Here is a 55162-nt window from a genome sequence, read left to right as displayed (position 1 = left end):
GGAGGTCGGCCACTGCAGGCCGCCGGCGGTGCCCTTCGCGACGCGCGCGTGGGCGGAGGTCGGGTATTTCACCTGCAAGTGGCCGTCGAGCTTGATGGTCGACGCGCGCGGCAGGGTCAGCTTGCCCGCGATCGACACGCTGGTCATGTCGACGTTGCCGCCGGCGAACACGTTGCCGGGGTAGGTGAAGCCGCTCCACCCGAAGTCGATGGGGCCACCGACGTGGATGTCGCCGCCGATCATGCCCGAGATGCCCGCCGTGGCCGTGCTCGACGCGTAGAGGTTCCCCTTGATGGTGTCGCTCGCGTTGGACATCGAGATGGAGCCGCCCGTGGCCACGGTGCCGTCGATCGTGCACTGGCCGTTCGTCTTCACGTTGCCGCCGGCGAGGATGTTCGCCGGCACGTGGTTCTGGCAGACGAAGGTGCCGCGGGGCATCATGATCGTCAGCAGGCGGTCGTCGAGCTCGTGCGAGCGGACCTCGCTCGTGAAGGTCGCGTCGCCGAAGAAGACCATGTCGGCGCCGAGCCCGGGCGCGACGGTCGTCGTCTTCTTCAGTTCGTAGCTGGCGCTCGTCACGGTCCTGCTGCCGTCGGACCCGGTGCCCGTCGAGACGAAGGTGACGACGTCGCCCGCGCACGAGGCGGTGACGGCGTAGGTCGGCGCCGAGGTGGATGCCGGTTTCACGGCGCACGGGTCGGCGCCGGTCGCGGTCGACGAGGCCACGGCCGCAGCGAGGCCGGCATCCGAGGCCGCCTGCGAGTCGAGGCTGCCGCGCACCCCCGCGGTGGTCTGCGCCGTGGCGACGACGGCGCCGGCCAGGGTCACCGCGAGGAGCCCCAGCACCATCACGATCACGAGTACCGACACGAGCGTCGAGCCCTCATCCCCCGAGCGGCGTCTACGTGCATTCACCAGCATTTCTTCCCCGATCCCCCAGCGGTCTTGCCCAGCGGCACGGCGGATCCCGAGATCGACGCGGCGGGCGCGGATGATGCGGCGGCGTCGAGCCGCGGCACGGCGATGTTCCAGGTCAGCGGTGCGTCCGCCGAGGCGAGCGCGACGAAGGGTCGCGCGGTTCCGGTCGCGGTCACGACCTGGCGCACCCGCGGCGCGAGCACGCCCCACGACGCCCCCGGCGCGGGTGCGCTGCCGGTCGCGAAGGCGGTGTAGGTGCGGACGCGGACCTCGCGGATGCCGGTGGCCGCCCCGGCGGGCGTCGTGAACGCCCATGCCGAGCAGCGGTCGTCGGGCAGCGCGGCGCGGACGACGGTCGTGCCGCCGCTCGTCTCGACGCGCACGGCGGAGGCGGAGCGGACCGTCGTCGACAGCGAGGTCGAGATCGCCTGCAGCTGGCCGGTGGCGAGGTCGCGCTCGCGGGTGACGGAGTCCGCGCGGAGCGCGCCGACGAAGACGGCGCCGAGGATGCCGAGGAACAGTGCCCCGACGAACATGTAGACGAGCAGCTCGACGAGCGTGAGCCCGGCGTCGTCGCCGTGCCGGTCGTCCGTGGGCTGGTCGTCGGAAGAGGCGGGGGTCACGGGCCGGTCACCACGATCTGCGTCGAGAGCGTGGCCGTCGGCGTGCCCGTCGCGGCCGGGGAGGAGTAGACCTTCGCGCGGATGGTCGCGACGCTGACGCTCGCGGCGGGGCACGTGCTGTCCGCGGTGAGGCGAGCCGTCTGACCCGAGCCCGCGGGATCGGTGACGATGCCCGCGCTGCCGCGCGCGGCGAGGAAGTTCCTGACCTCGGCGCAGGTCTGCAGGTCGGTGTCGCGGAACTCGGCGCGCACCTCGGCGAGAAGGCCCGAGGCGAACGCGCTCGCACTCGCGGCGTCGCGGTTCGTCGAGCTCAGGGCCTGCGCCTGGATGGCGAGGGGGAGGATGGCGACCGCGAGCAGCGCGAAGAGGAACATCGCGATGACGACCTCGACGAGGCTCACACCGTCGTCGTCGCCGATCGGCTCATGCGCGCGGGACATCGGGTCGTCCTTCGGTCGCGGGGTGGTGGCTGGAACGGGGATGCCGGGCCGGCGAGCAGCGCGCTCAGCCGACCCGGCGAGGTGGTGCGGGTGCTTAGCCAGCAGCGGGAGCTGCAGTGCAGCCAGGACCGGACGTCGCCTTGGTGTCGCCCTTGACTGCCTCGACGCAGTAGTTGCCGATATCGAGGGCGCCCGAAGCCGGCGTCTTCAGCGTGACCGAGACTCCGTCCTGGTTGAGGTTGCCGAAGCTGATAGCGCTCGCCTGGACAGGCGTGGTCGACTTCGCGATCTGGGCAGCGACCTGGGTGGCGCCGTTGGCGGCGACCGTCTTGACGGCGCTGGTCTCAGCCTGCGCCTGCAGACCGGTGAACACCGGAACGGCGATCGCGGCGAGGATGCCGAGGATCACGACGACGACGATGAGCTCGATGAGCGAGAAGCCGGACTCGCCGGTCTCCTCCTTGCGACGGTTGCAGGCGGCCATGTAGTTCTTCAGCGATGCACGCATGTGCAGATCTCCTTGCTGGTCCAATGAGTTGGGACGCGAGGCGACGCGGACAGCAGGGCACGCCGATGCGGCGCTCACCCGGAGACTCCCCAGTCGACCACCCCAGTGCGGTCACGGGCTCCCCAGGGCAGGGCCCCCGCGCATCCCACTATGCCCAGGCGAAGGGGCGAAAAGGGGTGTCGGGCGCTCAGTCGTTGCTCAGCCTTTCCTCAGTCCCCGGCGTGGGGCCCGGAACGGCCCTCGGCGAGTCGATCCGTCCCCCTAAGCTCGGGTCTCGGTGCGGGGGAGGGACCCCGAATCGCCGACGGGGGACCGCGAGCTGGGGCTCGCATCCGATCGCTCACGCGTCCATCGCGTGATCCGATCAGCCGCGTCCGGTCGCACCGACCGAGGGAGAGAGCGCGCGTGGCGGAACACGTCATCCTGTTCGCCGGGCCGATGGGCGCCGGTAAGACGACGGCCATCCGCAGCCTGAGCGAGATCGACGTCGTCTCGACCGAGGCCGCCAACACCGACCGTGCCCAGGCCGACAAGGACACCACGACGGTCGCCCTGGACTACGGCGAGCTCACGCTCGGACCCGACGAGAAGGTGCGGCTCTACGGCGCCCCCGGTCAGAAGCGGTTCGACTTCATGTGGACGGTGCTCGCCGAGCGGGCCAAGGGCCTGCTGCTGCTCGTCAACAACGACCTGCCCGACCCCATCGCCAAGGCCATCGAATACCTCGGCGAGTTCGAGGCGCTCGTCGCCGGCGGCGCCGTCGTCATCGGGGTCACCCGCAGCGACGTCGCGCCCACGCCCGACCTCGGCGCCTACGCCGACGCGCTGGCGCAGTGGCATCCCGATCGCACCATCCCGGTCTTCACGGCCGACCCGCGCAGCACCGACCACATGCGCACCCTGCTGCTGACCCTCGTCGCGAGCGTCGAAGCAGCCGAGATCATCGCGTCCGCCACGAGCGACGCCTCCGAGACCGCCGCCTGAGACGCGAGGACGCCCCCCATGAGCACCGCCCTGCACCAGGACGCCGACATCATCGCACTTGCGACAGACGTCCTCGGCGCCTTCGCCGCCCACAGCACCTCCCTCACCTACGCGAGCGTGCTCACCGACGACGGCTTCGAGGTCGCCTCGCAGCACGGCGCCGTCGCGCAGAACGGCGGGCGATTCGCCAGCATCGCGAGCTCGCTGCAGGCCCTCGGCGAGGCGGCCGTGCGTGAGCTCCGCCTCGGCGGCGCCTCGTCCGTGCTCGTCTTCAGCGACGCCGGCCACGTCGTGCAGGTGCGCGTCGAGGGCACGACCCTCGTGCTCGCCGCGCTCTTCGGCTCGGGCGAGACCCTCGGCCACGCCCTCGCCCTCGCCCGGCGCGCGGCATCCGATCTCGGCCGCAGCCTGCCCCGTCTCGGGTGAAGCCGCCGCTCCGGCTCACCCCGCGCCGCACGGCGGGCGCCACCCGGCGGGAACGCCGACAGACCACCCGAACGCCATCTGACAAAGGACACGACATGGCAAACATCCACGACTCCCTCGCGAAGCTCATGACCATCGACGGCGCCATCGGCGTCGCACTGGTCGACTCCGGCTCGGGCATGGCCCTCGGCACCCTCGGCACCGGCCTCGACCTCGAGCTCGCCGCCGCCGGCAACACCGAGGTCGTCCGCGCCAAGCTCAAGACGATCTCCGCCCTCGGCCTCAACGAGACGATCGACGACATCCTCATCACGCTGTCGTCGCAGTACCACATCATCCGTCCGCTGGCTGTGGCGCCGGAGGTCTTCATCTACATCGCCCTCGACAAGGCGCGCGGGAACCTCGCCCTCGCCCGTCTGTCGACCCGCGAGGTCGAGAAGCAGCTCGAGCTGTGATCGACCGCGGCGGCGGATCCTGCACCGGGTCCGCCGCCGCATCGCCTGACCCGTCGCACCGGCCCATACGAGGAGACGAGATGACCACTGACGCGCAGACCGCGGCCGAATGGCGCCCAGACCCACTGGGGATCGCCGCCTACCGCTGGTGGGACGGCTCCGGCTGGACCGGCTACACCTCCGACACGGATGCCGGGACTCCGACGGCCGTCGACCCCGCCGCACGTGCGGGCGTGCAGCGCGAGGTGCACGTCTCGGCACCGGCCGCGGCGTCCGTGGTCGAGCAGCCCGCCGCCGCCGCGCCCTACCCCGCGGAGCCCGCGACGCCCACGATCGGCGGGCCGACCCGCGGGCCGTGGCCGGCATCCCTCCCCGACTCACCCGTCCGACGCGCGACGACCCTCGAAGAGGCCGCCGCCGGGCTCGGCGCCATGCCCGAGGGCGTCGCCGACGACATCGACTGGTCGCGCCTGGCCCTGCGCCTGAAGACCGCGATCGAAGCCGGCGAGAACGACCTCATCGAGGTGCGCGCGGGAGACCTGCCGCCCCTCGTGCTCGACGTCGCGCAGCACGCGTACTGGTGGGACCACCCGCTCGCCGACGTGCCGGGCCGCGTCACCTCGATGACGATCCTCGACGTCGACCGCGAGGCGCACCTGGCCGCCGAGCCCGGGCGCGACCTCGACCCGCTGCTGTGGGCCGTCGCTCACGCGTCGTTCGAGGCATCCGCTGCACCCTGGATGCGGGCGGGCGACCGCTACCGCCTGCACCGCTGGCCGAACCTGACCACGCTGCCGCATCAGCCGCATCACCTGCGCGCGATCTCGCTGCTCGGTCAGGCGGCGCTCACCGAGGACGAGTTCTCGCGCGTCGCCGATCTCGATGCCCGCGAGGCGCGGCGCCTGCTGACGACCTTCAGCCTCATGGGGCTGCTGCGCGTGAGCGCGGCCGAGGGGCGTTCGGTCTTCGTCGCGAAGCCGAAGCCCGCCGGTGGCGGACTGCTCGGACGACTCGCCAAGTTCTTCGGCGGGCGCTGAGCCCGACGCTCAGTCGACGCCGGGAACGTCCCAGACCACGGGCGTGACGGTGCCGTCGCGCCAGTCGCGGCGCAGGACGCTGTAGGCGACGGATGCCAGGAGTCGCCCGTCGTCCGCGGGCCAGCCCTCGCGGTAGTAGGCCTCCTGCACCCAGCCGCAGCGGACGAACACCCGCCGCATCGCGATGTTGTCCTCCCGGGTCTGCCCTTCGAATCGGTTGACCTCGGGCATCGTCGTGAAGACGTGGTCGGTCGCCGCCCGCAGGACGTCCGCCGCGAGCCCGCGGCCGCGGTGGGCGGCGCCGAGCCGCAGATCGAACAGCGGGGCGTCGTCGCTGAGGTCTTCGAGCCGGAAGAAGCCGATACGGCCGTGCTCGTCGGAGTCGATCCAGAACGACGCGTGATCCTCGTCGGCGTACGCGCCGTCGTCGATCGCCTCGGCGATCTGCTCCGCCGTGGGATCGGTCCGCACGTGGAACGGGAACGACTGCGACGTCATGAACGAAATCAGCGCCTCGCGGTCGGCGCCGGTGGGATCGAGCGGGGTCAGGCGGATCGGCATCCGTCCACGCTAACCGTGGGCGAACGGCGCCCGAGCCTGCAAACTTGATATGAGTCGGCTCAAGTTGGTTTGACGCTCGCGAGGTGTCGGAGTAGCCTTGAGTCATCGCGGCTCAGGTTGTGGCCAGGACCGCGGAAAGACTTCAGATCTACGCAAACGCCACACGAAGGAGAATCACATGGCACGTGCAGTGGGAATCGACCTCGGAACGACCAACTCGGTCGTCGCCGTCCTCGAAGGTGGCGAGCCGAAGGTCATCGCCAACGCCGAGGGTCTTCGCACGACCCCCTCGGTCGTCGCGTTCACGAAGGACGGCGAGGTGCTCGTCGGCGAGACCGCCAAGCGCCAGGCCGTCACCAACGTCGACCGCACCCTGACCTCCGTCAAGCGCCACATGGGCACCAACTGGAAGACCCAGGCGATCGACGGCAAGAACTACACGCCGCAGGAGATCTCGGCCCGCATCCTCCAGAAGCTCAAGCGCGACGCCGAGCAGTACTTGGGCGACACGGTGACGGATGCCGTCATCACCGTCCCCGCCTACTTCAACGACGCCGAGCGTCAGGCCACGAAGGAGGCCGGTGAGATCGCGGGCCTCAACGTGCTCCGCATCATCAACGAGCCCACCGCGGCCGCCCTCGCCTACGGCCTCGACAAGGGCAAGGAGGACGAGCTCATCCTCGTCTTCGACCTCGGTGGTGGAACCTTCGACGTCTCCCTCCTCGAGGTGGGCAAGGACGACGACTTCTCGACCATCCAGGTGCGTTCGACCGCCGGTGACAACCGCCTCGGCGGCGACGACTGGGACCAGCGCATCGTCGAGTACCTGATCAAGCAGTTCAAGGACACGAGCGGCGTCGACGTCTCGAGCGACAAGATCGCTCTGCAGCGTCTGAAGGAAGCAGCCGAGCAGGCCAAGAAGGAGCTCTCGAGCTCGCAGTCGGCCTCGATCAACCTGCCCTACCTCTCGCTGACCGAGTCCGGCCCCGTCTCGCTGTCCGAGACGCTGAGCCGTGCGAAGTTCGAGGACCTGACCAAGGACCTGCTCGACCGCACCAAGAAGCCCTTCGAGGACGTCATCCGCGAAGCCGGCATCAAGGTCGCCGACATCGACCACGTCGTGCTCGTCGGCGGATCGACGCGTATGCCCGCCGTGAGCGAGCTCGTGAAGAAGGAAGCCGGCAAGGAGCCCAACAAGGGCGTCAACCCGGACGAGGTCGTCGCCGTCGGCGCCGCCCTGCAGGCCGGTGTCCTCAAGGGTGAGCGCAAGGACGTGCTGCTCATCGATGTCACCCCCCTGAGCCTCGGCATCGAGACCAAGGGCGGCATCATGACCAAGCTCATCGAGCGCAACACGGCCATCCCGACCAAGCGCAGCGAGACCTTCACGACCGCCGACGACAACCAGCCGTCGGTCGCCATCCAGGTCTTCCAGGGCGAGCGCGACTTCACCCGCGACAACAAGCCGCTCGGCACGTTCGAGCTCACCGGCATCGCGCCGGCACCCCGCGGCATCCCGCAGATCGAGGTCACGTTCGACATCGACGCGAACGGCATCGTCCACGTGTCGGCGAAGGACAAGGGCACCGGCAAGGAGCAGTCGATGACGATCACCGGCGGCTCGTCGCTGCCGAAGGACGACATCGAGCGCATGGTGCGCGAGGCCGAGGAGCACGCCGCCGAGGACAAGAAGCGCCGCGAGGCCGCCGAGGTCCGCAACCAGGCCGAGACGCTCTCGTACTCGATCGAGAAGCTCCTCACCGAGAACGCCGACAAGCTGCCCGAGGACGTGAAGACCGAGGTCCAGGCCGACGTCGACGCGCTCAAGACGGCGCTCGCGGGCGACAACGACGACACCGTCAAGGACGCCTACGACAAGCTCAACGCGTCGCAGACCAAGATCGGCGAGGCGATCTACGCCGCGAGCCAGGCCGACGCCGCGCAGGCACCGACCGACGCTCCGGCCGGCGAGCAGGCGGCATCCTCCGATGAGGACGTCGTGGACGCCGAGGTCGTCGACGACGAGGACGAGAAGAAGTAAGCATGGCGGACAAGGACTTCGAGAAGCCGGACGAGGGCGACGACGTCGCCGCGACCCCGGCCGAGGAGTCGGCCCGGCCCGCCGAGGATGCCGACACGGAGCCCGAAGCGCTCACGGTCGACGACATCCTCGGCGCGGCCCAGTCCGACGAGGCCGCCGTCGCGGACGCGCCGGAGGAGGAGCACGACCTGCTCCTCGACCTCAAGCGCGTGCAGGCGGAGTACGCCAATTACCGTCGCCGCACCGAGGAGCAGCGCGAGGTGGAGCTCGCGCGCGCCAAGGGCGCCGTCGCCAAGGGGATGCTCCCCGTGCTCGACGACCTCGACCGTGCCGAGAAGCACGGCGACCTCGCCGAGGGCAGCGCGCTGGCCGCGATCGCCGAGAAGATGCGGGCCGTCGTGGCCCGCCTGGGAGTGGAGCGCTACGGCGCTGCGGGCGACGCGTTCGACCCGCAGCAGCACGAGGCGATCTTCCAGGCGCCCACACCCGGCACGACCGAGCCGACGATCCTCGAGGTCGTCGAGGTCGGTTACCGCCTCGGTGACCTCGAGCTGCGTCCGGCGAAGGTCGTGGTCGCCGTTCCGGCCGAGTAAGGGGGCGCGCTGATGGCCAGTCAGGATTGGTTCGACAAGGACTTCTACAAGGTGCTCGGGGTGTCGAAGGACGTCTCCGACGCCGACCTGAAGAAGACGTACCGCAAGCTGGCGCGCACCTATCACCCCGACTCGAACGCGGGGGACCCCGCCGCCGAGGCGAAGTTCAAAGAGGTCAGCGAGGCGTACTCGGTGCTCTCCGACAAGGAGCAGCGCGCCGAGTACGACCAGCTGCGCGCCATGGGGTCGGGAAGCGCTCGCTTCCAGCCCGGGGCGAGCGGCGGGTTCGAGGACGTGTTCAGCCGGTTCCAGCCGGGTGGTGCGGGCGGCCAGCAGGCCGACTTCGACGACCTCTTCGCGATGTTCGGGCAGCAGAGCGGCGGACGCTTCGGCTCCGGTCGCTTCGGGCAGTCCAGCGGCGGCTTCCGCGGCTTCGGCGGTCCGCAGCGCGGGGCCGACGTCACCGCCCGCACGACGCTCGACTTCACGACGGCTGTGAAGGGCGACACCATCACGCTCCAGGGCGACGACGGCAAGCCCATCAAGGTGAAGATCCCCGCGGGTGTTTCAGACGGGCAGAAGATCAAGCTCCGCGGTCGCGGTCGTCCCTCGCCGGACGGCGGGGAGGCGGGCGACATCGTCCTCACGGTCGGCGTGCGCCCGCATCCCGTCTTCACGCGGGAGGGGCTGAACCTCCGCATCCATGTTCCCGTCACGTTCACCGAGGCGGCGCTGGGTGCGACCATCGAGGTCCCGACGCTCGGCGGCGACAGCGTCAAGCTGCGCGTCGCGCCGGGGACGCCGTCGGGGCGCGTGCTGCGCGTGAAGGGCCGCGGGGTGCAGACGGCGAAGGGCACCGGCGACCTGCTCGCCGAGGTCCAGGTCGCCGTCCCCACGCACCTCGATGCGGCCGCGCGCGAAGCGCTGGAGCGCTTCCACGAGCTGGAACCCAAGGAGAACCCCCGCGCCGACCTGATGGCCAAGGCGCGCGAGTGAGGTGAGACGCATGGCGAACGAGCAGGTCGACGAAGACGCCCCGATCCTGGCGATCGCGGTGGCCGCTGAGCTCGCCGGCATGCACCCGCAGACGCTGCGTCAATACGACCGGCTGGGACTCGTGGTACCGGCGCGCACCCGTGGTGGGTCGCGCCGGTACTCCCTCAGGCACGTTGCGCAGCTGCGCGAGGTGGCGCAGATGTCGGCCGACGGCGTGAGCCTGCCGGCCATCTCGCGCATCATCGACCTCGAGAACCAGGTGCGGATGCTGCGCCGCGAGGTCTCGGGACTGCAGGGTCGCCTGCGCGACGAGGTCGCCGCCCGACGCGGTGCTCGCGTGTTCGCCGCCGGCGCGACCGGCTCGGTCGTCACGCTCCGCCAGGGCACCCGCGTCCGCCGCGCGACCGACGTGGTCCTCTACCGCCCGCATCCGTCCCCCTCCGACGACTGACGCTTTTCGCGACGCCGAGCCGACGCCGACTGCGCTGAAGGCCGCCCGGTGACGACCGTTCGCGTCGGCTGGAGGTTCCTCCCGAGGGTGCGCGCGCGGCGAGTTGTGCACGAGGGGCGGATGCCGGGGGCGTGAGGCGCGTCGAGGAGGCGAGTGTCGGGGGGATGAGACCTTCGACACCGCTGCCACCGCAGCTTCCGCCTGTGTTCGTTATCGCCGACGCGAGGGGCGCAGGTGTCACCGTCGGTCGCCTGCGGGGGCGCGATCTGTCGCGTCCCTTCCGGGGCGTCCGCTCCCGGTCGGAGGCGACGGATGCCGTGGCCCGGGCCTGCGCCTACGCGCCGAAGCTGGGTCCCGGCGAGCACTTCTCACATGCCACCGCGCTCGCGCTCGTCGGGGCATGGATCCCGGATCGCTTTCGCGAGAGCGTCGACGTCTCCGCCGCGCGCCCCCTCGGCCGCGCCCGCGGCGCGGGGGTGCGGGGCCACGAGTCGAGCGCGGCCGTCGATCACCGGGTCGCCGGCCTGCCGTGCGTGCCACCCAGCGAGGCGTGGTGCCAGGCGGCATCCCTTCTCGGCGATCGTGAGCTCGTCGTCGCGGCCGATTCGCTGATGCGTCGACAGCAGCCTGTCGCCACCTCCGAGGAGCTGCAGGCAGCAGTCGTGGCCTGCGCCGGAATGCGTCACGTCAGACGGCTGCGACGAGCGCTCGAACGGGCGCGTGCGCGGACGGATTCCGTCGCCGAGACACTGCTGCGCCTCGATGCCGCGGACGCCGGGCTCCCCGAGTTCACCGTCAACGAGGTCATCATGGATGCACGCGGCCGGTTCCTGGCCTACGGCGACCTGGTCCACGCGGCGACGCAGGTCCTGCTCGAGTACGACGGGGAGCAGCACCGCCTCGACGACCGTCAGTACGCGCGCGACGTCGAACGGCTCGACGCACTCGCCGCCGCCGGATGGCGCGTGATCCGGGTGAACCGTTCGCATCGCGGCGCCGCCCGCCGCGGCATCCTGTTGCGCACCCGGGCCGCACTGATCGAGCGCGGCTGGCGCCCGTGAGCCTCGACCCGACGCGAACGGCTGTCATCCCGCGAGCGTGAGTGCCTATCGCGTCGGCTCGGCGACGGGACGGGCGACGGCGACGGGACAGCGAGCGGATGCCGGGGGTCAGGCGGGGTCGATGCGGAGGGTGCCGGGGCCTTCGCCGACGGTCAGGTCGGTCACGAGGCGGAGCGATCGGGCGAGCGCGTCGACGGCCGGGATGACGGTGCCGAACCGCTCGCGGTCGGAGATGACGGCGGTGAGGGTCACGAGGTGGGTGCCGGTGTCCCAGGTGTACGAGGCGAACGGCGTCTGACGCGGGTTCGGCGGCAGGGGCATCTCGAGCTTCTCGCCCACGCCCAGGGGGGAACCGGTGAACGAGACGGTGTCGTCGTACTCGATCGGCATGCTCGCGCGCATGGTCCGCAGCTGCGGCGTGAGCTCCTGGACCTGGGCCATCGCGACGAGGAGCTCGGGGTCGTCCTTCCAGACCCACGCCAGCAGGCGTCCGTCGGCGCGGCGCATCAGCGCGGGGATCGCCTGGCTCATCGCCCACGCGGCGACCTTGCTGCCGGGCTGCTCGCGACCGAAGGCGGCGTTCGCCTGGGCGAGCAGCATCCCGATCGCCTTCTTGCGGGCGCGGCGTCCGCGGAACCCGAACGAGCCGGTGATCGGAACCCACTGCGCGGGGTCGGCCTGGGCGGAGATGCGGGTCATGCCGACAAGCGTAGGGGGGGCCGCCTTCGACGGTCCTGAGCCCGGGGCGCGCCGACCTCCCAGCGGGCCCGAAACGGCTCGCGGGCTAGAATCGAGCCCCGGCGCCCCGCACATCCCTGCGCCCCACCGGCGAGAGCCCCCTCGCCTCCGACGCACAGATTGGCCCGTACCCCGTGACCATGACGCCCCCGGACAGCCCCGCTCCCGAGCGCCGCCCCCTCACCATCATGATCGCGGCCGACACGTTCGCGCCCGACGTCAACGGAGGAGCGCGCTTCACCGAGCGCCTCGCCGCCGGCCTCGCCGAGCGCGGCCACCACGTGCACGTCGTGACACCCAGCGTCGGCCACCGCAACCACGGCGTGTTCACCGAGGACATCGAGGGGCAGCCGCTCACCGTCCACCGCCTGCCGGGATGGCGGTGGCACCCGCACGACTGGCTGCGCTTCGTCCTGCCGTGGATGGGCAAGCACTACTCGCGCCGGCTCCTCGACGAGATCGACGTCGACGTCGTCCACAGTCAGTCGCACATCGTGATCGGGCGCGCGCTCACCCGTATCGCGAACCAGCGCGGCATCCCGGTCGTGGCGACGAACCACATCATGGCCGACAACATCCTCGACTTCACGTTGCTGCCGAAGTTCCTGTACGACATCTTCCTCAAGCTCGCGTGGGACGACGCGGCGCGTACGTTCGCAATGTCGCGTGCGGTGACGACGCCCACCCGCAAGGCGGCGGAGTTCCTCGAGAACACGATCGACATCCATGGGGTCGTCCCGATCAGCTGCGGCATCCGCAAGAGCAACTACACGCCGAACCTCGAGCCGCGCGAGAACCGGCGCCGGGTGCTGTTCGTCGGACGACTCACGACCGAGAAGCACGTCGAGGTCACGCTCGAGGCGATCGCGAAGCTGACCGACCTGAACCTCGAGTTCGAGATCGTCGGCGGCGGGGACCAGCGCAAGAATCTCGAGCAGGCCACGCAGCGCCTCGGCCTCACCGACCGGGTCACGTTCCGCGGTCGGGTGTCGGAGGAGGAGCTCCGCGCGGCCTACACCCGCGCCGACGTCTTCGTCATCGCGTCGGTCGCCGAGCTGCAGTCGATCGCGACGATGGAGGCCATGGCCTCGGGTCTGCCGGTCATCGCCGCGAACGCCGTCGCGCTGCCGCACCTCGTGCACGACGGCGAGAACGGTTACCTGTTCGAGCCGGGCAACGCGGACGAGCTCGCCGAGAAGATCCGCACCGTGCTCACCGCCGACCAGGCCGAGTACTCGCGGATGCAGCAGGCCTCGCTCGACGGTGTGGAGATCCACGACATCGAGCGGACCCTCGACACGTTCGAGAAGCTGTACCGCGGCGAACCGCTCGACGGCTGACATGCGGCTGTTCTTCGACGCGCGCTACATCCGCACGGACTTCCACGACGGCATCAGTCGCTACTCGGCCGAGCTCGCGCAGGCGGTGTCGGATGCCGCGTCCGCCCACCGGACCGAGGTCACCTACCTGATCCACGACGAGCGGCAGCGGGCCTTTCTCCCGGCCGATGCGATCACCCTGAAGACTCACGCACCCACGTCGGTGAAGGAGCCGTTCTCGTCGCTACTGCTGAACCGGCACCGACCCGACGTGCTGTTCTCGCCGATGCAGACGATCGGCTCGGCGGGACGTCGGTTCCGCCTCATCCTGACGCTGCACGACACGATCTACTACCGGCACCGGACGCCGCCGCGCGCACTGCCCTGGTACGTGCGTCTCGGATGGCGGCTGTTCCACCTGTCGTACTGGCCGCAGCGGTGGACGCTGAACGCGGCCGACCTCGTCGCGACGGTCAGCGAGACGAGCGCTCGGCAGTTCGCGCGCGTGCGCCTGACGAAACGCCCGGTCGTCGTCATCCCCAACGCGCCCCAGCGCCTCGCCGAGCTGCTGCCCGAAGGCACCGCGATCGGCGCGGGTCCGGTGCGGAACCTCGTCTACATGGGCTCGTTCATGCCGTACAAGAACGTCGAGACGCTCGTCACCGCGATGCGGCAGCTGCCCGACCACACCCTGCACCTGCTGTCGCGCATCTCGCCCGAGCGGCGCGCCGACCTGACGTCCCTGGCAGCGGGGGCGTCGGTCGTCTTCCACGACGGGGTGACGGATGCCGCGTACGCGGCGCTCCTGGCCGATGACGCCGCTCTCGTGACGACGAGTCTCGATGAGGGCTACGGCCTGCCGGTCGCGGAGGCTCTCGAACTCGGGGTGCCCGCCGTCGTGACCGACATGGAGATCTTCCGCGAGGTCGCCGGCGACGGCGCGCTGTACGTCGACCCGCTCGATCCGACGGCTGTGGCCGACGCGGTGAGTTCGCTCGACGAACCGGGAATGCGGGAGGCTCTGGTCGAGGCAGGGACCGCCCACATCCGCTCGTTCGACTGGGCCCGGTCGGCACAGATCCTGCTGGCGGCGGCGATGGACCTCACGCGGCGCTGAGCCGGGTCAGACGCCGCCGGCTCCGCCCGCGTTGTTGCGGTTGTCGACGTAGGTCGCGGTGTTCGCCGACGGTTAGAAGAATCGGCCGCCGATCGTCGAGGACGCGAGGCTGAGGCCGATGCCGACAAGGGTCGATCCGGCGATGCCGATCGCGATGCCGCCCAGGAGTCGAGCCCCGGCATCCCGCCGCGCCGCGATGATGCCCATGACCAGGGCGGCGACCGAGACGGCTGACATGAACAGGGAGAAGACGGCGTTTACCAGTCCGATCGCGGCGGGGTCGTAGATCGCGCGGTACAGCTGGATCTGGATACCCGGCCACACGCCCTGCAGGAGGACCGGCACCGCGGCGACGATCAGTGCGACGAGGGCCAGGTTCCTGGCGGACGGGGCGGCGGTCGAAGGCCGGTAGGGGTAGGGCTGCGGCGTGTACGGCGGAACGGGCTCGGTCATGGGGGTCCTCTCGCGCGGCCCCGATTCTAGGGCGGCGCGCCGACGAGGGGGAAGGGGCGTCAGGGGCACCGGGGGCGGTCGGTGCGGCAGGGTTCATGGCGGTATCCGTCGACGACGACGAGGCGGAGCGCGCCGATCACGGCGCCGGCGGTGACGACGAGCAGAAGCAGGATGAGGAGGAGTGCGGCAGTCATGGCAGGAACGCTATGCTTGGCCTCATCCTGCCACGAGTGGCCGCATCGTCACCGTTCGTAGGAATCCTGCCAGCGTGTGTTCCGCGCTGGTTCACGTCTCCCGGAGGTCGCCATGATCCGCACCGTCGCCTGCGTCGTGCAGCCCGGCTTCGCCCCGTTCGAGTTCGGGCTCGCCTGTGAGGCGTTCGGGCTGGATCGCAGCGACGACGGCATCCCGAACTTCGACTTCCGCATCGTGGCGCCCGACCCCGGTGCGGTTCCGAGCAACCTGGCGTTCTCGATCAACGTCGCGGAGGGTCTGGCATTCGCCGACGAGGCGGATGTCGTCGTCATCACGCCGATTCCGCGCGAGGCGTGGGCGAACGTCGACCCGCGCGTGATCGACGTCATCCGCCGGGCGGTCGAGCGGGGGGCCTGGGTGCTGACGGTGTGCAGCGGGGCGTTCGCGGTCGCGGCATCCGGAGTCCTATCCGGTCGACGCGCGACGACGCACTGGCGGTACGCCGAGACGATGGCGAGCATGTACCCCGACATCGAGGTCGACCCGAACGTGCTGTACGTGCAGTCCGATCGGATCATCACGAGCGCGGGAACGGCGGCGGGACTCGACGCGTGCCTCCACCTGCTGCGGATCGAGCTGGGTGCCGAGGCGGCTAACACGATCGCGCGCCGGATGGTCGTGCCGCCGCAGCGGGACGGCGGGCAGGCGCAATTCATCGCGGCACCGCTGCCCGTGTCGACGTCGCTGTCGCTCACGCCCGTGACGGACTGGATGCTCGAGAACCTGCGGCGGGACCTGTCCGTTGATCAACTGGCGGCGAAGGCGCACATGTCGCCGCGGACGTTCGCGCGGCGGTTCAAGGCTGACTACGGCACGACTCCGGGTGCGTGGCTCGGCCGGCAGAGGATCCTGCACGCGCAGCGTCTGCTCGAGCAGACCGACCTCGGTCTCGACGCGATCGCGTACGAGTGCGGGTTCGGTTCGGCGGCGGTGCTGCGGCAGAACTTCTCGCGGGTGCTGGGAACGACCCCGACGGCGTATCGGTCCCGCTTCGCCTGCGCCGCCGATATGGCGTCGTGATAAAGTTGAGCCAGACAGACTCAAGTTTCGCTCGATTCTTCAGGAGCAGATGATGAACGCACAACCGGCCCCCGGCCAGGGGGAGCAGGGCAGCGCCCTCGAGCAGTTCGGCATCAACCTCACCGACCGTGCGCGGCAGGGCAAGCTCGACCCCGTCATCGGTCGCGACGGTGAGATCCGCCGTGTCAGTCAGGTGCTCACGCGGCGCACGAAGAACAATCCGGTTCTCATCGGTGAGCCCGGCGTCGGCAAGACCGCGGTGGTCGAAGGGCTCGCGCAGCGCATCGTCGCGGGCGATGTCGCCGAGTCATTGAAGGGCAAGGAGCTCATCGCGCTCGACATCTCCGCGCTCGTGGCCGGCGCGATGTACCGCGGGCAGTTCGAGGAGCGGCTGAAGAGCGTCCTCAAGGAGATCACCGAGTCCGAGGGTCGCGTGATCACCTTCATCGACGAGCTGCACACCCTCATGGGTGCCGGCGGCGGCGAGGGCTCGGTCGCGGCATCCAACATGCTGAAGCCCATGCTCGCGCGCGGCGAGCTGCGCCTGATCGGTGCGACGACGCTCGACGAGTACCGCGAGTTCATCGAGAAGGATGCCGCTCTGGAGCGGCGCTTCCAGCAGGTGTATGTCGGCGAGCCGAGCGTCGAGGACACGATCGCGATCCTGCGCGGCCTGAAGGGTCGGTACGAAGCGCACCACGGGGTGACGATCAACGACGGTGCTCTCGTTGCCGCCGCCGCGATGGGCGACCGTTACATCCCCGGTCGGCAACTGCCCGACAAGGCCATCGACCTCATCGACGAGGCGATGAGCCGACTGAAGATGGAGATCGACTCCAGTCCCGTCGAGATCGACGAACTGCGGCGCCAGGTCGAGCGCATGCGACTCGAGGACTTCGCGCTGAAGAAGGAGAAGGACGATGCGTCCAAGGAGCGTCGCGCGAAGCTGCGGGACCAGATGGATGCCGCTCAGGCCGAGCTCGCCCTGCTCGAGGCGCGCTGGGAGCGGGAGCGGGCGGGGCTGAATCGCGTCGGCGACCTGAAGAAGCAGTACGACGATGCGATCACCGAGCGTGATCGTGCGCTGCGCGAGGCCGACTACGCCCGCGCCTCCAAACTCGAATACGAGACCATCAAGCGTTTGCAGGAAGAGATCGCGGACGCCGAGCGGGCAGAAGCGAATCCCGCTGAGGAGCGCATGGTCAACGAGCAGGTGACCGACGAGGACATCGCCGCGGTGATCGCGGCGTGGACCGGCATCCCGGTCGGTCGTCTGCTGCAGAGCGAGAGCGCCCGACTCGTGCACCTCGAGTCGGAGCTCGGGAAGCGGTTGATCGGGCAGAAGCCCGCCGTGAAGACGGTGGCGGATGCGGTGCGCCGGTCGCGCGCGGGGATCAGCGACCCGAACCGGCCGACCGGGTCGTTCCTGTTCCTGGGCCCGACGGGTGTCGGCAAGACCGAGCTCGCGAAGGCGCTCGCGGAGTTCTTGTTCGACGACGAGCGCGCGATGGTGCGCATCGACATGAGCGAGTACGGCGAGAAGCACGCCGTCGCGCGGCTCGTGGGTGCTCCTCCGGGGTACGTGGGCTACGAGCAGGGCGGTCAGCTGACCGAGGCCGTGCGGCGTCGGCCGTACTCGGTGGTGCTGCTGGACGAGGTCGAGAAGGCGCACCCCGAGGTGTTCGACGTGCTGCTGCAGGTGCTCGACGACGGCCGGTTGACCGACGGTCAGGGACGGACGGTCGATTTCACGAACACGATCCTGATCCTGACGAGCAACATCGGTTCGCCGGTGCTCATCGATCCGACGCTGACGGATGAGCGCAAACGCGAGCAGGTCATGGCGATGGTGCGGCAGGCGTTCCGGCCGGAGTTCCTGAACCGTCTCGACGACGTCGTGATGTTCACGCCACTGACCGAGTCGGACCTCGCGCAGATCGTGGAGTTGGCGGTCGATGCGCTGCAGCGCCGGTTGCGCGACCGCCGCCTGACGCTCGCAGTGACGCCGGATGCACGCGCGTGGCTCGCCGAGCGCGGCTACGATCCGCTGTTCGGGGCGCGGCCGCTTCGTCGGCTGATTCAGTCCGAGATCCAGGACCGGCTGGCGATGGCACTGCTGTCCGGCGGCGTGCACGACGGCGACGTGGTGCGGGTGGATGTCGCGGTCGACGGTTCGCAGCTGGTGCTGACGAGCAGCGGTCCGACGCCACCGGAGGAATCGAGCGACGACGTCATCGAGGCGGAGCTGCTCGACTGACCCGGGCGATCCAGCGGGCCCAGGGCGCGCTGCGGCGCGCAGGCTCGGCAGCCTGTGGGGCGGGCGTCACCTCCTGTTCCAGGGCGGCGAAGGATCTGGACGTATGCCAGCTCATGACCGCCGAATAGGGCCAGATCCTCGCCGCGGCTCGGGGGCTCACCATGACGGCACTCGCCGTCGCGAGGACGACGAACGGGATGCCGATCAGGAGCGGTCCCTCGACGGTGAACACCAGGCCGACGATCGCTGAGAGTAGGACGCCTGCACCAGCCACGCTGTATCCGAATGCCTTCGTGGGCCGGGGGGCGGTGCGATCTTGCAGGGATATCCAGCCGATTCGGGTGAGCGCGAGACTCAGGCACAGTGCGGAGATCGACCAGAAGAAAGCTCCACCTCCCCGCCAAGAGACGGTGAGCAAGCCGCACCAGGCGATCCACGCACCGGGCAGAACCAGCCACGACGAGAGAAGCGCGAGGACGTAGCGTCCGCGCGTCGGTGCCGCGGACCTCAGGCGACGTGGCAAGAGGAGCGCCTTGTCGTACTCCCGTTCTCTGCGGACGAGATGGTCTTGTCGCGATTCGACCTCGAAGACACCCAACCCCGCCGTCACGACCGCCCCGGAGAGGACCCAGAAGGCGAGAAGAGCGGATGTGTCGCCAGGGCGGGCAACGGCCACGGGGATGACGAACCCTCCCATGAGGGCGAGGAGCGCGATGGGTGCCGTGGTCACGGGGCGAAGGATCCGCTTGGCCCCGTGCGTCAGCCCCGACCAATCACCGGAGAAGCGGGTGACGGCGCCGATCGCGACGACGAGCGTCGCAGTCACGCCGAGTGTCTCGAAACCGACGTCGAGAGCGGGTGTGGCCCAGTGCCCCACTCCTCTCAGGCCTTCTACGAAGGAGCCAACAGGGTCATCCGGGGTCATGAACGCACCTGTCAGTACGCCGATGCCGATGCTGAGGGATAGGGAAAGAACCGGCCATGCGATCCACACCGTCCACGCGGCCGACCGGGGTGCGGAGGTGGTCGGGGCTCCTGGTGGCGTCATGTGCGCGACGGTATCGACACGCTCAGACATCGCCGGGCATCGAGCTCTTCCGGTGGCGGGGTGCGATGTCGGTGCGGTTCAGTCGCACTCAGAAGGGTGCCGGGTCTCCGGGTGGGCTGGCGGCAGGGGTGAAGGCGACGGCCGGGGTGGGTGCGTCTCCTCTGTAGGTCCTGCCGAGGGGTGAGGTCCATTCCAGGACACCACCCTGGAGTTGTCGGACTTTCCAGGCGGTGAATTGCTTCATCGAATGATGCCTCTGACACAGGTGGGCGAGGTTCGACAGTTCGGTCCGACCGCCGAGCGCGTGATCATGCGTGTGATCGACTTCGCACCGGATCGCGGCGACCCGGCATCCGGGGAACCGGCAGTGCTGATCCCTGGCTTGCAAGAACCGGCGCATCCCCGACGGCACCCGGTACGAATCGGTCGCGACGGTCACCCTGGTCGTCGGGTCGTGGAACAGTCGCTCCCAGATGTGCGTCGATCCAGCGAGCGTGCGGGCGGTAGCGGGGTCGATCGGCGAGCGACCGGTCAGGTCGCACGGCCCGTCGTCCTCCCCGGTCAAGGTTGCCGCGGGCACGAGTACCTGCACGCGAGCGCGGATCGCGCCGAGCGGGCCAGCGGCCGTGTCACGCGTGTCGTCGAGCGCCGGGGTACCCGCGAGGAGCAGGTCGGCGAACACGTCCGCCCGGACCTGATCCGTCGAGCGTGCATCGGTCGCGACGACCTCTGAATCGGCCGATCGCTCATCGCGGGTGTCGATGATCGCCCGTGCCTGCTGCGTCAGCCTGTCGTGGATCCCCTCCGCGATCACGGTGGGCAAAGTGGCGATCAGGTCGCTCATCCCATCCCGCCCCGGCATCAGCCGCACGCACCGACCGGCCGCGGCTTCCTCGTGCCTTTCCGCGAACGATCGCGGGTGCATCCGGTGCGCGAGGACCTCCAACTCGCCCGGACTCGGTTCGGCGTCTGACCTTCGCACCGTTCGATCGCGACTACTTCGAACTCCGCCCACATCTCCGCGGGGAGGTTCAGCCCGGCGTCGACGATCGCTTTTACGTGCCCCTGCACGATCCGCCCGGACTCCCACGCGGCGACCGTGGCGGGGAATCCTTCGATGATCGTCCGTGCTTCACCGATCCGACGTTGCACCGCCCGGTCGGTGAGCCGCATCACCCCGGCGACCTCGGCGGAGATCGACCGCAGCACCATGTCGTGCACCTGGACTCTCGCGTTCCGAGGTGCGCCCTGCTCGTCCGCCAACCGCCCCGCGGCTGCCAGGACGCGCAGCTCACGAATCTTCACCCGAGCGAACTCGACACCGATGTCCTCGACGTCCGCAACGATCCCCGCGACGGCGGCGAGATACGCCTCACCATCGGGGGTTTCCGCTGCTTCCGTCATACCTGCACTCTCGCAGCAACCTCCGACATTCAGATCCCGAAAACCGCCGAGAACACCCCTTATGAACAACCCCGAAAATGAGAAACGTCTCACCTGTCCGCATGGCCGACGCGGGACCTGAGCGGCCCTCGGCCGCGCCCTGTCTCAGGCGTGAAAAGATCGAGCATGCGAACCGTTCGGGCCCTGTGGGGTGCCACTCACCCGGGTCCCTCGCTCGTCGTCACGGTCCTTTCTCTCGCTCTCGGCGTCGCCGCCGGGTTGGAGCCGTGGCGGATCGTCGTCCTCGTCGTCGCGGTGTTCGCGGGTCAGATCTTCGTCGGCCTGTCGAACGACGCGATCGACCTCTTCCGCGACGCGACCGTCGGGCGGGCCGACAAGCCGCTCGTCCGGGGCGATACCCGGGTCCGCACGGCGTGGATCGCAGCGCTCATCGCGCTCGGTGTGGCCCTCATCCTGTCCGCGGTCCTCGGCTGGGCCATGCTCATCGCTCACGTCATCGCCCTGGCCTTCGCGTGGAGCTACAACGCGGGCCTGAAGGCGACCCCCTTCTCGCTCGTTCCTTTCCTCGTCAGCTTCGGGATCTTCCCCTCACTCGCGACCCTCTCCGCGCCGGTCCCGCAGCCGGCAGCCGTCTGGGCGTCGTTCGCCGGCGCGATGCTCGGCGCGGCGGTGCACCTCACGAACGTGCTGCCCGATCTCGAGGATGACCGGCGCACGGGGGTCCGTGGGCTCCCGCATCGGATCGGACCCGCGGCATCCGTCGTCCTGGCGGTCGCCGGAATCGTCCTCGCCGCGATCGCCGTCCTCGTCGGCAGTCTGATCGAGGGCGCCGCTCCGGTCGTGATGGCTCTCTTCGCGGTGGCCGTGATCGTGATCGCCGGGGCCGTCATGATCCGGATGCGGCGGCGCGGCGCCGATCGCACGGGATTCCGCCTCGTGATGGGTGCCGCCCTCGTCCTCGCCCTCCAACTCGTGGTGGCCTCCGGCACGGCATGACCCGCGCGCTGTCGCACCCCGCCCCTCACCTCCCGGCGGAGTCGAGACCCATCGCGTAGGCGTGCGGGACGAGCGACCCGGTCGCGGTGAGCACGGAGCCGAGTACCCGCGACCGCACCGCGTGCGCACGTCGCGACACCGGACGGCCGAGGCCCATGTTCACGGCGGCGAGCCGCCCGGCCACGCGGGCCGAGCGGAGGCGATCCCGCTCCCACTCGGCGAGATCCGATTCGGGCGCCGAGCCCAGCCGAGTCCACGCCGCGAGCAGCAGGGCGAGGGTCGCGGCATCCAGCAGTCCGAGGTTCAGGCCCTGCCCGCCGATCGGACTTATCTCGTGGGCTGCGTCGCCGATCACGAACAGCCGATCGCGCCGCATCGCGGGTGCCAGCACCCGCCGCACGCCGAACTCGGTCGCGGAGGTGACCAGCTCGGCGGCCTCGCTCTCGCCTCGCTCGCGCATGGCCTCGCGCAACCGTGCCGCGAGAGCGTCCGGCTCGCGCGATCCGCCCGCATCCCACGCGACGAAGCGTCGCTGCCCGTCGGGCAGCGGGAAGGACTCGAGCACCCCTCCGGGTGCGAGGTGAACGACCGCGGTCTCGGCGTCCTCGCGCGGCGGGAGGGCAGCATCCGTCATCAGATACCGGTCCGGGTATGCGGTCCGTCGCAGTGCCGTCGAGCGGAACACCAGGCCCCGCGCGCCCACCCCGCCGGCCATGACCACGATCGGCGCGACGCGCTCGCCGTGGTCGGTGTCGACGCGCACCCGGTCGCGGTCGCGCGTCACGCGCGTCACCGTCAGACCGCGCTCGGGCTCCGGGCCGTCGCCCCGCAGCGCGGCTTCGGTCTCGACCTGCGGCAGCGTCGCGACATACGGATGCCGCGCGTCGAGGCGTCCGAAGTTCACGACACCCAACGTTCTCCCGTCGCTGCGCGCCTCGCCTCGACGCACCCGGACGGCGCGGGTCAGGATCCGCTCGGTCGCGCCCCCGGACTCGAGGGCCGCCAGCGTCGGCGCGTGCAGCCCGATCGCTCGGGAGCCGCCACCGGCGGCCGGCCGTCGCTCGAGGACCGCGACATCGACGCCGAAGCGCGTGAGTTCAGCGGCCAGCAGCGTGCCGACCGGGCCCGCTCCGACGACGAGGACCTCAGGCATCGCCGTCCGCCACCGCGAGGAGCCGGAACGGGGCCGGGGATGCCACGCGCCAGGGCGCCCCGAGCGCCTGCTCGAGCTCTTCCGCCCGGTAGCTCCTGCGGATCGAGCGCAAACCGTCGGTACGGAGGAAGGTCCCCCGCTCGAGCGCCGTGATGCCTATGCCGTAGAGCGCATACGCGAGCAGTCCGCGCTCGATGTCGGCGTGCATCACTGTTCCCGACGACAGCGCGCGCGTGTCGTCGGCGAACCCCGCGAGCTCCTCCGCGCGCAGATGGTGAAGCACGTGGTTGGACAGCACGAGGTCGAACGTCTCGCCCGCCTCCCGGAGCCCGGCGGCATCCGTCGCGGCGAACGACACGGTCGCGCTCTCGCGCGTCCGGGCGACCTCGAGCGCACGCGGGTCGGGATCGATCCCGAGCCACGTCACTTCGAGACCGTCGCGCTCCGCCCATGCGGCGAGCCGTGCGACCACGTCGCCGCCCCCGCTGCCGACGTCGAGCACGCGCGCCGGTCGTCCGAGGTCCCTGAGGCGGGGGCGGATGCCGCGTCGCCAGACCCGGCCCCACCCGCCGATCGCGCGGTTCACGAGATCGAACCGGCGCAGCGTCGCGGCGAGGGCGACGGGGTCGCAGTCGGGGTCGTCCATCAGCTCCTGGAGCGCGGTGTCGCGCACGGCGAGGTTCACGCGGCGGCCCGTCGGAACGTCAGTCGAGCGGCCTCGAGCGTCAGGCCGGGCCCGAACGCGAGGGTCGCCACGCGATCACCGTCGGCGAGGTCCGCTGCGAGCAGTGCTTTCAGGATGAACAGGATCGTCGCGCTCGACATATTGCCGTAGTCACGCAGCACGTCACGCGAGACGGTCAGGGCGTCGCCCGGCAGGTCGAGACCGCTCTCGACGCGGTCGAGCACGCTGCGGCCGCCGGGGTGCACGGCCCACGTCTCGACGCCGTCGTCACCGAGGAACGAGTCCACCGCGCCGCGGATCTCCCGACCGATGATGCGCGGCACCTCGGCGGACAGGACCATCTCGAACCCCGTGTCGCCGATCGTCCAGGCCATGTCCTTCTCGCCCTCGTCGGTCAGCACGGTCGCGAACCGATCGAGCTCGAAGGTCGGGCCCGTCGCGCGGGCGACGTCCGCGCTGACCACGGCAGCGGCCGCGCCGTCGGCGAAGACGGAGGCCGAGACGATCTCGTCGTGATCCGCCGGCGTCCGCACGTGCAGTGAGCAGAGCTCCGCGCAGACGACGAGCACGACCGCGTCGGGGTGGGCCGCGCAGATCTGGCTCGCGGTCCGGAGAGCGGGCACCGCGGCGGCGCACCCCATGAAACCGAGGTGCGACCGCGCGACGGTCGTCGGCAGGCCGAGATCGCGCACCAGCCGGTAGTCCGGCCCCGGCGCGAACATGCCCGTGCACGAGACGGTGACGACGTGCGTGACCTCGGCAGGATCGACGGATGCCGCGGCCAGTGCGTTCCGCGCCGCCTCGGCGAACAGCGGCGGCGCGAGGCGGATGTAGGCGTCGTTGCGAGCGCCGGTCGAAGGAGCCAGCAGAGTGCCGGTGTCGGTGACCGTCGGCATCCGCTCATCTTCGCGGGGAAGAGCGGTCGCCGCCGCTGCGGCGGCCAGATCGTCGAGCACGGTGTGCCGCGTCTCGATCGCGGAGGCGTCGAACGCGGCGCCGATGAGCCGCTTCGTCAGACGGTCAGCGCCGGGCTGCCCGGCGAACAGGTCGCGCACCTCGTCCTGTCGCAGGCGGGCGCGGGGCACGGCGGTGCCGATCGACAGGATGCGCGGGGTCATGGCCTCACCGTAACCGGCGAACGCGCGCGCGGCGTCGCGGGTTGACCGCGGCGATTCTCTGTGTGGGGTCTACCGCTTCGGGTGCCGGGGCAGGTGGACGGTGAAGGTCGCCCCTCTGCCCGGTGCGCTGTCGACCTGCACGCCTCCGCCGTGGGCGACGACGATCGCCCGGAGGTTCGTCAGTCCGAGCCCGAATCCCTGGATCTGGCGCGCTCGAGCGTCCGCCGTCCGGTAGAAGCGGTCGAAGGCGCGCCGCTGCTCGGCGTGGTCGAGTCCCACGCCCCTGTTCGACACGGCGATCTCGACGCCCTCCTCGTCCGCCCGCGTCGTCACAGCGACGACGCTGTCGGCGTCGCCGAACTTGATCGCGTTGGTGAGGAGCTCGGTCACGGCGACGAGCAACTGACGTCCGTCCCCGTCCGCCGTGATCGCGGTCGGCCCCGTCACCTCGATGCGCACGCCGCGGGCGGAGGCGGCGCCTCGCACGTCATCCGCGGCACGTTGCGCGATCGCCGCGATGTCGACCGGCGCGATCGTCAGCTCCTTCACCGTGTCGGTCGCGTTCAGGAGGTCCCCGACCCGGTGGAAGAGGTCGTCGGTCTTGCGCGAGACGATCTCGATGTAACGCTGCAGCTTCTCGTCGCTCGGGTCGGCGGCGTCGGCGAGCAGATCGAGGAAGCCGGTGATGCTCGTGATCGGCGTGCGCAGTTCGTGCGACACCGTCCGGAGGAACTGCTCGCGCACCTCGACGGCGTCGGCGAGTTCCGTGACGTCGTAGGCGACGATCACGGTGCCCAGCAGGCGGCCGTCCTCGCTATGCACGCGTCCGGAGGACGCCAGGATCGCGACCTGCGCGCCCGCGGGACCGAGCCACTCGACGTGGTTGTCGATGGTCTCACCACGCAGCGCGCGCGGGATGATCTGCTGGTCGTACGGGATCCGGCTCACGCGGTCCTCGGCGAGCACGTCGTCGCCGGCATAGGGCGGCTCGTCGAGGCGGAAGCCGACCATCTCCACCATCCGGTGCGCGAGGGCATTCGCGACGTCCAGGCGTCCCTCCTGGTCGTAGAAGGCGACGCCCGCGTTGACGGTGTTGAGGATGCCGAGAGCGATCGCCTCGGCATCCTTCGCCTCCCGCAGGGCCTCGTCCTGTGCACGGAACGCCTCGGCGAGGCGCCGCGCGTTACGGCGGAGGTGTCGCGCCGCGACGAAGACGAGGATTGCGATGCCGACGATGAGGGCAGGGAAGGCGAAGATGTTCGCCCACTCGGCTGCGGACGCCGGCCAGGCCCCGCTGTGGACGAAGCGATAGGCGATGATGAACACCGATCCGACGATCCCGACCGCCATGCCGTACCAGGGGAACCCGTAGGCGAGCCAGAGGACCGGGAACAACGCCAGCACGGTGACGGCCGGGACGAACGTCATGAGTTCGGCGCGCAGAAGTGCCACCGCGACGATGTCGGCCACCGCGACGGCGATCATCCACCCGCGCGCGATGCGTTCCCAGGGGACGACGAGAGCCGAGACCGACGCGGCGGCGATGACCGCGTAGGCCGTGACCGTCGCGGGCGTCAGCAGGCGATCGGGGCGGGCGATGAACGCCACGACGAGGATGACGAGCGTGCCGAGGACGAAAGGCAGCTGCGCCCGCAGGAAGACGCGCACCCGGCCGGCCGGGGTGGCTTCCATCTCGAAAAGGGGCATCCTCGCCTCGTCCTCCTTCGGGCGTGCGGGTCGGTACCGGCAACGTACCCCACCCGCGAACGGATGCGGTCAGCGCGCGGCGACCCAGACCTCCACGCCGCTCTCGCCGAGCGTGAAGTTGATGGCCGTCCCGAGGGCGTAGGCATCCTTCGCGGCCTCGGGGCTGAGGTCGCTGACGACGGCCGTCACCGCAACGGGGAACGGACCCGCCCCGCACGTCGACAGGGTCTCGCCGACCTCGGGCTGCGCGGCTTCCTGCGGGCTGACGATGCTGAGGCAGCGCACCGGGTTCGGGTCCGCCGGCGTGCCGACGACGGTCGCGAACACCGAGAAACCGCGGAAGTCGGCGTAGCGACGACTGTCCGAGTCGCTCTCGGGCGGCCAAGCTTCGAGCTGCGTCAACGTCGCCACCTGCTCCGCGTCGGGGTAGCGAGGCGCCTCGCGCGGGATGGACAGCGTGATCGCCACGGTCCCGGCCACCAGCGCCGCGGCGCTCGCGAGTACCCCGAGGTTCGTCGCCCAGCGCGGCCAACGCCGGGGCGCGCCGTACGGGCGCTCCGGGTCGATGTCGGGGACCGTCGTTTCCGCCGCGGGCGCCGTCTCAGGGGCATGGGCTGCAGCCTCGGCCGCGTCCTCCGGAGGCGGGCCCTCGTCGGGGCGTTCCGCCTCGCGGGCCTCGAGCTCGCGCAGGCGCGCGACAGCAGCGGCATCCCCTGCGATGTCAGCGCTGCGCCCGTAGGCGCGTTCGCGCAGTCGGGCCAGCTCGGCGGCGTCGTCGTCGTCCATCGGGACCACTAAACCAACAGTTCGACCCCGCCGGGCGCAAGCGGCTGTCGCCGCGCCGGGTCAGTCGTCGACGAGGATCAACTCGGCGACCGGTCGGCGCTCGCGGGGAGCCTCCTCGCGGGCGCGGAGATCGTCCGATGCGGAGTCGATGTCGCCGAGCGGGCCGACGGCCATCACCGTGACGGCACGCTGGTCCGCCGCGAGGTCGAACGCCGAGGCGACGTCGGCGGGACGGAACCCGCCCATCTGGTGGGTGCTCAGGCCGTTCGCGTGAGCCTGCACCGTGAAGTGCGCCGCCGCCTGGCCGACGTCGTACGTCGCCCACCGCAGCTCCTTGCCGTCCTGCTCCGTGGTCGCGACGAAGACGACCAGGGCGGCGGCGTCAGCCGCCCATGCCCGGTTGAAGCCCAGGAGGCTCTCGACGACGGCGGCGTGGGATGCCGATCCCCGCCGCGCGACGATGAATCGCCACGGCTGCGTGTTCGAGGCCGAGGGCGACCAGCGCGCAGCTTCGAGAGCGGACTGCAGCGCCTGCTCGTCGATCGGCGCGGAGGCGTCGAAGATCCGCGTGCTCCAGCGCTCGGTCAGGACGTCGAGGATGGGTGCGTCGGTGGATGCGGTGCGATTCGGCATCCGTCTATTCCATCACCGCCGACGATGCTTTGGCGTCATCGTGTTCTCAGGAGGTCACCCAGTCCGCCGGCCCCGAGGTGCCCGCGGGGTATTCGTCGAGCGGGACGCGACCGTCCCGCCACGCGTCGATGACGGGTTGGACGATGTGCCAGCAGTCGACCGCGGCGTCGGCGCGGACCGACAGCATGGCGTCGCCGTCGAGGATGCCGGAGAGCACCTCGGCGTACGCCTTCAGGGCACCCTCGCCGAGGTGGGCCTCGAGGGTCGCCTTCTCGAGCTCGAGCGGGTCGGCCTCGCCGTTGACGTTCAGGTCGAGCGAGATCGAGTCGGGCCCCAGCGAGAACCGCAGCACCGTCGGACCCGGGTCTCCCGTGAACCCGCCGGGCAGGTGGCGGACGGGGTGGAAGCGGACCTCGACCTTGGCCTCGGCGTCGCCCAGAGCTTTGCCCGAGCGGAGCGTGATCGGGACTCCCTGCCACCGGGCGTTCCGCACCTCGACGGTCATCTCGGCGAGCGTCTCGGTCTCGCGGGTCGGGTCGACGCCCGGCTCGTCGACGTACGACGGGAAGTCCCGCCCCTCGACCGTCCCGGCGGTGTACCTCGCCCGCCGCGACGAGGCGACCGGGTCGTCGCCCCAGATCGCCGTGGCCCGGAGGGCGGCGCCGGTCGCGTCGCGGAGGTCGCGTTCACCCAGGGATGCCGGGGGTTCCATCGTCACGAAAGCCATCACCTGCAGCAGGTGGCTCTGGATCATGTCGGTGAGGGCGCCGGCCTTGTCGTAGTAGCCGGCGCGTCCCTCGAGGCCCAGCGGCTCATCGAACTGCACGAGGATCGACGCGATGTGATCGGCCGACCAGGCGGGTTCGATCAGGCGGTTCGCGAAGCGCACACCGAGCAGGTTGAGCACGGTCGAGCGGCCGAGGAAGTGGTCGACGCGGAAGACCTGCCCTTCGGGCACGAGCTCGGCGAGCGTCGCGTTCAGGTGCTCGGCGCTGGCGGCATCGAACCCGAACGGCTTCTCGAGCGCCAGGATCGTCCCCTCGGGGATCATCACCGAGCGGAGCGCGTCGCACGCCTTCGCCGCGACCGCCGGCGGCACGGCGAAGTAGAGGGCCGGCCGCCCTTCCGCGGCATCCAGCAGCTTCTGCAACTGGTCGGGATCGGTGATGTCCGCCTTCGTGTACGTCGTGTCCGAGAAGGCGTCGAACGCGGACTCGGACTCCGTGGTCGCGAACGCCTTCCGCACCGTGTCGCGCCAGGCGTCGTCGCTCCAGTCGTCGGCGCCCGCACCGGCCAGGCGGACCTTCCGCTCGGGCTCGTGGACGAGGAGCTGTCCGAGCGCGGGGAGGAGCAGTCGGGAGGTGAGGTCTCCCGACGCGCCGAGGATGAGCAGGGTCGTGTCGGCCGTCATGGGCGTCACCCTAACCCGCGGCGGCCTGTCGGAGCGGTGGGGGAACCGTCTCTTGCCCCACCGGGTGCCGCGCGTGACAATGACGACGATGTCCACCCCGATCGAGTCCTACGCCCTGCTGAGCAACTGCCGCACCGGCGCTCTCGTCTCCGATGCCGGGAGCATCGACTGGCTCTGCCTTCCTCGCTACGACGACGCGTCGATCTTCGGTGCGCTGCTCGGCGATGAGCAGCACGGCCGCTGGAGTCTCCGCCCCGCCGACCCCTCCGCGACCGCCACGCGGCGGTACGACGGCGACACGTTCGTGCTCGTCACGCGCTGGCGGAGCGCAGAGGGTGTCGCAGACGTCATCGAGTTCATGCCGGTCGACGACGAGGCGGATGCCGTGGTCCGCCGCGTCGTCGGCATCGAGGGGAGTGTGGCCTTCGAGAGCGAGCTGCTGCTGCGGTTCGACTACGCCCGCGCGCTTCCCTGGGTGCGCCAGATCGGCGACCACGATGCTGCCGTCCTGCTCGCGATCGCCGGCCCCGACGCCGTCGCGGTGCGCGGTCCACGGCTGCATCCCGACGGCACGACCCACCGCGCCGCCTTCACCGTGAGCGAGGGGCAGACGGTCGACTCGGTGCTCACGGGGGACCGGTCGTACCACCGGCATCCCGTCGCAATCGACGTCGATGCCGCCCTGCAGCGCACGCGGACCTGGTGGACGGACTGGGCGTCCCGCGTCGAGCGCGGCGGGCCGTGGCAGGCGGCGCTCATGCGCTCGATGCTCGTCCTCCGCGCGCTCACCCACCCCGAGACCGGCGGGATCGTCGCCGCCGCGACGACGTCGCTGCCCGAGGACCCGGGCGGCTCGCGCAACTGGGACTACCGCTTCGTCTGGCTGCGGGACGCCGCACTCACGCTCGAGGCCTACCTCGCCCACGGCTACACCGAGGCGGCGAGGCGGTGGCGTGACTGGCTGCTGCGCGCCGTCGCCGGCGACCCTGCCGACGTGCAGATCATGTACGGCCTCGGCGGCGAGCGCGACCTGCCCGAGCGCGAGCTCGCGAGCCTGCCCGGCTACCAGCGCTCCGCGCCCGTCCGCATCGGCAACGGCGCGGTCGACCAGTACCAGGGCGACGTGATCGGCGAGGTCCTCGTCGCCCTCGAAGCCGCACGACTGGCCGGGGTCACCGAGACCCCGTCGTCGTGGTCGTTGCAGCGGGCCCTCCTCGCGCAGGTCGTCGAGTGGGTCGACCGGCCGGACAACGGCATCTGGGAGATGCGGGGCGACCTGCACCACTTCACGCACTCCCGGGCCATGGTCTGGGCTGCGCTCGACCGTGGCGTCCGGGCGGTACGCGAGCACGGCCTCGCCGGAGACGCCGACACCTGGGAGCGGCTGCGGGATCGGGTGCGCTCCGAGATCGACGAGACGGGGGTGGATGCCGCCGGCGGTCACTTCACGCAGCACGACAGCACCGACGAGGTCGACGCCTCGCTGCTGCTCCTGCCCGTCGTCGGCTTCTGCGCCGCCGACGACCCGCGGATGCTGGCCACCGTGGCTCGCATCGAGCGCGACCTGCTGCGGGACGGCTTCGTCATGCGGTACCGCACGTCCGCCGGGACCGACGGGCTTCCCGGCGACGAGCACCCGTTCCTCGCATGCTCGTTCTGGCTCGTCGAGCAGTACGCCGCGACGGGGCGCGTCGACGATGCGACGCGCCTCATGGACCGCCTCTGCGCCGTCGCGAACGACGTCGGCCTGCTGTCGGAGGAGTACGACCCCGGGGCCGGGCGCCACATCGGCAACACCCCGCAGGCACTCAGTCACCTCGCGCTCGTCGGCGCGGCGGATGCGCTCGCCGGACACACGGGCCGCGCCGCGCACCGCACCTGAGTCCGGTCAAGAGCATGTCGGGTCCAGGCGACCGACGGTAGCCTCGACGGCGACGATGCGAGAGGAGACGACGCGATGACGGAGACATCCGAGCCCCTGCCCGGCGACATGCTGGCGGAGCGCTACCGCCTCGTCGCGCAGATCGGGCAGGGCGGCATGGCGCGCGTCTTCCGCGCAGACGACACCGCCCTCGGTCGCACCGTGGCCGTCAAGGTCCTCCGCCCCGCCGTCGAAGAGGCGGTGAGCGCCCCTGAGCGGGCGCGCAGCGAGGTCACTCTTCTGGCGTCGCTCAACCACCCGTCGCTCGTGACGCTCTTCGACGCGCGCCTGACCGGCTCCCCCGACTATCTCGTGATGGAGTTCGTCGACGGTCCGACCCTCAGTGCCCGCATCGCCGAGGGGCCGGTGCCACCGGCGGAGGTCGCGACCCTCGCAGCCGAACTCGGCGAAGCCCTCCACGTCGTCCACGGCTCCGGCGTGGTGCACCGCGACGTCAAGCCGTCGAACGTGCTGCTCGCTCCGCCGCACCTGCCCGGTGGGCGTCCGCGGGCCAAACTCGCCGACTTCGGCATCGCGCTCCTCCTCGACAGTGCGCGGGTGACGACGCCCGGCACGATCATCGGCACAGCGGCGTACCTCGCGCCCGAGCAGGTGCAGGGGCGCGACCCGGCACCGGCATCCGATGTGTACGCCCTCGGTCTCGTGCTGCTGGAAGCCCTCACGGGCGAGCGCGCCTATCCGAGCACCGACGGCGTCAGTGCGGCCATCGCCCGCCTGACCACGCCGCCCGCAGTCCCCGACACCCTCAGCGCGGGATGGCGTTCCCTGCTGTCCCGGATGACGGCGACCACACCCGAGGACCGGCCGACGGCTCTCGAGGTCGTCGAGGCCGCCGAACGACTGCGGACGGAGCCGGTCGACGGCGCGCCGCCGCTGCCTCCCGTCCGCGCCGCGGTCGCCGCCGGCATCCCGATCGCGTCCGTCGCCGGGGTCGAGGCCGCGGGACACAAGGAGACGACGGGGGATGCCCCGACCCGGCGATACCCGACCGCCCCGACCGTCGCGCTCGCCGGCGAGGTGGCTCCCGGCGCCGCGAGCGACGGCACCCAGAAGCGTCGGTCCCGACGCCCCCTCGTGATCGGGCTCGCCGTCGGCGCGGTCGCATTGATCGCGGCGGGGAGCATCTGGGCCGGATCGCTCGCGGGCTCGCCGCAGCCGACATCGACCGACCCTGCGCAGACCGAACCGCGCGAATCGGCCCCCGCCGAGGTCGTCTCGACCGACCCGACGCCGACCCCGACCGTCACGACGACGAACGACGATCCAGCTCCAGACGACAAGGCAGCCGACGAAGCGGCAGAGGATGCCGAGAAGGCAGCCAAAGAGGAGCAGAAGCGCGCCGAGCGCGACGAGAACAGGGACCGCAAAGGGCCGAAGGACAAACCGTGAACGACGAGACCGCCCCTCCGCAGAAGCGGCGGGGCGGTCTCGTTTCGAGGACGACTCAGCGCGAGAGCGCGTCGCGCAGCTTGACGCGGGCACCCATGCGCAGGAGCGAGTTCTCGTAGATCTTCGCGCCGACGAGGATCGCGCCGACGCAGGCGGCCAGCATGACGAGCAGGGCGAGGAGCGGCTCCCACCACTGCGCCTCACCGACGAAGATGCGCACCGGCATCCCGACGGGAGCCGAGAAGGGGACGTACGACATGATGGTCAGCACGACGGGGTTGTCGTTGAAGAAGATCACGAGGAAGTACGGCGCCATCACGATGTAGGTGAGCGGGGTGATCGTCGGGCCGATGTCCTCCTGGCGCGACACCAGCGCACCCGCTGCGGCGAACAGCGCCGCCAGCAGCACGAATCCGAAGAGGAAGAAGACCGCGAACCAGGCGATGGGGCCGCCGAGCCCGGCGATGAGGAAGTCCTGTCCCGTCACCGTCAGCCCGATGATGGCCACCGCAGCGATCCCGACGATCTGACCCATCGCCAGGATCGTGTTGCCGAGCACCTTTCCGGCCAGGAGCGCGCGGGTAGGGATCGCCGAGATGAGCAGCTCGACCACACGGGTCTGCTTCTCCTCGACGACGCTCGTCGCGATCGTCGTGCCGAAGGTCAGCGCTGCGGCGAAGAACACACCGCCGAAGGCGATCGCGATGATGTACCGGAGGAACCCGTCGGTGCCCGCCGGCTCGAGGATTTCGACCTCCGGGGCGATGCTGAGCTGCTGCAGCAGGGTGTTCGACACCTGCTCGTCGAAGACGACCGTGTACCCGAGCGGCTCGTCGCCGCCGGGGATGACGGCCGCATCGACGGTGCCGTCGCGGACCAGGTCGCGTGCCTCGTCGGCGGACGCGGCATCCGTCACGTCGAAGGCCTCGGGGTCCGTGATGGCCGACGCCGTCTCGGAAGTGACCGCGACCGGTGTGCGGCTGTCGCTCTGGGCCGAGAAGCCCGCCCAGAGGACGCCGGCCAGCACGATCAGGAACATGACGGCGGTGGAGATGATGAACGACTTCGAGCGCAGCTTCGAGCCGAGCTCGCGCTCGGTGACGAGCCAGACGCTCTGACCGAACGAGGGGGAGACGGACGTGTTCACTGGATGACCTCCGTGAAGATCTGGGCGAGGGTGGGGCGGCGCGGCGCGAAGGTGGTCACGTCGCCCGCGGCGACCGCGCGCTGCAGGACGCGCTGCACGGTCTCGTCGGAATCGGCCTCGAAGAGGGCGTAGCCGCCGTCGAAGTCGACGACCTCGACGCCCGGCTCGTCGCGGAGCCAACCGGCATCCGTTCCCGAGACGAGTTCGAAGCGCCGGGTAGCGTGCTCGGCGCGCAGGCCGTCGCGGGTTCCCGCCGCGCGGATCGTGCCGCCCGCGATGATGACGAGGTCGTCGCACAGGCGCTCGACGACGTCGAGCTGGTGCGACGAGAACAGCACCGAGACGCCCTGGGCCGCGCGGGTCTGGAGGACGTTCGCGACGACGTCGACGGCGATCGGGTCGAGGCCGGAGAACGGCTCGTCGAGGATCAGCACCTCGGGGTCGTGCACGAGCGCGGCGGCGATCTGCGCGCGCTGTTGGTTTCCGAGCGAGAGGGTCTCGACGTTGTCGGTGAGGCGCTCGCCGAGTCCCAGCTCTTCGAGGAGAGCCGTCGCGCGGGTCGTGGCATCCGTCTTCGAGAACCCGTGCAGGCGAGCGAGGTAGACGATGTGCTCGAGCACCTTCATCTTCGGGTACAGCCCGCGCTCTTCGGGCATGTAGCCGAACAGGCGGCGGTCGGCGGCCGTGACGGGCTCGCCGTTCAGGGTGACCTCGCCGGCGTCGCGGCCGAGCACGCCGAGCATGATGCGCATCGTGGTGGTCTTGCCGGCGCCGTTGCCGCCGACGAAGCCGGTCAGCCGGCCGGGTGCGACGTCGAAGGCGATGTCGTCGAGGACGCGCCTCGATCCGTAGCTCTTGGTGATCCCGCGTAGCTGCAGCATCCGTTCCTCCTGTGATCGGTGCACCACCGGCGGTGGCACGTGTCCCACGCTAGGGAGATCGGATGCCGCGGGCCTCCCCCCGGCGGGTGAAACCCGACCCCGCCGCGCGGGGGAGAGTGGTTGTCGGTGCATTCATAGGAATACGGATGCCGGCGCTCTCGTTGGAGTCTGCGATGCCCTCCGGCATCCCTTTCGATTCTCTTTTGGAGGACTCATGACGGACCGCACCATCGGCTACATCGTCGGCAGCATCTCGTCGACCTCGATCAACCGCCGCCTCGCCGAGGCGCTGAAGCGCCTCGCCCCCGAGGGCACGACGCTGGTCGAGATCCCGATCAAGGACCTGCCCTTCTACTCGGTCGACCACGACGGGAACTTCCCCCAGGTCGCCGAGGACTTCAAGCAGGCGATCGCCGACGTCGACGGTGTCATCATCGTGACCCCCGAGTACAGCCGCTCCATCCCGGGCGTGCTGAAGAACGCGCTCGACTGGGCCTCGCGTCCCTACGGCCAGAACTCCTTCAACGCGAAGCCCACCGCCGTCATCGGCACCTCGGGCAGCGGCATCGCGACCGCTGCCGCGCAGCAGCACCTCAAGGCGATCCTCAGCCATTTCAACGCGCCCACGCTCGGCCAGCCCGAGGGCTACATCCAGAGCACGCCGGGCCTGTTCGCCGAGAACGGTGAGGTCACGAACGACGAGACTGCCGGCTTCCTCATCGGCTACCTCGAGGCGTTCGGCGACCTGGTCGACCGCTTCGCGAAGGTGCCCGCCGGCGCCTGAGTCACAGCTTCCGCAGCTGGAACGGCCCCGCCCCGACTCGGGCGGGGCCGTTTCGTGTCGCGACTCAGGCGAGGCCGTAGCGGTGCGCCCAGACGACGGCGGCGACGCGGTCGCGGGCGCCGAGCTTCTGCAGCACGTTCGACACGTGCGTCTTCACCGTCGCCTCGCCGATGTAGAGCTCGCGGGCGATCTCGCCGTTGCTCATCGCCTGCGCGAGCAGCCGCAGCACCTCGACCTCACGGTCGGTGAGCTCCACCGGCAGGGCGGGCGCGGCATCCGTCTCGCGGGGGAGGGATGCCGCCGGTTCCGCCTCGGTCCGGGTGAAGCGCTCGATCACCCGGCGCGTCACGGCGGGCGCGAGCAGGGCGTCGCCCGAGGCGGCGACGCGGACGGCGTTCGTGAGCTCCTCGGGTCCGGCGTTCTTGAGCAGGAATCCGCTCGCCCCGGCCGAGAGCGCCTGGAACAGGTAGTCGTCGCGGTCGAAGGTCGTCACGATGACGACGGATGCCGCGATCCCGGCGTCGGCCACGATCCGCTGCGTCGCCTCGAGACCGTCCATGTCCGGCATCTGCACGTCCATGCAGATCACGTCCGGCTGGAGCGTGCGCGCGGCCTCGATCGCGGCGCGACCATCACCGGCCTCACCCACGACCTCGATGTCGCCGGCGGCGTCGAGGATCATGCGGAAGCCGGCCCGCATGACGGCATGGTCGTCGGTCAGCAGCACCCGGATCATGCCGGCACCGCCTGCGACAGCGGCACGCGCACCCGCACGAGGAAGCCGCCTCGGGGCCGGGCTCTCGCCTCGAGCGTTCCTCCGGACGCAGCCGCTCGCTCCCGCATTCCGACGAGGCCCAGGCCCGCTCGACCGGAGATCGGCCCGCGGCCCTCGTTCGAGACCTCGAGCTCCACCGCGTCGTCGGCGTACCGCAGGCGCACGTCGGCCGTCGCGCCGGGCCCGCCGTGCCGGCGCGCGTTCGTGAGGGCCTCCTGCGCGATGCGGTACAGGTTCACCTGCACGAGTTCGGGCGTCGGGACCGGATCCCCGACGATGGAGAGCGTCGTCGGCAGGCCGTTCTCGTTCGCGTGGGCGACGAGGTCCGGCAGGGCGTCCACGCGAACCGTCGACCCGCCGGGGGCGTCGGTCTCGGGGGTGCGGAGCGTCTCGAGCAGCTGACGGAGCTCGGTCAGCGCTTGGCGGGCCGAGGACTCGACGCCCGTCAGCGCGGTGCGCGCGGCATCCGGATCGCGGCCCAGGACCGTGCGCGCGGCGCCCGCCTGCACGCCCATCGCCGACACGTGGTGCGCGACTACGTCGTGCAGCTCACGCGCGATCCGGACCCGGTCGAGGGCCACGGCCTGCGCCGCCGTCCGCTCCCGCTCGCGCTCGAGTTCGTCGGTGCGCTCCTCGAGGGCGGTGCGCTCCATCGCGCCCGTGTAGGCGCGCTCGCCGAACAGGTATGCCCCGCCGAAGAAGGCCACGTTGACGAGGAATTGGATCATCGCGAACGCTGCGAAGGGCGAGAACGGCCCCTCCTGCGACAGGCCGTCCTCTGAGGAAGCGGCGGTCTGGAAGATCGTGATCATGAGCCACACGAACATCACGACGATGAGGAGGATGCGCACGAGCGCCGCCCGGCGGCGGTCGGACACCCACGCGCCGACCGTGTACATCCCGACGAACAGGGCGACGTTGCCGACGTAGAGCTCGGGGATGCGCGCCGAGACGCCCACGAAGAACACGACCGAGACCGCGATCAGGGCCGTCATCGGGTACCGGCGCCGGAAGACGAGGGGCACCGTCAGGGCGAGCGAGTAGAGGAGCCCCCAGACGAGGTCGGGCTGCTCGTCGCCATAGATGCCCGAAACCGAGCCCAGGGCGGTGCTGATCATCGCGGCGACGAACAGTCCGGCTGCGAGCCAGGCGTCCTGGCGTCGTTCGGCCGCGGTCGCCGCGCGGCGGAGCATCGATTCGGGCATGCTCTCCACGCTAGAGGGGGTCACGGGCTGCGGCATCCGTCCCGCGGGGGAGACGGCGCGGCGTCAGAAGATCATCGGACGGTCATCGTCGTCCTCGCCGTCGAGGTCCAGGTCGACCACGACCGGGACGTGGTCGCTGGGGATCTCGCCCTTGCGCTCGTCGCGGTGGATGGAGGCCCCGACCACCCCGTCGGCGAAGGCCGAGGAGCCGAGGATGAAGTCGATCCGCAGGCCCTCATTGCGGGGGAATCGCAGCTGCTTGTAGTCCCAGTACGTGTAGCCGGAGGGGACGAGCGGGCGGACGGTGTCGACGAGTCCGGCGTCGAGGAGGGCCTGGAACGAGGCGCGCTCCTCGGGGGAGACGTGGGTCGTCACGCCTTCGACCACCGTCGGGTCGCCGTTGTCGGCATCCGTCGGTGCGATGTTGAAGTCACCGACGAGCGCGAGCGGAAGGTCGGGCTGGGCGGCGAGCGTCGACTGCGTGTACGCGCGGAGGGCCTCGAGCCAGTGCAGCTTGTACGTGAAGTGCGGGTCGTCGAGCCCGCGGCCGTTCGGGACGTAGAGGCTCCACACCTTGACCCCGTCGATCGTCGCGCCCAGTGCCCGCGCCTCCTGCGGGGCATCCGGTCCTTCGTGCCCCTTCAGGAAGCCGGGCATGTCGGGGAACGCGTGCTCGACCTCGGTGATCGGGGAGCGGCTCGCGATCGCGACGCCGTTCCACTGGTTCAGGCCGTGCGCCTCGACGTGGTACCCGGCCTCTTCGAACGCCTCGTAGGGAAACTGCTCGGGCTTGCACTTGATCTCCTGCATCGCGAGCACGTCGATGTTCTCGCGCACGGCGAAGTCGACGGTGCGCACGATGCGCGCGCGGATCGAGTTGACGTTCCAGGTGGCAAGCCGCATGGGATCCAGCCTAGATCGGGCGTCGGACGCCGCCGGTCGTAGACTCGTCCCCGTGACCGTCGCCTCCACGCCCGCACTCGAAGCCGACCGCCAGAGCCTCATCTCGCTCATTCAGGAGGAGGCCGTCTTCCACGGTGACTTCACCCTGTCGAGCGGCAAGAAGGCCTCGTACTACGTCGACATGCGCAAGCTCACGCTCGACCACCGCGCGGCTCCGGCGATCGGCCGGATCATGCTCGACCTCATTCGCGACGTCGACGGCATCGTCGCTGTCGGCGGTCTCACGCTCGGTGCCGACCCCATCGCGAACGCCGTCATGCACGAGTCGGCGCGCACCGACGCGCCGCTCGACGCGTTCGTCGTCCGCAAGGAGCCGAAGGACCACGGCCGCGGCCGTCAGGTCGAAGGAGCAGATGTCGTCGGCAAGCGCGTCATCGTCGTCGAGGACACCTCGACCACGGGCCAGTCGGCGCTGAAGGCCGTCGAGGCGCTGCGCCGCGAGGGCGCCGAGCCCGTCGCGGTGGCCGTGATCGTCGACCGCAAGACCGGCGCTCAGGCCGCCGTCGAAGCCGAGGGCCTGACCTGGCTCGCCGCGATCGACCTCGACGACCTGGGGCTGCAGCCGCAGTAGGTCTTATTTCGGCTCGAGGTCGTCCCACGGGTTGCGATCGTCCTCGTCGTCCCGGCGCCGCCGCACCATCTGCACGACGACGATCACCAACGACGTGACCATCGTCAGCCCGACGACGGCGAACAGCAGGTTCTGCTCGAGTCCGCTCATGCGACCACTCTCCCACGCATGCAGGCTCGGTGATGAGGGGCGCCGGGCGGATGCGCGCAAGGGGATGCCGCGCACAGCCGCCGAGCGTAGGGTCGAGGATGTGGCGCGCGACGACTGGGACCCCGACGATCTCCCCGATCTGAGCGGCCGCCGCTACCTCGTCACCGGCTCGAACACCGGCCTCGGGTTCTTCTCTTGCCTGCAGCTCGCGGGAGCCGGCGCGCACGTCATCATGACGGCGAGGAATCCGTCGAAACTCTCCCGCGCCCGGGCTGCGATCCTCGCGCAGGTGCCGGACGCCGACCTCGAAACGCTCGCGCTCGACACGAGCAACCTCGGCTCGGTGCGTGCCGCTGCGGCGACCGTGCGCGGTCGCGTCGGACTGCACGGCGTCATGCTCAACGCCGGCATCGTGCACCCGCCGAAGACCCGCCAACTGACCCGTGACGGGCACGAGCTCGTCATCGCGACCAACGCCCTCGGCCACTACGCGCTCGCCGGGGCCCTCCTGCCCGCCCTCGCGGCGGCCCGCGGTCGGATGGTCTGGCTCGGCTCCGTCGCCACGAAGCTCTTCCCGTGGGATCCCGTGGATCCCGAACTGGTCGACGACTACACCCCGTGGCGCGCCTACGTGCAGTCGAAGGTCGCGACCGCGGCCATCGGGTTCGAGGCCGACCGGCGGTTGCGCGCGGCATCCGTCCCCGTCTCGAGCCTCGTCGCGCATCCCGGCTACTCGCTCGGCGGACGCACCCGTCGGATCGTCGGCGTCAGCGCACCGTCGCGACGCAAGCGGTTCGTCGGCGGACTGCAGGCGGCCGTCGCGCAGTCCAAGGAGCGCGGCGCATGGGCGCCGGTCCGAGCGCTCGTCGACCCGGAGGCCGAGGGCGGTCAGTACTGGGGTCCCGCGCACACGTATACAGGCGCACCCGTGCTGGTCCGCGCGCCGCGCGTGACGATCGACCCCGACGTGGGTGCCCGCATGTGGCACTACGCCGAGCACGCGACCCGTGCCGAATGGCCCTATCTCAAGGGTCGCAAGCTCCGCCTTCGCTGAGGTCGACGTGCAGATGTCGCCGCACCGGGTCTTGCCGCGGCGGGTGCGGGCCGCGGATCATGAATCCGGGAGGCGACATGGCTGAGGTGACGGCGGAGATGCGCGAGATCCTCGGCGAGGTGCGCACGATCATCGGCGACCGGCGGGTGCGCGAGATCTCGATGTTCGGATCGGTCGCGCTCATGGTCGACGACTCCATGGCCGTCGCGGTCTTCCGCGACGAGTCGGTGCTCGTCCGGGTCCGCGACGACGAGGATGCCGCGCTGCTCGCTGAGCCCGATGCGGAACGCTCGGTCATGGGCGAGCGGTCGATGGGGCTCAGCTGGCTGCGGGTCCGGCTCGACCCCGAGCACTCTCGGCTGGAGTTCTGGGTGCGGGCGGTGCTGCGCCGTCCGGGGAAGAGTGCGGGCTGACGGTCAGGCGGTGAGCCATACCGCCCGCGCGGCAGCGGCCGGCAGGTCGACCGTCGGTCCGCCGTCGATCTGCACGGCGTCGCGCCCCGTCGCGGTGACGGTGTGCCCGACGTCGATGCCGACCTCCTCGAGCGAGCGCAGCAGCGCGGGGTCCCGATCCGAGACCCTCAGGACCCGGCCGGTGTGCCCGATCGTCGCCTCGGCGAGCAGGACGAACGGCTCGCGCTCGACGCTCCCGTCCGGCCCGGGGATCGCGTCGCCGTGCGGGTCGAACCGCGGATGCCCGAGGCGCTCGTCGATCCCGGCGAGCAGCCGGTCGCTGATCGTGTGCTCGAGCACCTCGGCCTCGTCGTGCACCTCGTCCCACGCGTAGCCGAATTCGCGGACGAGCCACGTCTCGATGAGGCGGTGCCGGCGGATCACCGCGGTCGCGCGGGAGGTCCCGGCATCCGTCAGCGAGATCGGACCGTAGGGACGGTGCGACACGAGGCCTTGAGCTGCGAGCTTCTTGATCATCTCGGTCACCGACGAGGGTGCGAGCCCGAGTTCGGCTGCCAGCACCGACGGGGTGACGGGATCGGTCTGCCACTCGGTGTGGTGGTAGATCGTCTTCAGGTAGTCGTCGACCGTGGACGCGGGCACGGACCCCAGATTATCCGCCGAACAGGGTCAGCCAGAGCAGCAGGCCGTTGAGCGTCACGAGGAAGACCGACGCGAGGATGCCGGCGATCGTCGTCCACGCCCGGTTGCGGTATCCGCCCAGCACGTCGGCCTTCGCGGTGAGCGCGACGAGGGGGATGAGGGCGAACGGGATGCCGAAGCTCAGCACGACCTGGCTGATGATCAGGGCGAGCGTCGGGTCGACCCCGACGGCGAGGATCGCGAGCGCCGGCACGAGTGTCACGAGGCGGCGGGCGAGGAGCGGGATGCGGACGCGCAGCAGGCCGTGCATGATCTCGGCTCCCGCGTAGGCTCCGACCGCGCTGCTGGCCAGGCCGCTCGCGAGGAGCCCGACGGCGAACAGGGTCGCGACGACGGGTCCGATCCCGTTCTGGAGGGCGGCATACGCGCCCTCGAGGCTGTCGGTGCCGGGGACGCCCGCGAGGTTCGCCGCCGCGAGCAGCAGGATGCAGAGGTTCACCGTGCCGGCGATGGCGAGCGCGATCGTCACATCCCAGCGCGTGGCGCGGAGCACGCGGCGGGTGTCGATCGCGGCGTCGGCGGCCGCGGCATCCGTCCGGCGGATCTCGGTCGGCCGGAAGCGGTCGCGCGCGAGCGAGCTGTGCGCGTAGATCGCGTGGGGCATGATCGTGGCGCCGAGGATGGATGCCGCGAGCAGCACCGAATCCGTTCCCTCGAAGCGCGGCAGGAGGCCCTCCACCACGCCGGACGCCTCGGGCGGACCGATGAAGACGCCGTAGGTGAAGCCGAGAGCGATGATCGCCATGAGGCCGATGATCACGAATTCGAAGCTGCGCGCGCCGCGGCGGGACTGGATGAGCAGCAGCGCGATCGAGACGGCCCCGGTGATGAGTCCGCCCCAGAGGAGGGGCACGCCGAACAGCAGCCAGAGCGCGACGGCGCCGCCGATGATCTCGGCGACGTCGGTCGCCATCGCGACGAGCTCCGCCTGCAGCCAGTACGCGCGGCGGGCGGTGTTCGTGCGGAAGCGTGCGCCGAGGAGCTCGGGCAGGCTCCGACCCGTGACGATGCCGAGCTTCGCCGACAGGTACTGGATCAGCCAGGCCATCACGTTGCCGAGCACGACGACCCACACCAGCAGGTAGCCGTAGCGGGCGCCCGCGGTCATGTTGCTCGCGACGTTGCCGGGGTCGAGGTAGGCCACGCCGGCAACGAGTGCCGGTCCCAGGAGCCAGGCCGCGCGCGTGCGTGTCCGGACGGGAGCTAGATTTTTCGGCATACCGAAAAATCTAGCTCAGAAGGGAGTGCTCGTGGCGCGGACTAGCCTGGATCGGTGCCAAAGCCCGCCGATACCGACGCCGAACCGCAGCTTCCGGTGGGGGTCGGGCCGTGGCCGGGCGGGCCGGACGAATGGCCTGACGACCCGCGCTACGACCGCGACCTGCTCGAGCACGGGGACCGCCGCAATGTCGTCGACCGATACCGCTACTGGACGATGGCGGCGATCGTGGCGGATCTCGACGAGAAGCGGCATCCGTTCCACGTCGCGATCGAGAACTGGCAGCACGACATGAACATCGGCTCGATCGTGCGCAGTGCCAACGCGTTCGGCGCCGCCGAGGTGCACATCATCGGCAAGCGGCGCTGGAACCGGCGCGGCGCGATGGTCACCGACCGGTACCAGCACGTCCGCCACCACGAGGACGTCGCGGCCTTCACCGCATGGGCGGATGCCGCGGGTCTGCCGATCCTCGCGATCGACAACGTCGACGGGTCGGTGCCGGTGGATCGGGCGGACCTGCCCGAGCGCTGCGTCCTGCTGTTCGGGCAGGAAGGTCCGGGGCTCTCGCCCGAGGCGCTGGCCGCGGCATCAGGCGTCGTCGAGATCACCCAGTACGGGTCGACCCGATCGATCAACGCCTCGGCCGCCGCGGCGGTCGTCATGTACGAATGGTGCCGCCGGCACGCCTGAGGCTCATCCCGCCCCCTCCGCGAGGCGGAAGCGGTGCTCGGGGCGGCCGGTCGTGCCGTAGCGCAGACTGATCTCGACGAGCCCCCGCGAGGCGAGCGCCGTCAGGTGGCGCTGCGCCGTCGCGCGCGAGATGCCGCTCCGATCGGCGACCTCGCTTGCGGACGCCTCGCCGTCGGCGAGGGCGCCGAGGATGGTCCGCTCGGTCGCCGACCGCGACAGCGACGCCTGTTCGGGCGCCCCGCGCAGCGCCGTCGCGGCGCGGTCGATCTGCTCCTGCGTCAGCGGAGCGGTATCGGATAGCAGGTTGCGGTAGCGCGCGTAGCGGTCGAGCCGGTCGGCGAGGGTCCGCGCCTCGAACGGCTTCACGAGGTAGGCGAGGGCGCCGGCGCGGAACGCCCGGCGGACGGTCCGCGCATCCGTCGCCGCGCTCAGAACGAACGCATCGACGCCGCAGGCGCGCACCACCTCGATGCCGTTGCCATCGGGCAGGTAGACGTCGGCCAGGATCAGGTCGGGCGCCTCGGCCCGCACCGCCGCCAGCGCGTCGGCTGCGGTGCGCACCGGCTCGAGCGTCGCGAATCCGCGCACCCCCGTCACGATGTCGCGGTGCACACCGGCGACGCGGAAGTCGTCGTCGATGATCAGCACGCGGATGTCAGTCATCCTCGCCCTCCTCGCTCTCCCCGGGGCCGGCCGGCCCCATCACTCCCGGCAGCCGCGCCCCGAACACCGCGCCGTTCCCCTCGCCGCCCGCATCGATGATCCAGACCTCGCCGCCGCGACGTCGCGCGATCTCACGCGACAGGGGCAGGCCGATGCCGTGCCCGTGCACCGCCGTGTCGGTGTCGGATCTCGTGCGCGCCGCGAATACGTCGCCGGGGTCCGCGATGCCCGCCCCCGAGTCGGCCACCGTCACGACGAGCCCGTCCTCCTCCACCGCGTCGAGGAGCGTGACCTCCACCCATGACGGGCCCTCGGGAATGGATGCCGCGGCCGTCACCGCGTTCCCGACGAGGTTCCCGAGCACCGCCAGGCTGTCCTCCACCTCGCGCAGCGTGCTGCGCAGCAACGTCTCGTCGCCCACCAGCAGCTCGACGCCGCGTTCGCGCGCGCTCTCGGCCATCGCACCGAGGAACGACTGCAGGACCGGGTCCGTCACGGCATCCAGTCCCGCGACGCGCGGGTCGACGGCGCCGCGGCCCGACACCTCGCGCAGGAAATCGCGGGCCTCGTCGCCGCGGCCGGCGTCGAGAAGACCGGATGCCGCATGCAGCCGATTGGCGAATTCGTGACGCTGGGCGCGCAGCGCGTCGGTCAGCGTGCGTACGCCGTCGAGGCGTTCGGTCAGCGCGAGCAGGTCGGTGCGGTCGCGGAGGATGGCGGCCGTTCCGAGCGCGCGGGACCCGCGGCGCACCGGACGGACGTCGATGTAGATGATGCGATCGCCGACCGCGATGCCCGAAGGCGCTCCGGTCGCCAGAGCCTCGCGCGCGGCCCGGTCGACGGGTGCGTCGGTAAGCGCCGATCCCGGCTCGACCCGTACCCCCAGCATCCGTGTGGCCGCATCGCTCCACACGCGCACGACCCCGTCCGGATCCACCGCGACCACTCCTTCGTCGGCGCTCTCGAAGACGGCGGTCTGCGTCTGCACGAGGGCTGCCAGCTCCTCGGGCTGCAGGCCGAGCGTCACCCGCTCGAGTCGCCGGCGCATCAGCAGTGCGGCGACCGCGCCCAGCACGAGGGCGATCAGGACGGCGACGGCGATCCCGGTGAGGAGAGCGGGGAGATCGCCGAAGACGCTGGCGCGCTCGAACCCGACGCTCACCTCGCCGACGGGACGGTCCGCGGCCCCGGGGGCGTAGACCGGCACCTTTGCCCGGGCCGACTCGCCGAGCGTGCCCGACTCCCACGTCACGACCTCGCGACCAGCGAGGGCCTCGTCGAAGCTCGTGCTCACGACCTCGCCGAGTCGGTCGGGGTCGGGGTGGGCGAGACGGATGCCGTGATCGTCGGTGATCACGACGAACAGCACGTCGGTGCGGGAGGTCACCGCGGCGGCGTACGTCTGGAGAGGGCCGTCCTGCAGAGCCGCCGCACCCGGGGTGCCGGGGTCAGCGGAATAGTCGGCCACCAGCTCTCGGACGTCGGGCGTCGTCGCGACGCTCCGGGCGATGTTGAGTGCAGACGATTCGGCTTCTGCACGGAGCTGCTGGACACCCAGGAACAGGAAGACACCGGCGCACGCCGCCACGACGCACACCTGCGTGACGAGCTGGAGGACCAACATCCGGCTTCCGAATCGCATCCGCCCTCCTGGTGCGCACAACGAGCGAAAGCCACGTTACGCGCACAACGACGCGGAATGCGCCTTAGCGCGCGCACGGCCTTCGCAGGTCCCTACTCTCTCGAGACGAGGTGCCGTGTCCGTGGCGCCGCTTCACGACGAAGGAGTCGCGATGAGCATCGTGCAGACCGCCGCAGCCGAGTACCCGGTGGCGTTCACCCCGCCGGACACCGTCCTGGTCATCCTCGGCTTCGTGATGGTGCTGACCTTCATGGCATTGATCATGACGAGGCGCCTCACCCCCATGGTCGCGCTCATCACCGTGCCGACGATCTTCGGCCTCTTCGCCGGCGCTGGCCTGGGTCTCGGCGATATGGTCATCGACGCGATCGGCGATCTAGCACCCACGGCGGCGCTCCTCATGTTCGCGATCATGTACTTCGGCATCATGATCGACGTCGGCCTGTTCGACCCGCTGATCCGCCTCATCACGCGCCTGCTCGGCGACGACCCCGCCAAGGTCGTGCTCGGCACGGCGATCCTCGCCGGCGCGGTCTCGCTCGACGGCGACGGTTCGACGACGTTCATCATCACAACGTCCGCGATGCTGCCGATCTACTTGCGGCTCGGGATGAGCCCGGTCGTCCTCACCTGTGTCGCCGGCCTCATGAACGGCACGCTCAACATCGTGCCGTGGGGCGGCCCGACGGTGCGCGCCGCTTCGGCGCTCGGCCTGCAGCCGACCGACATCTTCGTGCCGATGCTCCCCTCGCTCGCCACCGGCCTCGTCATCTCGCTGCTGTTCGCCTGGTTCCTGGGGCTCTCCGAGCGTCGCCGTCTCGCCGGCTCGGTCGACACGTCGCGCCTCGAGGGCGCTAGCGGCGACGGGCGCCTCGGCGCTCCGCGGCTGTTCCGCGGCGCGGAGAACAAGCCGGGCGCGCTCGCGCACCTGCGCACCGGCAACATCGTCACGGTCCGCGGCGCCCGTACGGCGGTCGACGCCGCGAAGCTCGTGGACACGGCCGACACCGCGATGGCCGACACCCTGCTCGACCCGAACCGTGCGAGCCTGCGCCCCAAGCTCATCTGGTTCAACCTCGCGCTGACCCTCGCCGTCATGGTGATGCTCGTGCTCGACATCTACCCGCTGGCGTACGTCTTCATGGTCGGTGCGGCTATCGCCCTCCTCGTGAACTTCCCCCGCCTCAAGACGCAGGCCGACGAGATCGTCGCCCACGCCCCCAGCATCGTCGGCGTCGTGTCGATGGTCCTCGCCGCGGGCGTCCTGGTCGGCGTGCTGAACGGCACCGGCATGGTCACCGCGATGGCGAGCTGGGTCACGCAGGTCATTCCGCCGTCGCTCGGACCGTTCATGGCCGTGATCACCGGCATCCTCTCGATCCCGTTCACGTTCTTCATGTCCAACGACGCGTTCTACTTCGGGATCCTGCCGATCCTCGCCGAGAGCGCGACGACCTACGGCATCGACCCCGTCGAGATGGCGCGCGCCTCGATCACGGGGCAGCCGGTGCACCTGCAGAGCCCGCTCGTCCCCGCCATCCTGCTGCTCGTCTCCCTCGCCGGCGTCAACCTTGGCGATCACCACAAGAAGGTCCTGTGGCGCGCGGTCGTCGTCTCGCTCGTCATGCTCGCGGTGGGCGTCCTCGTCGGGTCGATCCCGCTGATGGCCTGAGGTCGGGCGGTGTCCCCGCGTTCCCGGAGAGGTGGATGCCGCTACGGTGAACGTGCGCGCTCTGGGGGCGCGCACGATGTGGGGGAGACATGTCACTGCGAGTTGCCGAGCGCTCGCCGCTCGCCGGCGCCCAGGTCGTCCGCGACGTCCTGGGCGCGGTCGTCCTGACGGCCGTCGCCGGTGCGGTCGTGTGGACCGCGTCGAGCACGACCCGGCGGGTGTGCACGCCGGTCCCGTACGGATGGTGGGGCGGACTCGCCCCGGCCGGCGCGCCGGAGGAGTTCTGCGCGATCCTGCATCTCGAACCGAGCCCGCTCGTCCTCTTGGCGCTCGCGCTCGTCCTCGTGTTCTCGATCTCACGGGTGCTGCGGGTGGCGCGGTCGGCGCAAGAGAGTGCGCGCATCCTGTCGCGAGCGGTCACCGCCATCGTCATCATCGCCGCCGCGACCGTCGTCGTCGGTCAGGCGTGGCTCTGGCTGCACGGATACCCGAGTACTGGGCCGGATGGCGCGCTCTTCGTGGTGCCGCCGTTCCCCCTCGCAGAAGGTTCGGTTGTCGATGACTCGCTGGGGTTCGCCGTCCTCGGCTGACGCCGGGTCTCAGACCGTGGCGGTCATCCACTCCGAGCGGCGCACTCGCCACCCCAGGGTGCCGAGGCGCGCGAGCATGTAGACGCCGAAGAAGCATGCGGCGAGCCAGGCGAGCCCGCCCGATCCGCCCGGGTGCAGCGCCGCGACGACCGCGAGCGCCGGGATGTACGGCACCAGGTTGAGGCCGCCCGCGATCGCGAGGTACTTGGCGTCGCCGGCGCCCATGAGCACGCCGTCGAGGACGAAGACGACTCCGCACACCGGTTGCGCGATCGCGAGCACGAGGAGGGCGGGCACGATCAGGGCCGCGAGGTCGGGGTCACCGGTGAAGGCGAGTCCGATCACCCCCGAGAGCGCGGCGATGAGGACGCCCACGATGACGCCGAACCACGCGCCCCATGCGACAGTCCGGCCGAGCACACGGCGCACGAACGGCTCGTCCTGGGCACCGAGCCCGCGCCCGATCAGCGCCTGGGCGGCGATCGCCAGGGCGTCGAGCGCGAATGCCGCCGTGGAGAAGATCGTGAACGCGACCTGCCATCCGGCGAGCTCCGCGGTGCCGAGACCCGTTGCGACCGCGACCGTGGCGAGGAACGCGGCGCGCAGCGACACGGTCCGGAGGAACAGCCAGCCGCCCGAGCGCGCAGATCCGCGCACGCCGTCGCGCTGGGGGAGGACGGATGCCGCGTGCCGCCGTGCGAGCCGTCCGATGACGACGACGTAGGCCGCGACCATGCCCCACTGCGCGGCGACGGTGCCGGCGGCGGACCCCGCGATGCCCCACCCGAAGCCGTAGATGAACAGCCAGTTGAGCAAGGCGTTCGCACCGAAGCCGAGGCCCGCGATCCAGAGCGGTGTCACCGTGTCCTGCATGCCGCGCAGAAGGCCGGTGGCGGCGAACACGATGAGCATGGCGGGCAGTCCCCACATCGACATCGCGAGGTAGGTGACGGCCTGCTCGGCGACGTCGCGGCTTGGGCCGAAGAGGTCGACGAGCCACGGCGTCGCGAGGGTTCCGAAGAGTGCGAGCAGGGCGCCGAGGCCGAGGGCGAGCCAGAGGCCGTCGATGCCGACGCTGACGGCGCTCTTGCTGTCGCCCGCTCCGAACCGTCGGGCGACGGCGGGCGTCGTCGAATAGGCGAGGAAGACCATGAGGCCGACGATCGTCTGGAGGATCGCCCCCGCGATGCCGAGGCCCGCGAGCGGGACGACGCCGAGGTGGCCGATCAGGGCGGCATCCACGATGAGGAACATCGGCTCGGCGATCAGGGCACCGAGCGCCGGCACGGCGAGGCGCAGGATCTCGCGGTTCAAAGTCGGCGCGGGCATGATTTTCAGCCTAGGGGTGACCGGGGACCCGGCCCGCCGTGCGGTCAGCCCGCGGCCGGCTCGTACCGTCGGGGCTCGTGGGTCCGGGCGACGAGGTCCCGCAGCGCCTCGAGCGAGCCGGTCACCAGACCCGCGGCCCGCGCCTGCACGAGGATGTTGCCGAGCGCGGTCGCCTCGACCGGGCCTGCGAGCACCGGGACGCCCGCCCGGTCGGCGGTTCGTTGACACAGCAACTCGTTGAGCGAGCCGCCGCCGACGATGTGGATGACGCGCACGTCGACCCCGCCGATGCGGCCGGCCTCGTGCGCGGTGTCGGCGAAGGCCTGCGCGAGTGACTCGATGATGCTGCGGGCGATCTCGGCCTGAGTCTGCGGCGCCCTGACGCCGTGCTCCTCGCACCACGCGGCGATGCGCGCGGGCATGTCGCCCGGGGGCAGGAAGCGCGCGTCGTCGACGTCGAAGATCGAGGCCGTCGCCGGCACGCCGGCCGCGGCGGCCAGCAGTTCGGTGAGCTCGATCTCGTGGCCCTCGCGCTGCCATCCGCGGACGGTCTCGCTGAGGATCCACAGGCCCATGACGTTGCGGAGCAACCGGGTGCGCCCGTCGACGCCGCCTTCGTTCGTGAACCCCGCCTCGCGGGCGCTGTCGGTGAGGACCGGGCGCTCGGCCTCGACCCCCACGAGCCCCCACGTGCCGCACGAGATGTACGCCGCGTCGCCGGAGGCCATCGGGACGGCGACGACGGCGGATGCCGTGTCGTGCGACCCGACGGCGGTCACCGTCGTCTGGGGCGCGCCGATGCTCGCGGCGACCTCGTCGGTGAGGTGTCCGAGGGGCTCACCCGGCGCGATGAGCGGTGCCAGCAGGTGCTGCGGCAGACCCAGGGCGGCCGTGAGGTCGGCATCCCAGTCGCCCGTGTCGGCTCGGAGCAGGCCCGTCGTCGACGCGTTCGTCCGTTCAGCGCGTGCCTGGCCTGTGAGCCAGAACCCGATGAGGTCGGGGACGAGCAGCGCGTGCTCGGCGAGGCGCAGCACGGAGCGGTCCTCGGCGGCGAGCTGGTAGAGCGTGTTGAACGGCAGGAACTGCAGGCCGTTGCGGGCGAACAGCTCGTCGTGCGGGTGCGTCGCGTGGACGGCATCGACGCCGCGAGCGGTGCGCTCGTCACGGTAGTGGAACGGCTCGCCGAGCAGGCGCGAGCGGGCGACCAGGCCGTAGTCGACGGCCCACGAGTCCACTCCGATGCTCGCGATGTCGCCGCTCCGCGATGCCTCGCGGAGGCCGTCGAGCACGGAGCCGTAGAGGCCCAGGATGTTCCAGTGCAGGCCGTCGGCGACCCGCACCGGATCGTTCGCGAAGCGCGCGACCGTGGTGGTCTCGAGCGTGTCGGAGCCGACGTGACCGACGATGACCCGGCCGCTCGTCGCACCGAGGTCGACGGCGGCGACGGTTCCTCGCGCGCTCACGGCGTAAGGCCGGCCAGGCGCGCGGCGAAGCGGGCCAGCGTGAGGGAGGCGGCATCCCCCTCGTCGGGGCGGTTGAGGTGGCCGTGGTCGGTCCCCGGCTCGATGACGTGCTCCACGTCGCGACCGGCGGACGTCAGAGTCCGGGCGAAGTGCTCGCTCGAGACCCGGAGCTCGTCGACGTCGCCCGCGACGATGAGCGTCGGCGGGAACTCGGCGAGGTCCTCGTGCGTCGCGAGACCGGGGATCGCGGCGAGAGGCGCGTCAACGGCCGACCCGCCGAGGTAGTTCTCGTACATGCCGCGGACGGCATCCGGACCGAACCGGTCGGCGTCGGGCCGGGCGTCGAGCGCGGCGCGGAGCTCGCCCCCGGGTGCCGGCTGCTCGGCCAGCAGCGTCGGGTAGGCGAGCAGCACGAGCGTCGGCAGGTGCCGGTCGTTCTGGATGAGGCGCAGGACGGCTCCGGTCGCGATGTTCGCACCGGCACTCGCTCCGCCGATCGCGAGGCGCGCCGGATCGACCCCGAGCGTCGCGGCCTCGGCGAGCAGCCAGTCCCACACCGCTAGCGTGTCGTCGGATGCCGCGGGGAACCCCGCGCGTTCGCGGCCGGGCTCCGTCGCGGGAGCCTCCCACCCGTCGGGCAGGGGCGCCAGCCGGTAGTCGACGGAGAGGACCGTGGTCCCGGCATCCGCCAGCGTCCGTGCGACGTGATCGGCCTCGGGCATGTCGATGTCCCCTGCGGCGAACCCGCCGCCGTGAAGCCACACGAGACCCGGGGTCGGGCGGTCGAGGACCCGCGCGGGGTAGACGCGGACGAGGCCGCCGGCGGCGCCGTAAGGGGTGGGGATCTCCCTCATCGGTCGATCATGCACCCCAGCCGGCCTGCGTGCCGCCGACGCGCTCGTCGGCGATCTTCTGCAGGTGACCGGATGCCGCGTACGCGGCCATCGGGTCGGCGGCGAGGCCGCGCGACTCGCGCCACTCGGCCAGAGCGGGACGGACGTCGGTGTAGAAGGCGTCCATGAGGATGCCGTTGGCGCCGAGCACGTCGTTGGCCTGCTGCGCGGCATCCAGCGCGTGCCGGTCGATGAGCAGCGCCCGCGCCGTCATCTCCTGCACGTTCAGCACCGAGCGGATTTGGCCGGGGATCTTGTCCTCGATGTTGTGGCACTGGTCGAGCATGAAGGCGACGTCGGGGTTGTTCAGACCGCCGCCGCGGACGACCTCGGCGAGGATGCGGAACAGCTGGAACGGGTCGGCGGAACCCACGATGAGGTCGTCGTCGGCGTAGAAGCGCGAGTTGAAGTCGAAGGAGCCGAGCTTTCCGAGGCGCAGCAGCTGCATGACGATGAACTCGATGTTGGTGCCCGGCGCGTGGTGACCGGTGTCGAGGCAGACCATCGCCTTCTCGCCGAGGGCGGCGACCTGGGCGTAGGAGGTTCCCCAGTCGGGGACGTCGGTGTGGTAGAACGACGGCTCGAAGAACTTGTACTCCAGCACGAGGCGCTGAGCGTCGCCGAGGCGGGCGTAGATCTGCTGGAGCGAGTCCTGCAGGCGGTCCTGGCGGCCGCGCATGTCGTTCTGGCCGGGGTAGTTCGACCCCTCGGCGAGCCAGATCTTGAGGTCGCGCGAGCCCGTCTCGTGCATGATGTCGATGCACTCGAGGTGGTGGTCGATCGCCTTGCGGCGGATGCCCTCGTCGTGGTGCGTCAGCGCCCCGAACTTGTAGTCCTCGTCCTGGAACGTGTTCGAGTTGACGGTGCCGAGCTGCACGCCGAGGTCCTCGGCGTGGCGGCGCAGGGCGGCGTAGTCGTCGACCTTGTCCCACGGGATGTGCAGCGCGACGGTGGGAGCCAGTGCCGTGTAACGGTTGACCTCTGCGGCATCCGCGATCTTCTCGAACGGATCCCGCGGGGTGCCGGCTGTCGCGAAGACGCGGAACCGGGTGCCGGAGTTGCCGAACGCCCAGCTGGGGAGCTCGATGGCCTGCCCCTCGAGCTGGGTGAGGATGTCGGAGGACAGCGTGGTCATGAGGGATCGCTTTCTGAGGATGCGGCGGCTGTCGCCAGCTGGTCGTGCAGGTTGAAGACTTCGGCCAGCGGCGTCGCGGCCTGGTCGGGGCGTCCGTCGAGTCCGACGAAGAAGCGGGACATCTCGGCCTCCCATCGCGCGGCGATGGGGGAGGCGGCGAGGTAGGCCTGCGCCGCGGTGTCGTCGTCGACCTCGTAGTAGCCGAAGAGGCGGCCGCCGTCGCCGAGGAAGAGCGAGTAGTTGCGCCGACCGGCTGCCGCGATCTCGGCGAGCATCTCGGGCCAGACGGGGGTGTGGCGCGCGACGTACTCGTCGATGAGGGCAGGGTCGATCTGGAGCTGGAAGGCGACGCGGATCATGTCACTCCTTCGTGAAGCCGGGTCGAGAATCAGGGAAGCGTCTCGTGAAACGATTCAAGATCTTGAACAGTAACGTGGGTCCGAAGCATTCGTCAAGGCAGGTCACGTGGCAGTCAGTGTGAAGGACGTCGCTCGCGCGGCGGGGGTGTCGGTGGGGACAGTGTCGAACGTCCTCAACCGGCCCGAGAAGGTCTCTCCGGCGACGGTGGAACGCGTGCACGCGGCCATCGCCGAGCTCGGCTTCGTCCGCAACGATGCGGCGCGTCAGCTCCGCGCGGGACGGAGCCGGACCGTCGGACTCGTCGTCCTCGACTCGGCCAACCCGTTCTTCGCCGAGGTCGCCCGCGGCGCCGAGGAGCGCGCCGCCGAGCACGGCGTGACGGTCCTCCTCGGCAGCAGCGGCCAGGAGGCCGTGCGCGAGAACGCATACCTCGACCTCTTCCGCGAGCAGCGGGTCAACGGCGTCCTGCTGACCCCGCTCGCCCTCGACGAGGCGCGGGCCGAGACGCTCGAGACCGCCGGCGTGCCGATCGTGCTCGTCGACGCGGAGGCCGACGGAGACCTCCCGTCCGTGGCCGTCGACGACGTCGAAGGCGGATACCTCGCCGTGCAGCACCTGTTGCAGCAGGGACGTCGCCGCATCCTGTTCGCCGGGGGCCCGGCATCCGTCCGCCAGGTGGCGGACCGCCTCGACGGTGCGCGGCGCGCGCTCGCCAAGGTGCCGGACGCGACCCTCGAGGTCGCCTCGACCGACGAGCTCACGGTGCTCGCGGGGCGTCTCGTCGGCGAGGATCTCGCTCGGCGCGAGGCGGGGGAGCGGCCCGACGGCGTGTTCTGCGCGAACGACCTGCTGGCCGTCGGGGTGCTGCAGGGCGCCGGTATCCTCGGGTCGCTGCGCGTCCCCGAGGACCTCGCGCTCATCGGCTACGACGACATCGACTTCGCGCAGTCGACGGTCGTGCCGCTCAGCTCGATCCGCCAGCCCGCGCGCGAGATCGGCGCCGCCGCTGTCGACGCGCTGTTCGCCACGCTGTCGGACCCGGATGCCGCACCGCAGCGCATCCGCTTCCGCCCCGAGCTCGTCGTCCGGGCTTCGACCGGGGGCTGACGCGCGACGGTTTCGCGCCGGCGGGGCTCGGCACTGTCCGCGGAGATCCGGCGGCGACGCCGGTGCGCCGGGCGGGATTCGTTGGCGTGTCGCCCGGATCTCCGCGGTTCGTGCCGCGCGGGCCGCGGGACGGGTGGGCTGGAGCCCGAGCTCGTCGTCCGCGCCTGGACCCGAGGCTGACGCGCGGCGGTTCTGCGCCGCCGGGGCTGTTCACATCATGTCCTCTCGCCGAAACCACATGCTGTGCGCGCGCAGGACGTGTGCGCTCGGCGAGAGGACATGATGCGGACACGGAAGAGGGGGACCGGATGCCGGCATCCATTGACACGATTCAACACCGCGCCTAGGCTCGGCGGACGACTGGGGAAAACGCATTCCATATCGAGTTCAAGGGTGAACAGCATGAGAAGACCCGTCCGCACATCCGTCGTCGCCGCGCTCGCCGCAGCGGCGCTCATCGTCCCGGCGCAGGCCGCGATGGCGCATCCGGGGCACGGCCCCGGGAAGCCGAAGCCGGCCGCGTCGCCGCAGCTCGAGAAGCTCGATCGGGGCCTCGTCGCCCTGCCGGGCGAGGACGGCATCCACCTCACGTGGCGCCTCTTCAAGAGCGAGGCGACGGGGACTTCGGCCACCGGCCTCACCGGCACCGACTTCGTCGTGAAGCGCGAGGGCAAGCGCATCGCGACCGTCACCGACTCCACGACGTACGTCGACCCCGACGGCACCGACCGCTCGAAGTACACCGTCTCGCCGCTGCAGGGCAAGCGCGAGGGCAAGCCGTCCGAGAAGGTGACGGTGCAGGGGTCGCCGTTCCTCGACATCCCGCTCACGAAGCCCGCCGACGGAGTCACTCCCGCGGGCGAGGCGTACACCTATTCGGCGAACGACGTGTCCGTCGGCGACGTGGACGGTGACGGCGCGTACGAGTACGTCGTGAAGTGGGACCCGTCGAACTCGAAGGACGTCTCGCAGGTCGGCTACACCGGCCCGGTCTACATCGACACGTACGAACTCGACGGCACGCTGCTCAACCGCATCGACCTGGGTGTGAACATCCGCGCCGGCGCGCACTACACGCAGTTCCTCGTCTACGACTTCGACGGCAACGGCAAGGCCGAGATCATGATGAAGACGGCGCCCGGCACGAAGAGCACGGAGTACAAGAAGGGCAAGGCCAAGAAGGCCGAGTTCGTCACGATGCCGAAGGCCGACCGCAAGGCCGGCTA

Annotated in this window: 55 protein-coding genes and 2 pseudogenes (2 of these 57 running past the window's edge); 25 read left to right on the top strand and 32 right to left on the bottom strand. The window is 70.8% G+C overall.

Translation table 11 applies throughout. The annotated features are described in order from the left end of the window. The 4 genes from ABCU91_RS01645 to ABCU91_RS01630 all read right to left on the bottom strand — a co-directional run. Window positions 1-915, bottom strand: partial view of a type IV pilus modification PilV family protein gene (locus ABCU91_RS01645; protein WP_413354528.1) — the 5' portion only. The gene continues 678 nt to the left of window position 1, outside the view; only the first 915 of its 1593 coding nucleotides appear in the window; its start codon is at window positions 913-915; the stop codon falls past the left edge of the window. Continuing rightward, window positions 912-1541, bottom strand: coding sequence for a type II secretion system protein J (locus tag ABCU91_RS01640; protein ID WP_413354527.1), 630 nt, complete (start codon window positions 1539-1541; stop codon window positions 912-914). Before ABCU91_RS01640 ends, ABCU91_RS01645 begins: the two co-directional genes overlap by 4 nt. After that, window positions 1538-1981, bottom strand: a complete 444-nt coding sequence (locus ABCU91_RS01635; RefSeq protein WP_413354526.1) for a type IV pilus modification PilV family protein — start codon at window positions 1979-1981, stop codon at window positions 1538-1540. The genes ABCU91_RS01640 and ABCU91_RS01635 overlap by 4 nt, the downstream gene beginning before the upstream one ends. Before the next feature lie 94 nt (window positions 1982-2075). After that, complete coding sequence (locus ABCU91_RS01630) at window positions 2076-2489, bottom strand: type II secretion system protein (protein WP_413354525.1); 414 nt, start codon at window positions 2487-2489, stop codon at window positions 2076-2078. 405 nt (window positions 2490-2894) lie between these two features. Here ABCU91_RS01630 and ABCU91_RS01625 point away from each other — a divergent pair, with 405 nt between their 5' ends. From ABCU91_RS01625 to ABCU91_RS01610, 4 genes are all read left to right on the top strand, one after another. Continuing rightward, window positions 2895-3473: a GTP-binding protein gene (locus ABCU91_RS01625; protein WP_307463324.1), complete on the top strand. Its 579-nt coding sequence runs from the start codon at window positions 2895-2897 to the stop codon at window positions 3471-3473. A gap of 18 nt (window positions 3474-3491) precedes the next feature. Beyond that, on the top strand, window positions 3492-3899 hold the full coding sequence (locus ABCU91_RS01620) for a roadblock/LC7 domain-containing protein (protein WP_413354524.1): 408 nt from the start codon (window positions 3492-3494) through the stop codon (window positions 3897-3899). 95 nt (window positions 3900-3994) lie between these two features. After that, window positions 3995-4354, top strand: a complete 360-nt coding sequence (locus ABCU91_RS01615) for a hypothetical protein (protein ID WP_406923232.1) — start codon at window positions 3995-3997, stop codon at window positions 4352-4354. Between the two features lie 80 nt (window positions 4355-4434). Then, on the top strand, window positions 4435-5391 hold the full coding sequence (locus ABCU91_RS01610) for a DUF2510 domain-containing protein (protein WP_413354522.1): 957 nt from the start codon (window positions 4435-4437) through the stop codon (window positions 5389-5391). A gap of 9 nt (window positions 5392-5400) precedes the next feature. Here ABCU91_RS01610 and ABCU91_RS01605 read toward each other — a convergent pair whose 3' ends face one another. Next, window positions 5401-5952, bottom strand: coding sequence for a GNAT family N-acetyltransferase (locus tag ABCU91_RS01605; protein WP_413354521.1), 552 nt, complete (start codon window positions 5950-5952; stop codon window positions 5401-5403). Between the two features lie 178 nt (window positions 5953-6130). Between ABCU91_RS01605 and dnaK the strand changes: the two genes are divergently transcribed. From dnaK to ABCU91_RS01580, 5 genes are all read left to right on the top strand, one after another. Next, window positions 6131-7993, top strand: coding sequence for a molecular chaperone DnaK (gene dnaK, locus ABCU91_RS01600; protein ID WP_413354520.1), 1863 nt, complete (start codon window positions 6131-6133; stop codon window positions 7991-7993). A 2-nt stretch (window positions 7994-7995) separates the two neighbouring features. Further along, a complete protein-coding gene (locus ABCU91_RS01595; protein WP_091357337.1) occupies window positions 7996-8586 on the top strand; it encodes a nucleotide exchange factor GrpE in 591 nt (196 codons plus the stop codon). 12 nt (window positions 8587-8598) lie between these two features. Then, complete coding sequence (locus ABCU91_RS01590; protein ID WP_091357334.1) at window positions 8599-9582, top strand: DnaJ C-terminal domain-containing protein; 984 nt, start codon at window positions 8599-8601, stop codon at window positions 9580-9582. A 10-nt stretch (window positions 9583-9592) separates the two neighbouring features. After that, on the top strand, window positions 9593-10033 hold the full coding sequence (locus ABCU91_RS01585) for a heat shock protein transcriptional repressor HspR (RefSeq protein WP_413354519.1): 441 nt from the start codon (window positions 9593-9595) through the stop codon (window positions 10031-10033). A gap of 203 nt (window positions 10034-10236) precedes the next feature. After that, window positions 10237-11094 carry a DUF559 domain-containing protein gene (locus tag ABCU91_RS01580; protein WP_413354518.1) on the top strand — a complete coding sequence of 286 codons (858 nt, stop codon included), beginning with the start codon at window positions 10237-10239 and terminating at the stop codon, window positions 11092-11094. 108 nt (window positions 11095-11202) lie between these two features. On the opposite strand, the gene ABCU91_RS01575 is transcribed toward ABCU91_RS01580, so the two are convergent. Beyond that, window positions 11203-11793 carry a hypothetical protein gene (locus ABCU91_RS01575; protein WP_091357325.1) on the bottom strand — a complete coding sequence of 197 codons (591 nt, stop codon included), beginning with the start codon at window positions 11791-11793 and terminating at the stop codon, window positions 11203-11205. A gap of 179 nt (window positions 11794-11972) precedes the next feature. Here ABCU91_RS01575 and ABCU91_RS01570 point away from each other — a divergent pair, with 179 nt between their 5' ends. Then, window positions 11973-13172 (top strand): glycosyltransferase, encoded by a 1200-nt coding sequence (locus ABCU91_RS01570; RefSeq protein WP_413354517.1) that lies wholly within the window; start codon window positions 11973-11975, stop codon window positions 13170-13172. 1 nt (window position 13173) lies between these two features. Next, complete coding sequence (locus ABCU91_RS01565) at window positions 13174-14268, top strand: glycosyltransferase family 4 protein (protein ID WP_413354516.1); 1095 nt, start codon at window positions 13174-13176, stop codon at window positions 14266-14268. Window positions 14269-14340: 72 nt separating this feature from the next. Here the strand turns inward: ABCU91_RS01565 and ABCU91_RS01560 are convergent, their stop codons facing one another. Both ABCU91_RS01560 and ABCU91_RS01555 read right to left on the bottom strand, forming a co-directional pair. Further along, window positions 14341-14721, bottom strand: coding sequence for a hypothetical protein (locus ABCU91_RS01560; protein ID WP_406923242.1), 381 nt, complete (start codon window positions 14719-14721; stop codon window positions 14341-14343). 59 nt (window positions 14722-14780) lie between these two features. Continuing rightward, on the bottom strand, window positions 14781-14915 hold the full coding sequence (locus ABCU91_RS01555; RefSeq protein WP_406923243.1) for a hypothetical protein: 135 nt from the start codon (window positions 14913-14915) through the stop codon (window positions 14781-14783). Between the two features lie 112 nt (window positions 14916-15027). Between ABCU91_RS01555 and ABCU91_RS01550 the strand changes: the two genes are divergently transcribed. Both ABCU91_RS01550 and ABCU91_RS01545 read left to right on the top strand, forming a co-directional pair. Then, a complete protein-coding gene (locus tag ABCU91_RS01550; protein ID WP_413354515.1) occupies window positions 15028-15996 on the top strand; it encodes a GlxA family transcriptional regulator in 969 nt (322 codons plus the stop codon). Between the two features lie 52 nt (window positions 15997-16048). Continuing rightward, the gene (locus ABCU91_RS01545; protein WP_413354514.1) at window positions 16049-18253 is read left to right on the top strand and encodes an ATP-dependent Clp protease ATP-binding subunit; all 2205 of its coding nucleotides are present in this window, start codon (window positions 16049-16051) and stop codon (window positions 18251-18253) included. On the opposite strand, the gene ABCU91_RS01540 is transcribed toward ABCU91_RS01545, so the two are convergent. Then, window positions 18228-19079: a hypothetical protein gene (locus ABCU91_RS01540; RefSeq protein ID WP_413354513.1), complete on the bottom strand. Its 852-nt coding sequence runs from the start codon at window positions 19077-19079 to the stop codon at window positions 18228-18230. The genes ABCU91_RS01545 and ABCU91_RS01540 overlap by 26 nt on opposite strands. 310 nt (window positions 19080-19389) lie before the next feature. Then, a pseudogene (locus ABCU91_RS01535) lies at window positions 19390-20705 on the bottom strand (DUF222 domain-containing protein). A 165-nt stretch (window positions 20706-20870) separates the two neighbouring features. Here ABCU91_RS01535 and ABCU91_RS01530 point away from each other — a divergent pair. After that, window positions 20871-21701 (top strand): UbiA family prenyltransferase, encoded by an 831-nt coding sequence (locus tag ABCU91_RS01530; protein WP_406923248.1) that lies wholly within the window; start codon window positions 20871-20873, stop codon window positions 21699-21701. Between the two features lie 25 nt (window positions 21702-21726). On the opposite strand, the gene ABCU91_RS01525 is transcribed toward ABCU91_RS01530, so the two are convergent. The 7 genes and pseudogenes from ABCU91_RS01525 to ABCU91_RS01495 form a co-directional block, all read right to left on the bottom strand. Continuing rightward, window positions 21727-22854 carry an FAD-dependent oxidoreductase gene (locus ABCU91_RS01525; RefSeq protein WP_413354512.1) on the bottom strand — a complete coding sequence of 376 codons (1128 nt, stop codon included), beginning with the start codon at window positions 22852-22854 and terminating at the stop codon, window positions 21727-21729. Then, window positions 22847-23539 carry a methyltransferase domain-containing protein gene (locus ABCU91_RS01520; RefSeq protein ID WP_413354510.1) on the bottom strand — a complete coding sequence of 231 codons (693 nt, stop codon included), beginning with the start codon at window positions 23537-23539 and terminating at the stop codon, window positions 22847-22849. Before ABCU91_RS01520 ends, ABCU91_RS01525 begins: the two co-directional genes overlap by 8 nt. After that, a pseudogene (locus ABCU91_RS01515) lies at window positions 23536-24672 on the bottom strand (type III polyketide synthase); the annotation flags it as partial. The pseudogene ABCU91_RS01515 and the gene ABCU91_RS01520, both read right to left, overlap by 4 nt. Before the next feature lie 54 nt (window positions 24673-24726). Continuing rightward, window positions 24727-26364 (bottom strand): sensor histidine kinase, encoded by a 1638-nt coding sequence (locus ABCU91_RS01510; protein ID WP_413354509.1) that lies wholly within the window; start codon window positions 26362-26364, stop codon window positions 24727-24729. A 69-nt stretch (window positions 26365-26433) separates the two neighbouring features. Next, window positions 26434-27150, bottom strand: coding sequence for a hypothetical protein (locus ABCU91_RS01505; RefSeq protein ID WP_413354508.1), 717 nt, complete (start codon window positions 27148-27150; stop codon window positions 26434-26436). A gap of 60 nt (window positions 27151-27210) precedes the next feature. Next, window positions 27211-27783 carry a nitroreductase family protein gene (locus ABCU91_RS01500; RefSeq protein ID WP_413354507.1) on the bottom strand — a complete coding sequence of 191 codons (573 nt, stop codon included), beginning with the start codon at window positions 27781-27783 and terminating at the stop codon, window positions 27211-27213. A gap of 46 nt (window positions 27784-27829) precedes the next feature. Next, the gene (locus ABCU91_RS01495; RefSeq protein WP_413354506.1) at window positions 27830-29194 is read right to left on the bottom strand and encodes a glucose-6-phosphate dehydrogenase; all 1365 of its coding nucleotides are present in this window, start codon (window positions 29192-29194) and stop codon (window positions 27830-27832) included. A 79-nt stretch (window positions 29195-29273) separates the two neighbouring features. On the opposite strand from ABCU91_RS01495, the gene ABCU91_RS01490 reads away from it, so the two are divergent. Both ABCU91_RS01490 and ABCU91_RS01485 read left to right on the top strand, forming a co-directional pair. Then, complete coding sequence (locus ABCU91_RS01490; protein ID WP_413355358.1) at window positions 29274-31076, top strand: glycoside hydrolase family 15 protein; 1803 nt, start codon at window positions 29274-29276, stop codon at window positions 31074-31076. A gap of 75 nt (window positions 31077-31151) precedes the next feature. Continuing rightward, window positions 31152-32525, top strand: coding sequence for a protein kinase domain-containing protein (locus ABCU91_RS01485; protein ID WP_413354505.1), 1374 nt, complete (start codon window positions 31152-31154; stop codon window positions 32523-32525). Window positions 32526-32580: 55 nt separating this feature from the next. Here the strand turns inward: ABCU91_RS01485 and ABCU91_RS01480 are convergent, their stop codons facing one another. Further along, a complete protein-coding gene (locus ABCU91_RS01480; protein ID WP_406923255.1) occupies window positions 32581-33672 on the bottom strand; it encodes an ABC transporter permease in 1092 nt (363 codons plus the stop codon). Beyond that, window positions 33669-34553 (bottom strand): ABC transporter ATP-binding protein, encoded by an 885-nt coding sequence (locus tag ABCU91_RS01475; RefSeq protein ID WP_413354504.1) that lies wholly within the window; start codon window positions 34551-34553, stop codon window positions 33669-33671. The genes ABCU91_RS01480 and ABCU91_RS01475 overlap by 4 nt, the downstream gene beginning before the upstream one ends. Window positions 34554-34767: 214 nt before the next feature. Between ABCU91_RS01475 and ABCU91_RS01470 the strand changes: the two genes are divergently transcribed. Continuing rightward, window positions 34768-35337, top strand: coding sequence for an NADPH-dependent FMN reductase (locus tag ABCU91_RS01470; protein WP_406923257.1), 570 nt, complete (start codon window positions 34768-34770; stop codon window positions 35335-35337). 64 nt (window positions 35338-35401) lie between these two features. Here ABCU91_RS01470 and ABCU91_RS01465 read toward each other — a convergent pair whose 3' ends face one another. The 3 genes from ABCU91_RS01465 to ABCU91_RS01455 all read right to left on the bottom strand — a co-directional run bounded on the left by ABCU91_RS01465 (window position 35402) and on the right by ABCU91_RS01455 (window position 38220). Beyond that, on the bottom strand, window positions 35402-36073 hold the full coding sequence (locus tag ABCU91_RS01465; RefSeq protein ID WP_413354502.1) for a response regulator: 672 nt from the start codon (window positions 36071-36073) through the stop codon (window positions 35402-35404). Continuing rightward, the gene (locus tag ABCU91_RS01460) at window positions 36070-37317 is read right to left on the bottom strand and encodes a sensor histidine kinase (protein WP_413354501.1); all 1248 of its coding nucleotides are present in this window, start codon (window positions 37315-37317) and stop codon (window positions 36070-36072) included. The genes ABCU91_RS01465 and ABCU91_RS01460 overlap by 4 nt, the downstream gene beginning before the upstream one ends. Before the next feature lie 63 nt (window positions 37318-37380). Beyond that, on the bottom strand, window positions 37381-38220 hold the full coding sequence (locus tag ABCU91_RS01455) for an exodeoxyribonuclease III (protein ID WP_413354500.1): 840 nt from the start codon (window positions 38218-38220) through the stop codon (window positions 37381-37383). Between the two features lie 52 nt (window positions 38221-38272). Here ABCU91_RS01455 and pyrE point away from each other — a divergent pair, with 52 nt between their 5' ends. Further along, window positions 38273-38851 (top strand): orotate phosphoribosyltransferase, encoded by a 579-nt coding sequence (pyrE, locus tag ABCU91_RS01450; protein WP_311868184.1) that lies wholly within the window; start codon window positions 38273-38275, stop codon window positions 38849-38851. A 3-nt stretch (window positions 38852-38854) separates the two neighbouring features. Here pyrE and ABCU91_RS01445 read toward each other — a convergent pair whose 3' ends face one another. Continuing rightward, the gene (locus ABCU91_RS01445) at window positions 38855-39001 is read right to left on the bottom strand and encodes a hypothetical protein (RefSeq protein WP_165971326.1); all 147 of its coding nucleotides are present in this window, start codon (window positions 38999-39001) and stop codon (window positions 38855-38857) included. 100 nt (window positions 39002-39101) lie between these two features. Here ABCU91_RS01445 and ABCU91_RS01440 point away from each other — a divergent pair, with 100 nt between their 5' ends. Both ABCU91_RS01440 and ABCU91_RS01435 read left to right on the top strand, forming a co-directional pair. Further along, on the top strand, window positions 39102-40055 hold the full coding sequence (locus ABCU91_RS01440; RefSeq protein ID WP_413354499.1) for an SDR family NAD(P)-dependent oxidoreductase: 954 nt from the start codon (window positions 39102-39104) through the stop codon (window positions 40053-40055). Window positions 40056-40132: 77 nt separating this feature from the next. Then, window positions 40133-40468: a TfoX/Sxy family protein gene (locus ABCU91_RS01435; RefSeq protein ID WP_413354498.1), complete on the top strand. Its 336-nt coding sequence runs from the start codon at window positions 40133-40135 to the stop codon at window positions 40466-40468. Between the two features lie 3 nt (window positions 40469-40471). Here the strand turns inward: ABCU91_RS01435 and ABCU91_RS01430 are convergent, their stop codons facing one another. Further along, window positions 40472-41110 carry a metal-dependent transcriptional regulator gene (locus ABCU91_RS01430; RefSeq protein WP_406923263.1) on the bottom strand — a complete coding sequence of 213 codons (639 nt, stop codon included), beginning with the start codon at window positions 41108-41110 and terminating at the stop codon, window positions 40472-40474. A 10-nt stretch (window positions 41111-41120) separates the two neighbouring features. Next, the gene (locus ABCU91_RS01425) at window positions 41121-42389 is read right to left on the bottom strand and encodes an Nramp family divalent metal transporter (RefSeq protein ID WP_413354497.1); all 1269 of its coding nucleotides are present in this window, start codon (window positions 42387-42389) and stop codon (window positions 41121-41123) included. Window positions 42390-42443: 54 nt separating this feature from the next. Between ABCU91_RS01425 and ABCU91_RS01420 the strand changes: the two genes are divergently transcribed. After that, window positions 42444-43082 (top strand): TrmH family RNA methyltransferase, encoded by a 639-nt coding sequence (locus ABCU91_RS01420; RefSeq protein ID WP_413354496.1) that lies wholly within the window; start codon window positions 42444-42446, stop codon window positions 43080-43082. Window positions 43083-43085: 3 nt separating this feature from the next. Here the strand turns inward: ABCU91_RS01420 and ABCU91_RS01415 are convergent, their stop codons facing one another. Both ABCU91_RS01415 and ABCU91_RS01410 read right to left on the bottom strand, forming a co-directional pair. Continuing rightward, window positions 43086-43745 (bottom strand): response regulator, encoded by a 660-nt coding sequence (locus ABCU91_RS01415; RefSeq protein ID WP_413354495.1) that lies wholly within the window; start codon window positions 43743-43745, stop codon window positions 43086-43088. Beyond that, entirely contained in the window at window positions 43738-45369 is a 1632-nt protein-coding gene (locus tag ABCU91_RS01410; RefSeq protein ID WP_413354494.1) for an ATP-binding protein, read from the bottom strand. Before ABCU91_RS01410 ends, ABCU91_RS01415 begins: the two co-directional genes overlap by 8 nt. Window positions 45370-45538: 169 nt before the next feature. On the opposite strand from ABCU91_RS01410, the gene ABCU91_RS01405 reads away from it, so the two are divergent. After that, window positions 45539-47059: a CitMHS family transporter gene (locus ABCU91_RS01405; RefSeq protein WP_406923267.1), complete on the top strand. Its 1521-nt coding sequence runs from the start codon at window positions 45539-45541 to the stop codon at window positions 47057-47059. Between the two features lie 89 nt (window positions 47060-47148). Further along, window positions 47149-47649: a hypothetical protein gene (locus ABCU91_RS01400; RefSeq protein ID WP_413354493.1), complete on the top strand. Its 501-nt coding sequence runs from the start codon at window positions 47149-47151 to the stop codon at window positions 47647-47649. 9 nt (window positions 47650-47658) lie between these two features. On the opposite strand, the gene ABCU91_RS01395 is transcribed toward ABCU91_RS01400, so the two are convergent. The 5 genes from ABCU91_RS01395 to ABCU91_RS01375 are packed head-to-tail and all read right to left on the bottom strand — an operon-like array spanning window position 47659 to window position 52828. Further along, a complete protein-coding gene (locus tag ABCU91_RS01395) occupies window positions 47659-48978 on the bottom strand; it encodes an MATE family efflux transporter (RefSeq protein WP_307463233.1) in 1320 nt (439 codons plus the stop codon). 44 nt (window positions 48979-49022) lie between these two features. Next, window positions 49023-50441: a rhamnulokinase gene (locus ABCU91_RS01390; protein WP_413354492.1), complete on the bottom strand. Its 1419-nt coding sequence runs from the start codon at window positions 50439-50441 to the stop codon at window positions 49023-49025. Beyond that, on the bottom strand, window positions 50438-51295 hold the full coding sequence (locus ABCU91_RS01385; RefSeq protein ID WP_413354491.1) for an alpha/beta hydrolase: 858 nt from the start codon (window positions 51293-51295) through the stop codon (window positions 50438-50440). The genes ABCU91_RS01390 and ABCU91_RS01385 overlap by 4 nt, the downstream gene beginning before the upstream one ends. 7 nt (window positions 51296-51302) lie before the next feature. Further along, window positions 51303-52469 (bottom strand): L-rhamnose isomerase, encoded by a 1167-nt coding sequence (rhaI, locus tag ABCU91_RS01380; RefSeq protein WP_413354490.1) that lies wholly within the window; start codon window positions 52467-52469, stop codon window positions 51303-51305. Continuing rightward, a complete protein-coding gene (locus ABCU91_RS01375) occupies window positions 52466-52828 on the bottom strand; it encodes an L-rhamnose mutarotase (protein ID WP_406923273.1) in 363 nt (120 codons plus the stop codon). The genes rhaI and ABCU91_RS01375 overlap by 4 nt, the downstream gene beginning before the upstream one ends. Before the next feature lie 106 nt (window positions 52829-52934). Between ABCU91_RS01375 and ABCU91_RS01370 the strand changes: the two genes are divergently transcribed. Continuing rightward, entirely contained in the window at window positions 52935-53936 is a 1002-nt protein-coding gene (locus ABCU91_RS01370) for a LacI family DNA-binding transcriptional regulator (RefSeq protein ID WP_413354489.1), read from the top strand. Between the two features lie 402 nt (window positions 53937-54338). Next, window positions 54339-55162 carry the 5' end (the start) of a rhamnogalacturonan lyase gene (locus ABCU91_RS01365; protein ID WP_413354487.1) on the top strand. Its footprint extends 1471 nt past the window's final position, so the window shows 824 of its 2295 coding nt (coding positions 1-824); the start codon lies at window positions 54339-54341; its stop codon lies off the right edge, out of view.

The sequence above is a fragment of the Microbacterium phoenicis genome (genome assembly GCF_047302325.1).
Lineage (GTDB): Bacteria > Actinomycetota > Actinomycetes > Actinomycetales > Microbacteriaceae > Microbacterium.
The sequence above is the reverse complement of the archived record's forward strand: the minus strand, read 5'-3'. Positions and strand labels throughout refer to the sequence as shown.

Excerpts from the sequence above, each read along its gene's own strand:
- ABCU91_RS01590 (WP_091357334.1), top strand. The coding sequence starts at position 8,599 with ATGGCCAGTCAGGATTGGTTCGACAAGGACTTCTACAAGGTGCTCGGG.
- ABCU91_RS01500 (WP_413354507.1), bottom strand. The coding sequence starts at position 27,783 with ATGCCGAATCGCACCGCATCCACCGACGCACCCATCCTCGACGTCCTG.
- ABCU91_RS01470 (WP_406923257.1), top strand. The coding sequence starts at position 34,768 with ATGACGGACCGCACCATCGGCTACATCGTCGGCAGCATCTCGTCGACC.
- ABCU91_RS01585 (WP_413354519.1), top strand. The coding sequence starts at position 9,593 with ATGGCGAACGAGCAGGTCGACGAAGACGCCCCGATCCTGGCGATCGCG.
- dnaK (WP_413354520.1), top strand. The coding sequence starts at position 6,131 with ATGGCACGTGCAGTGGGAATCGACCTCGGAACGACCAACTCGGTCGTC.
- ABCU91_RS01445 (WP_165971326.1), bottom strand. The coding sequence starts at position 39,001 with ATGAGCGGACTCGAGCAGAACCTGCTGTTCGCCGTCGTCGGGCTGACG.
- ABCU91_RS01550 (WP_413354515.1), top strand. The coding sequence starts at position 15,028 with ATGATCCGCACCGTCGCCTGCGTCGTGCAGCCCGGCTTCGCCCCGTTC.
- ABCU91_RS01595 (WP_091357337.1), top strand. The coding sequence starts at position 7,996 with ATGGCGGACAAGGACTTCGAGAAGCCGGACGAGGGCGACGACGTCGCC.
- ABCU91_RS01560 (WP_406923242.1), bottom strand. The coding sequence starts at position 14,721 with ATGACCGAGCCCGTTCCGCCGTACACGCCGCAGCCCTACCCCTACCGG.
- ABCU91_RS01460 (WP_413354501.1), bottom strand. The coding sequence starts at position 37,317 with ATGCCCGAATCGATGCTCCGCCGCGCGGCGACCGCGGCCGAACGACGC.
- ABCU91_RS01545 (WP_413354514.1), top strand. The coding sequence starts at position 16,049 with ATGAACGCACAACCGGCCCCCGGCCAGGGGGAGCAGGGCAGCGCCCTC.
- rhaI (WP_413354490.1), bottom strand. The coding sequence starts at position 52,469 with ATGACCACGCTGTCCTCCGACATCCTCACCCAGCTCGAGGGGCAGGCC.
- ABCU91_RS01475 (WP_413354504.1), bottom strand. The coding sequence starts at position 34,553 with ATGCTGCAGCTACGCGGGATCACCAAGAGCTACGGATCGAGGCGCGTC.
- ABCU91_RS01635 (WP_413354526.1), bottom strand. The coding sequence starts at position 1,981 with ATGTCCCGCGCGCATGAGCCGATCGGCGACGACGACGGTGTGAGCCTC.
- ABCU91_RS01425 (WP_413354497.1), bottom strand. The coding sequence starts at position 42,389 with ATGCCGAAAAATCTAGCTCCCGTCCGGACACGCACGCGCGCGGCCTGG.
- ABCU91_RS01555 (WP_406923243.1), bottom strand. The coding sequence starts at position 14,915 with ATGACTGCCGCACTCCTCCTCATCCTGCTTCTGCTCGTCGTCACCGCC.
- ABCU91_RS01410 (WP_413354494.1), bottom strand. The coding sequence starts at position 45,369 with ATGTTGGTCCTCCAGCTCGTCACGCAGGTGTGCGTCGTGGCGGCGTGC.
- ABCU91_RS01465 (WP_413354502.1), bottom strand. The coding sequence starts at position 36,073 with ATGATCCGGGTGCTGCTGACCGACGACCATGCCGTCATGCGGGCCGGC.
- ABCU91_RS01395 (WP_307463233.1), bottom strand. The coding sequence starts at position 48,978 with ATGCCCGCGCCGACTTTGAACCGCGAGATCCTGCGCCTCGCCGTGCCG.
- ABCU91_RS01490 (WP_413355358.1), top strand. The coding sequence starts at position 29,274 with ATGACGACGATGTCCACCCCGATCGAGTCCTACGCCCTGCTGAGCAAC.
- ABCU91_RS01455 (WP_413354500.1), bottom strand. The coding sequence starts at position 38,220 with ATGCGGCTTGCCACCTGGAACGTCAACTCGATCCGCGCGCGCATCGTG.
- ABCU91_RS01570 (WP_413354517.1), top strand. The coding sequence starts at position 11,973 with ATGACGCCCCCGGACAGCCCCGCTCCCGAGCGCCGCCCCCTCACCATC.
- ABCU91_RS01530 (WP_406923248.1), top strand. The coding sequence starts at position 20,871 with ATGCGAACCGTTCGGGCCCTGTGGGGTGCCACTCACCCGGGTCCCTCG.
- ABCU91_RS01615 (WP_406923232.1), top strand. The coding sequence starts at position 3,995 with ATGGCAAACATCCACGACTCCCTCGCGAAGCTCATGACCATCGACGGC.
- ABCU91_RS01435 (WP_413354498.1), top strand. The coding sequence starts at position 40,133 with ATGGCTGAGGTGACGGCGGAGATGCGCGAGATCCTCGGCGAGGTGCGC.
- ABCU91_RS01610 (WP_413354522.1), top strand. The coding sequence starts at position 4,435 with ATGACCACTGACGCGCAGACCGCGGCCGAATGGCGCCCAGACCCACTG.
- ABCU91_RS01485 (WP_413354505.1), top strand. The coding sequence starts at position 31,152 with ATGACGGAGACATCCGAGCCCCTGCCCGGCGACATGCTGGCGGAGCGC.
- ABCU91_RS01525 (WP_413354512.1), bottom strand. The coding sequence starts at position 22,854 with ATGCCTGAGGTCCTCGTCGTCGGAGCGGGCCCGGTCGGCACGCTGCTG.
- ABCU91_RS01575 (WP_091357325.1), bottom strand. The coding sequence starts at position 11,793 with ATGACCCGCATCTCCGCCCAGGCCGACCCCGCGCAGTGGGTTCCGATC.
- ABCU91_RS01405 (WP_406923267.1), top strand. The coding sequence starts at position 45,539 with ATGAGCATCGTGCAGACCGCCGCAGCCGAGTACCCGGTGGCGTTCACC.
- ABCU91_RS01495 (WP_413354506.1), bottom strand. The coding sequence starts at position 29,194 with ATGACGGCCGACACGACCCTGCTCATCCTCGGCGCGTCGGGAGACCTC.
- ABCU91_RS01510 (WP_413354509.1), bottom strand. The coding sequence starts at position 26,364 with ATGCCCCTTTTCGAGATGGAAGCCACCCCGGCCGGCCGGGTGCGCGTC.
- ABCU91_RS01620 (WP_413354524.1), top strand. The coding sequence starts at position 3,492 with ATGAGCACCGCCCTGCACCAGGACGCCGACATCATCGCACTTGCGACA.
- ABCU91_RS01565 (WP_413354516.1), top strand. The coding sequence starts at position 13,174 with ATGCGGCTGTTCTTCGACGCGCGCTACATCCGCACGGACTTCCACGAC.
- ABCU91_RS01385 (WP_413354491.1), bottom strand. The coding sequence starts at position 51,295 with ATGAGGGAGATCCCCACCCCTTACGGCGCCGCCGGCGGCCTCGTCCGC.
- ABCU91_RS01375 (WP_406923273.1), bottom strand. The coding sequence starts at position 52,828 with ATGATCCGCGTCGCCTTCCAGCTCCAGATCGACCCTGCCCTCATCGAC.
- ABCU91_RS01505 (WP_413354508.1), bottom strand. The coding sequence starts at position 27,150 with ATGGACGACGACGACGCCGCCGAGCTGGCCCGACTGCGCGAACGCGCC.
- ABCU91_RS01630 (WP_413354525.1), bottom strand. The coding sequence starts at position 2,489 with ATGCGTGCATCGCTGAAGAACTACATGGCCGCCTGCAACCGTCGCAAG.
- ABCU91_RS01415 (WP_413354495.1), bottom strand. The coding sequence starts at position 43,745 with ATGACTGACATCCGCGTGCTGATCATCGACGACGACTTCCGCGTCGCC.
- ABCU91_RS01605 (WP_413354521.1), bottom strand. The coding sequence starts at position 5,952 with ATGCCGATCCGCCTGACCCCGCTCGATCCCACCGGCGCCGACCGCGAG.
- ABCU91_RS01400 (WP_413354493.1), top strand. The coding sequence starts at position 47,149 with ATGTCACTGCGAGTTGCCGAGCGCTCGCCGCTCGCCGGCGCCCAGGTC.